The following is a 53,101-nucleotide window of genomic DNA, read 5'->3' on the forward strand; positions in this document are numbered from 1 at the left end:
TTGCAATTCCCCCGCCCCGGCGTAAGGCGTCCCCAACAAAACCGCGCGTGCGACTCCCGTTTGCCCCGCTCTCCCGGTCGGGCTTCGGGCGTCATTTCCCCGCCGCGCCCAAACAGGGGACTGCAAGCCTATGACCACCACCGGCCACGACACGCTGGGAACCCGCTCGACGCTCGACGTCGGCGGCAAGAGCTATGCTTATTACTCGCTCGACAAGGCCGCGGCGAAGTTCGGCGACGTGTCGCGGCTGCCGTTCAGCATGAAGGTGCTGCTCGAAAATCTGCTGCGCTTCGAGGATGGCGGCTTCACCGTGTCGACCGATGATGTGAAGGCGCTGGTCGACTGGCAGAAGGACCCGCATTCGAACCAGGAAATCCAGTATCGCCCGGCGCGCGTGCTGCTCCAGGATTTCACCGGCGTTCCCTGCGTCGTCGATTTGGCCGCCATGCGCGATGCGATCGCGACGCTCGGCGGCGACACGTCGAAGATCAACCCGCTGGTCCCCGTCCACCTCGTCATCGACCATTCGGTCATGGTCGACGAATTCGGCCACCCCAAGGCGTTCGAACAGAATGTCGAGATCGAATATTATCGCAACGGCGAGCGCTACGACTTCCTGAAATGGGGGTCGAAGAGCCTCGACAATTTCAAGGCGGTGCCCCCGGGCACGGGCATCTGCCACCAGGTCAACCTCGAGCATATCGCGCAGGCGGTGTGGTCGAGCGTCGACGGGTCGGGCGAAACCGTCGCCTATCCCGACACCTGCGTCGGCACCGACAGCCACACGACGATGATCAACGGGCTGGGCGTGCTCGGCTGGGGCGTCGGCGGGATCGAGGCCGAGGCCGCGATGCTGGGCCAGCCCGTGTCGATGCTGATCCCCGAGGTCGTCGGCTTCAAATTCACCGGCGCGCTGAAGGAAGGCGTGACCGCGACCGACCTGGTGCTCACCGCGACGCAGATGCTGCGCGCCAAGGGCGTCGTCGGCCGCTTCGTCGAATATTTCGGCCCCGGCCTCGCCTCGCTGAGCCTCGCGGATCGTGCGACGCTCGCCAATATGGCGCCCGAATATGGCGCGACCTGCGGCTTCTTCGGCGTCGACGACAAGACGCTCGATTATATGCGCCTGACCGGGCGCAGCGACGAGAATATCGCGCTGGTCGAGGCCTATGCCAAGGCGCAGGGGCTGTGGATCGTCGAGGGCGCGGCGGACCCGGTGTTCACCGACACGCTCGAACTCGACCTCGGCAGCGTCGTGCCGTCGCTCGCCGGGCCGAAGCGGCCGCAGGACCGCGTCTCGCTGCCCGAGGTCGACGATGTGTTCAACGCCGACATGGTGGACACCTACAAGAAGGAACAGGCGCGCGTTCCGGTCGAGGGCAAGGATTTCGACATCGGCGACGGCGACGTCACCATCGCCGCGATCACGAGCTGCACCAACACGTCGAACCCCGGGGTGCTCGTCGCCGCGGGGCTCGTCGCGAAAAAGGCCGACGCCTTCGGGCTGAAGCCCAAGCCGTGGGTCAAGACCTCGCTCGCGCCGGGGAGCCAGGTGGTCACCGACTATCTGGAGAAGGCGGGGCTGCAGAAGCATCTCGACAATATCGGCTTCAACCTCGTCGGTTATGGCTGCACGACGTGCATCGGCAACTCGGGGCCGCTCGCCGAGCCGATCTCGAAGGCGATCAACGAGAATGGGCTGGTCGCCGCGGCGGTGATCTCGGGCAACCGCAACTTCGAGGGGCGCGTGTCGCCCGACGTGCGCGCGAACTTCCTCGCCTCGCCGCCGCTGGTGGTCGCCTATGCGCTGAAGGGCACGGTGATCGAGGATTTCACCACCACGCCGATCGGGCAGGACCAGTCGGGCAACGACGTCTTCCTCGCCGATATCTGGCCGACCAATCTGGAAGTGGCCGATGCGGTGGCGGGCGCGGTCGATCGCGACATGTTCGTCGCGCGCTACGCGCATGTCTACAAGGGCGACGAGCATTGGCAGAAGATCGAGGTCGAGGGCAGCGACACCTATCAGTGGCGCGCGGGCTCGACCTATGTCGCGAACCCGCCGTACTTCGAGGGCATGTCGATGACGCCGGCGCCGGTGTCGGACATCGTCGGGGCGAAGCCGCTCGCGATCCTCGGCGACAGCATCACGACCGACCACATCTCGCCCGCGGGCTCGATCAAGGCGGACTCGCCGGCGGGCAAGTGGCTGATGGAGCATCAGGTCAGCAAGGCCGACTTCAACAGCTATGGCGCGCGCCGCGGCCACCACGACGTGATGATGCGCGGCACCTTCGCCAACATCCGCATCAAGAACGAGATGGTCCCCGGCATCGAGGGCGGCATGTCGCGCTATGGCGCCGAGGTCATGCCGATCTATGACGCCGCGATGCGCCACAAGGCCGACGGCACGCCGCTGGTGGTGATCGCGGGCAAGGAATATGGCACCGGCTCGTCGCGCGACTGGGCGGCGAAGGGCACGAACCTGCTCGGCGTCCGCGCGGTGATCGTCGAGAGCTTCGAGCGCATCCACCGCTCGAACCTCGTCGGCATGGGCGTGCTGCCGCTGCAGTTCCTCGACGGCCAGAGCCGCGAGACGCTGGGGCTGTCGGGCGACGACCAGTTCACGATCACCGGCGTCGCGGATTTGAAGCCGCGCCAGACGGTGACGGTGACCGTCACGCGCCCCGACGGCTCGACCTTCGCCTTCGATACGCTCTGCCGCATCGATACCGCGAACGAGGTCGAATATTATATGAACGGCGGCATCCTGCACTATGTGCTCCGCAAGCTCGCGGCGTAACCGGTAAGGAGCGGCGGCGATGATCGGCAAATTGCTCTTCCTCGCCGTCGGCCTGCTGATCGGGCTGCTGCTCGCGCGTTTCCTGCGCGGCGGCGGAGGGCGACGCGACCTCACCGCGCCGCCGCCCGCGCGCCCGCCGCTGCGGCGCGTGGGCGACGAGCGGATCGACGACGAGGCGATCCGCGAGCTCATCCGCCAGAACCGCAAGATCGACGCGATCAAGCTGATGCGCCAGAAGACCGGGCTGGGCCTCGCCGAGGCGAAGGATGCGGTCGAGGCGATGGAAGACGCGATGCGCTGAGCCGCCGTCTCCGGCAACGGGGGCGCCGGTTGCCCACGAAGGGACGGATATGGACGCTTTCACCATCGCGATCGAAGCCACCGGCTGGAGCGCCGCGGTGCTGATCCTCGCCGCTTACATATTGCTCTCGCTCGGCAAGCTCGAGGCGCGGGGCTATGCCTATCAGTGGATGAACGTGATCGGCGCGGGGGGTTTCGTGATCAATTCGGGCTATAATGGCGCGCTGCCGTCGGCGGTGCTCAACGTGATCTGGGCGGCGATGGGGCTGTTCACCCTGTGGAGCGTGTGGCGCGCACGGCAGGTCGCGCGCGAAGCGCTGCCCTAGCGCTTCGATATTCTCCGGCGCGCGGATTGCGGCGACAGGAACCTTGTCGGCGAAGGCGCGTTAACGGCTCATCGATGCATGACGAAGCGAGACTGGCCCGGCGCATGGCGCGCGCGGGAGCGTGCGAGGTCGTGCGTTCGGGAAGGAGTGAGACCATGTTCAGATATGCCATCATCTTCGCCGTCATCGCGCTGATCGCCGCGCTGCTCGGCTTTGGCGGAATCGCCGGCCTGTCGGCCGATTTCGCGAAGATCCTGCTGATCGTCGGCGTGATCCTGTTCGTCGTGGCCTTCGTGTTCGGCCGCGGGCGACGCACGCTCTAGGCACGGCCATCCAGCGCGTTCGCGCGCTTCAGAAATGCCGGCGGCTTTCCCCCTTGGGCCGCCGGCATTTTTTCGTCCGCGAACGCCGCGCCGGTTGCCCTTTTGCGGCGAAGCCGGGATGAACGCGAAGCACCGGCGACAGGCGAATCACCCCCATGGACACGGCAGATTTTTTCACGAAGGTTCGGACCTATGGCGATCTGTCGGCGGAGGCCGAGCGCGCCTGGGCGGCGCTGCTGCGGCCGCGGGACTATGCGAGGGACGAGCCCTTCATCCGCGCGGGCGATGTGCCGACCCGCTATGCCTTCGTCGTCGAGGGCCTGTTCTACCAGCATTATATCGGTCCCGAGGGCGACCTGATCGCCAAGCATTTTTTCCCCGAGAACCGCATCGCGGCGTCGGTGAGCGCGACCTTGACGGGGACGCCGAGCGCCTTTGCGATCACCGCGATCGAGAAGAGCCATGTCCTCGAATATGATTTTGCGGCGTTCAGGGCGCTCGTCGGCCGCCTTCCCGACCTCGCCGCGATCTATATCGCCTATATGGAGCGGCACTGGATCATCGAGAAGGAGCCGAGCGAGATCGCCTTTCGCCACGACGACGCGATGCAGCGCTATGTCGATTTCATCCGCGCCGAGCCCGATTTGCACAAGCGCCTGAAGCAGCATCATATCGCCGCCTGGCTGGGCATCACCCCCGAAAGCCTGAGCCGGCTGCGGCGGACGATCGCGATGACCCGGCCCGACAAGCGCTGAGGCGATTTCCTACCAAATATCAATTCTTCGGCCGACCGCCCCCTCTACCCAGCGGGCAAGCAGCCGCCGTGACGGTCATGGCGGGGCTTCCGATTAGAGGAGACCGACGATGTCGAAGATGATTTTCGTGAACCTGCCGGTGACCGACCTGGCGCGCGCCAAGGCGTTTTACGAGGCGCTGGGCTTTACCAACAACCCGCAGTTCAGCGACGACGGCACCGCGTGCATGGTGGTGAGCGAGACGATCCATGTGATGCTGCTGACCCACGCCAAATGGCGCGGTTTCACCGACCGCCCGATCCCGCCGGCGACGGCGAGCGAAGTGATGATCGCGCTCTCGTGCGACAGCCGCGAAGACGTCGACCGGATGAACGAGGCCGCGGCGGCGCACGGCGGCACCGCCGACATCAATCCGAAGCAGGACCTGGGCTTCATGTACAACCGCAACCTCGCCGATCCCGACGGGCATGTGTGGGAAGCGGCGTGGATGGATCCCGCCGCCTTTGCCGCCGAGGGCTGAGGCGGGCGGTATCTGGTGGGCGATGACGGGCTCGAACCGCCGACATCCTCGGTGTAAACGAGGCGCTCTACCAACTGAGCTAATCGCCCCCCAATGTCGCCATAGGCGGAGAAGCGCGCCCCTGCCACAGCTTCGTGGCGGGGGCAAGCTTGGGTTCGGACCCTCGGCGCCTATTCCTCGAGCGCCTCGAAATAGCGGCCCATCGCGTCGTGCGCCGATTCGGCGAGGCCGATGAAGATGCGGCGGCCGTCGTGCGGGTCGGCCTCGCGCAGGAACAGCCCGGCGTCGGTCATCGTCTTGATCCAGCGCAGCGCGGTGGTCGCGGGGACCGCGGCGGCGATGCACAGGCTGGAGACCGAAACGGGCTGGCGTTCGAGCCGCGCGGCATAGAGGTCGAGCAGCATGTCCCACGCGGGATCGGCGAAGAGGTCGGCGGGGAAATATTGTTCGCGCATCCGCCGCTGGCGCAGCATCCGGCGCACCGCCTTGGCGCGCAGGCGCTGGATCGTGCGCTCCTCGGGCTCGAAGCTGCGCGGCGCGCCCGAAAAGTCGCGGATCGGCGAGCGGACCTGGCCCATGGCATCGGCGCCGCTCTCGCCCGGCGGCGCATAGGCCGCGGGCGTGCCCGGCAGCGCACGCTGGCCCGCGAGGTCGCCGAGCAACCGCGAGATGCGCGCGACCTCGTCCTGCAGGCGGTCGATGCGCTCCATCGTCTCGTCGCGCGCGGCGTCGTGGACGACATGCCCCGGCGGGCGCGCCGCCGATGCGAGCGCGACGATGCGGTCGGCGGGGTCGGGGTCGACCAGCCATTCGGTGCGGATCGTTTCGGGGACCTGCGCCGCGACGCGGTCGAGCGCGCCGAGCGAGGTTTCGCACACGAGGCCGCATTCCATCGCGGCGACCGCGTCGCAGATGTCGGCGAAGCTCGCCTCCTCGATCGTTTCGGCGTCGAAGAGCCAGACGATGTCGGGCAGCGCCATGTCGCGCAGATGCGCCGCGACGCGCGCCGGCGCGACCTGGTCGATCACCCGCGCGCGGCCTGCGCGTGCCAGCTCGGCGCCGATCGCGCGGGGGCCCGTGAACAGGATCGACGCCGTGCGGTCGCCGGCATCCGCCGCGGCCTGCCACGGCGCGGCCGCATCGAAGCGCGGCGACGGCAAAGCCCCGGTCCGCAGGTTCGTATCGATCAACTGGTCCATCGTGCCGCCCTTTCCTCGCCGCCGCGCCACCCTGGCGTCCTTATGCCGTCAGAATGGCGATATTCACCTTTTGTTCGTTCCGGACTGCCGCCGATCCGGACATTGATGCCAAGAGGCCCATGTTCGACCGGACGGGAGGCTCGGGAATTGCCTCCATTTTGGACATGTTTTGTTCTCGCCGTCAATCCCCTTTCGCGCTTGCCAGCTTGGCGGCACCCGCCGATGGTCGGCGTCATGGCGTGGCGCCCTTCCCTGTCGACGCGGCCGCGCTGGCGGCGGCGGCTCCGCTCGCTCGGCGCGCTGCTGCTGCTCGCGGCAATGGCAGGCGCGCTGTGGCTGGCGCAGCCGGTGCCCGCCGCGGCGGTGCCGCTGGTGCAGGTGATCGACGGCGACAGCCTGTCGGTGCGCCACGAGGGCGTCGTGCAAACGATTCGGTTGCGGGGGCTCGACGCGGTCGAATATCGCCAACGCTGTGCACGCGCCGACGGCAGCGGCTGGGCGTGCGGGGAGGAGGCGCGGACGGTGCTGGTGGAGCTTGCGGGGCGCGGGCCGCTCTTCTGCAGCTTCGCGGCGAAGGACAAATATGGCCGCACGCTCGCGGCGTGCCGCACGCGGCCCGAGCCCGAGGGCGTCGACCTGGCGGCGGAGATGATCCGGCTGGGCTGGGCCGTGGCAACCGACGATGCGCTGCTGCCCGAAGAGGGCGAAGCCGAGCGCGCGCGGCGCGGCATCTGGGCGGGAGATTTCGAGCGCCCCGCCGACTGGCGCGCGGCGCATGTCCGTCAGGCGGCGGTGCTCGCCGACCACTAGAGCGGTTTTCGACCGCTCTTGCTTTCCGCGCCGCGCTTTTGCGGCTAGGGCGGGCGGATGAACGGCCTTTTTCCTGTGATGATCGGCGGCGCGCTCGGCGCCGGCGCGCGGCACCTTGTCGGCGGCGCGATGCTCGCGCGGCTCGGTCCCGGCTTTCCCTGGTGGACTTTGTCGATCAATATCGCCGGCAGCCTCTTGATGGGCCTGCTCGTCGGCTGGCTGGCGCGGAGCGGCGGCGGCGAGGCGGCGCGGCTCTTCTTCGGGGTCGGCGTGCTCGGCGGCTTCACGACCTTTTCGGCGTTCAGCATGGAGTTTTGGGCGCTGTTCGAGCGCGGGCAGTCGGCGCAGGCCTTTGCCTATGTCGCCGCCTCGGTGATCGGCGCGGTCGCCGCCTGCGGGCTCGGGCTGCTGATGATGCGGCAGGTGCCGGCATGAGCGACAAGCCCAAGATGGACGGCGCCACGATTGCCGAGGAGGATGACGGCATCCGGCTCGACCGCTGGTTCAAGCGCCATCGCGAAGGCACGCCGCACGCGCTGCTCGCGCGCTGGGCGCGCTCGGGGCAGCTGACGCTCGACGGCAAGAAAGCCGATGTGTCGGACCGCATCGCGACGGGGCAGAAGCTGGTCATGCCGACCCCGCCGGTCGAGGCCGAAGCGCGGCCGGCGCGCAAGGGGCGGCCGCTGACCGACGCCGATGTGGAGCTGGCGACGGGGATGGTGATCCACCGCGACGCCAGCGCGATCGTGCTGAACAAGCTGCCGGGGCTGGCGACGCAGGGCGGGACCAAGACCGAGAGCCACGTCGACGGGCTGCTCGATGCGCTGAAGTTCGACGGGCCGGTGCGGCCCAAGCTGGTCCACCGGCTCGACAAGGATACGTCGGGGGCGCTGCTGATCGCGCGCACCCCGCGCGCCGCGGCCTATTTCGCCAAGAGCTTCTCGAACCGCAGCGCGCGCAAGACCTATTGGGCGATCATCGTCGGCGTACCCGACATCGCGCAGGGCGAGATCGACCTGCCGCTCGCCAAGCAGCCGGGGTCGGGCGGCGAGAAGATGCATGTCGACGACAAGGGGCTGGCGTCGAAGACGCGCTACCGCATCATCGAGCGCGCGGGGAACAGCGCGGCGTGGGTCGAGCTGCAGCCGCTGACCGGGCGCACGCACCAGCTGCGCGTCCACATGGCGGCGATCGGCCACCCGATCGTCGGCGACGGCAAATATGGCGGCAAGGGCGCGTTCCTGACCGGGACGATCAGCCGCAAGATGCACCTGCACAGCCGCCGGCTGCGCATCGACCATCCCGACGGCGGCGCGATCGACATCAGCGCCGCGGTGCCCGAACATTTCGCCGCGAGCCTCGACGCGCTGGGGTTCGATTTGCTGCTCGGCGAGGTCGGGGCCGACGACGTCGCCAAGGGGCCCTCGCCCAAGGCCGCCGAGAAAGCCGCGGCAAAGGCGCATAGCAAGGCGATCCGCAAAGCGCGGCGCGGCGAGCGGCGCGGGCGCACCGCGACGAGCAAGCCCACCGACCATGTCGGCAAGCCCAAGCCGAAGCCGAAGGGCGGCAAGCCGGCGGCGAAGCGCGGTCCTGCGCCCGGCGGTCGTAAACCGTCGCCGCGCAAGCCGCGCTGATGCACCCCGATCCGTCCTTCCGGCCGAAGGATGCCGAGCTCGCGGCGTTGCTGGTGCGCGAAATCGGTTTTGCGGCGATCTTCGCGAACACCCCCGACGGGCCGCGCGTCGCGCATGCGCCGGTGGTGCTCGGCGCGGACGAACGCACGCTGCAATTCCACCTGTCGCGCGGCAACGGGCTGACGAAGCATCTGGGCGGCGCGCAGGCGATCGCGGTGGTGCAGGGCCCCGACGCCTATGTCAGCGCGAGCTGGTATACGGCGGCCGACCAGGTGCCGACGTGGAATTATGTCGCGGTCGAGATGGAGGGCACGGTCCGGAGGCTCGACCGCGACGCGCTGGTGGCGCAGCTCGATATGCTGTCGGCGGATCATGAAGCGCGCGCCGGCATCGACCCGCCCTGGACGCGCGCCAAGATGAGCGCGGCGATCTTCGGCAAGATGACCGATGCGATCATCGGCTTCGAACTGGCGATCAGCGCGTGGCGCCCGACGCTGAAGCTGTCGCAGAACAAGCCCGCGGAAGAGCGGCAACGCGTGATCGAAGGGATGAAGGCGCAGGGCCATGGCGCGCTCGCGCATCTGATGGAGCAATTGGGAGGCAGGGGATGAGAGCGAGCGAAGAGGCGCTGGCCAAGAAACGCTTTTTTGCGATCAATCTGATGCGCGTGATGGGGATCGCCTTCCTGATGGCGGGCTTCATCCTGATCGCCGGGCGCTGGGAGCTCGTGGGGCAGCCGACCGATCGCTATCTGGGGATCGCGCTGGTGCTGATCGGCGCGTTCGATTTCGCGGTCTTCCCGATGCTGCTCGCGCGGCGCTGGCGTTCGCCGCGCGATCTGTGAGGCGGTTCTGGAAAGAAGTCGCCGTCGTCCCCGAGGGCGGCGGCTGGGGCATCGCGCTCGACGGGCGGCCGGTGCGCACGCCGCAGCGCGCGCCGCTCGCGGTGACGAGCACAGCGCTGGCCGAGGCGATCGCCGGTGAATGGGCCGCGGTGGGCGAGACGATCGACCCCGCGGCGATGCCGATGACGGGGCTGAGCAATGCGGCGATCGATATCGCGGCGCCCGACCTTGCGGCCTTTGCCGAGCCGGTGGCGGCTTATGCGGAAAGCGAGCTATTCTGTTACCGCGAGGACCGCGATGCGGCGCTGATGGGCGAGCAGGCGGCGCTGTGGAACCCGCTGCTGGCGTGGGCCGAGGTGCGCTACGGGGTCGAATTTGCGATCACGCAGGGCATCTTGCCCGTCGACCAGCCGCGCGCGACGGTGGCGGGGCTACGCGGCGCGGTGCTGGCGCTCGATGCCTGGCGGCTGACCGCGTTGACGCCGCTGACGACGATCGGCGGCTCGCTGGTGGCCGGGCTGGCGCTGATCGAGGCGGCGCATGATGCCGATGCCTTGTGGGAGGCGGTGAGCCTCGACGAGTTGTATCAGGAACGGCGCTGGGGCGCCGACGAGTTGGCGATTACCGCGCGCGAGAAGAAGCGCGCCGACTGGGACAATGCGGTGCGGTTTTTGAGTCTATTATAACAACGTCGCCCCCGCGAAGGCGACGGATCAATCCGCGAACTTCGGCGCCCTTTTTTCCATATGCGCCATCACCGCTTCGACTTGGTTGGGCGTGCGGATCACCAGCACCTGCTCGTCGCTTTCGGCCTGCAATATCTCGGCATCGCTCGCGTCGGCCAGCATGTTGCAGAGGCGCTTGGCGCCGCGGATCGCGTGGGGATTCTTGTTCGCGATCACCTCGGCGAGTTCCATCGCCTTCGCCAGCGGATCGTCCGAGACATGCGTCGCGAAGCCGAGCAGTTTCGCTTCGGAGCCGTTGAATTCGCGGTTGGTGTAGATCATCTCGCGCAGCACGTCGTCGGCGACCTGCGTGCGCCACAGCGCCATGCCCGCGACGTCGGGGACGAGGCCCCAGCGCATTTCCATGATCGCGATGCGCGTGTCGGGGTGGACGATGCGGATGTCGGCGGCGGCCATGATCTGGCTGCCCGCGCCGAAGGCGACGCCGTGCACCGCGGCGATCACCGGCACCGGCAGTTCGCGCCAGCCCCAGGCGGCATATTGCGCGTTGTTCGAAATCCCCTTGGTGCGGTCGGACAAGGTGCCCCCCGCGCTGCTCGCGCCGGGATCGCGGTCGGCGCTGAGACTCGACAGGTCGAGCCCGGCGCAGAAGGCGCGGCCCTCGCCCGAGAGCACGACGACGCGCAGCCCCGCGGTGGCCTTGAGCTGGTCGATCGCCTCCGCCAGCGCCGCCCACATCGCCGCGTCGAGCGCGTTCATCTTGTCGGCGCGGATCAGCCGGACGTCGGCGATGCCGTTTTCCAGCATGGTGATCGAGATGCGGTCTTTCATTCAGCGTTCCTCAAGAGCGCCGCTGCGACGAGCGGCAGTTGGTCGTTTCCGAAATACATGTCGTCGCCGTCGACGAAAATGGACGGAGATCCGTAGCCCCCGCGCGCGATGACCTCCTCGGTGTTGGTCCGCAGCCGCGCCTTGACCGGGTCGCTGCCCGCCGCGACCGCGAGCGCGGCGCCGTCGAGCCCCTCGGCGTCGGCGACGGCCGTCAGCACCGCGGGATCGTCGAGATTTTCCTGCCGGTCGAAATAGCTGGCGAAGGCCGCGCGCGCGAAACGGACGAGCGCCGCCTGATCGTCCTCGAGCGCGCAGCAGAAGCGCATCGCGGCGATGCTCTTCGCCGGGTGCCACTCTGAAGGGAAATTCATCGGCACGCCCGCGAGCGCCGCCCAGTCCTTCAATATCTTCCAGCTGTGCTGGAGGCGCCGGTTGTCGGCCTGTTCGCGCGCGGCATAGACCGCGGGGTTCACCGCGTTGAACACCCCGCCGACGAGGATCGGGCGGTAGCGCGCGCTCGCCCCGGCGCGCTCAAGCACCGCGGGCAGATTGTGGAAGGCGAGACAGGTCCAGGGCGAGGACAGGTCAAAGAAAAATTCGACGCGGTCGTTCACCCCGGACCTCCCTGCATGGCTTAACCGACCTTGAGTTCGATGTCGGGCGCGTTCGGACAGGCGACGCGCACCGACTTGTAGGCGGGCAGCGCGTTCGGGATGTCGAGGCTGAGGTCTACCTTCGTCACCACCTGCGGCGTCGCGCCATCGGGGGCGTTGGCGCGCAGCAGCACGACCTGGTTCGGCGGATTCATCTTGTCGAGCGGCCCGGCCTGCAGCGCGGTGGCATAGCCCGCGACCGGGGCGTTGGCGGTGCCGCTGATCTTGAGCGTCTTGGTCGCGGCGTCGATCGTCGCGGCGAGCTTGACGTCGGTCAGCTTGTCGCAGGCGTTGGGTTTGCCGGGATCGATCGGGATCGGCGTCTGCGCCGCTGCCGGAGCAGGGGTCGCCGGGGTCGCGGCCGTATCGGCGGCGGCGGTTTCGGTCGGCGGCGGCGTTTCCTTCTTGCCGCAGCCTGCCACACCCACGGCCAGCGCGATCGCCGCCGTCATCATTGCCTTGTTCATCGTTCAGCCTCCTGCATCCGGAGCGGGCGGCAGGCCGTCGGACGGCTGCCGACTCGCGCGGTCAATTCGTCCGCGCCCAATATTGGTCGCGGAGCAGGCGCTTGTATAGCTTGCCCGTGTCGTGGCGCGGCAAGGCCTCCATGAAATCGATGCGGCGGGGGATTTTTACGCCCGACAGTTTTTCGCGCGCATAAGCAATGAGTTCGTCGCGCAGCGCATCGCCGGCATCGGCCATGTTCGCGGGCTGGATCACCGCGATCACCTCCTCGCCGAAATCGTCGTGCGGGCCGCCGACGACCGCGACGTCGGCGACCGCGGGGTGCGTGACGAGATGATTCTCGATCTCCTGCGGATAGACGTTCACGCCGCCGGTGATGATCATGAAGCTCTTGCGGTCGGTCAAATAGAGGAAGCCCTCGTCGTCGAGCTTGCCGACGTCGCCCAGCGTCGACCAGCCCTTCGAATTGCGGCTCGACGCCGTCTTTTCGTCGTCGCCGTGATATTCGAAGACATTCTCGCTTTCGAAAAAGACGCAGCCTTCCTCGTTCGCCCCGAGCTCGGTCTCGTTATCCTCGCCCATGATGTGCACGGTGCCGAGGATCGGGCGCCCGACGCTGCCCTTGTGCGTCAGCCAGTCGGCGCTGGAGATGAAGGTCATGCCATTGCCTTCGGAGCCGGCATAATATTCGAAGAGCACCGGGCCCCACCAGTCGATCATCGCCTGCTTGACCGGGACCGGGCACGGCGCCGCGGCGTGGATCGCGACCTTGAGCGACGACAGATCATATCTGGCGCGCGTCTCGTCGGGCAGCTTGAGCATACGCACAAAATGCGTCGGAACCCATTGGCTGGCGTTCACGCGATATTTTTCGATGTGCGCCAGCGCCGCTTCGGGGTCGAATTTCTTCATCAGCACGACGGTGCCGCCGAGGCGGTGGATCGTCATCGACCAGCGCAGCGGCGCGGCGTGATAGAGCGGCGCGGGCGAGAGATAGACGCTGTCGGCATTGATCTGGAACACCGCCGAGGCGAGCATCACGAGGCTGTTGGTCGCGTCGATCGCCGGATCCTCGGGCAGCGGGACGCGCACGCCCTTGGGCCGCCCGGTGGTGCCCGACGAATAGAGCATGTCGACGCCGGCGCGCTCGTCGGCGACCGGGGTGGCGGGCATCGCGGCGACCGCCGCTTCCCAATTGCCATAGCCCGGGATGGTGCCGCCCATCGCGAAGCGTTCGATTTTCGTGGTCAGCGCCTGCGCGGCGTCGGCGAGGCTCGCCGAGACGACGAGCAATTTCGCGCCCGAATTTTCGAGGATATAGTCGGTCTCGTCCTGCGTCAGCCGCGACGAGATGCAGACATAGCGCAGCCCCGCGCGCTGTGCGCCCCAGGTCAGGCCGTAATAATGCGGCGTGTTGTCGAGCATGTAGGCGACGACGTCGTCATGCCCCAGCCCGTGCGCGCGGAACAGCTGCGCGACCTGGTTCGATGCGGCGTCGAGCTCGGCGTAGCTGATCGCCTCGCCCGTTTCGGCGACGATGATCGCGGGCTTGTCGGGATGGGTGCGCGCGTGGACGGACGGATGCATCGGGGCTTCTCTCCAACAGGGGTCATTGGTTTCTTTATGTCCGAAGTCAGTAGCAAGCTGAAACTTTTGGTCAAGCGAGGGCGGGAGAAGGGCAGGATATGTGAAATGGTGCGGCAAGATTGGGGGGCGGACATCTTAATCCTCCCTGTCGCGCAGCGATGGGGAGGGGGACCATGCGGAGCATGGTGGAGGGGCGGCCGCCTGACACAATTGTTTGAGGCATCGGCCCCTCCACCGCCCTTCGGGCGGTCCCCCTCCCCACGGCTTCGCCGCAGGGAGGATTATTGCCCCTCACCCCTCCGGCCGCGAGCGTAGCGCATAGCCCTGCCCCTTCACCGTGCGCAGCATCGGCCAGGCGAAGCCGCGGTCGACCTTGGCGCGGAGCCGCGACATATGGACCTCGACGCGGTTGGTGCCGGGGTCGAAGTCGATCCGCCACACCGCCTTCAAAAGCGCGGCGCGCGACACCGGCCGGTCGGGGATGCGTGCGAGGTTGGCGAGCAGGTCGAATTCGCGCAGCGGCATCGCGATCAGCCGCCCCGCGCGTTCGACGCGGCGGTCGATCAGGTCGATGCGCAGCTCGCCCTCTCCCAATTGCCCCTTCGCCATCCGGCTGCGCCGCAGCAGCGCCGCGATGCGCGCGACAACCTCGGCGGGTTCCCCGGTCCAGCCGACCGCATCGTCGCCCCCCGCCGCAAGCGCGAGCAGGCGGTCGGCGCGGCTGTCGCGGTCGGTCAGCACGAGCAAAGGCCGCCGTTCGGCGATGCCGCGCGCCAGCGTGACGACCGCGGCGGGGTCGGGGCCGTCGTGAAAGGGATCGATCGCGAACAGGTCGAGGCCGGCGTCGCGCCACAGCCCGGCCTCGTCCCAGATGGGTGGCAGTTGAATCGTCCGCATGCCCGCGGCGGCGAGCGCATCGGCGAGGCGCATCGCGCGTACGGCACGCGCGTGCCTGATGCCGACGAGTGGCGGGGGCCCGGTTGCGGCGCGGGCGTCGATCTGCTCCATCGCCCTTCCCCTCGACGCCCCTTGGCGCCTCGACTCCTTTTCGGCCGGCCCCTTCGATGCGTTGCACGCTACGCGGGCTGTGCTAACGAATCGTCCATGACCGCATCCGACCTGCTCGCCGGCGATTTCGCCACCCTGCCCGACCTGATCCGCGTCCATGCGAGCGAGCGTCCCGACGCCATAGCCGCGGCCGATCCGGTGCGGCGGCTGAGCTGGTCCGAACTGGACGCATTGATGGACCGCATCGCCGCGCGGCTGCAGCAGGACGGTTTTGCCAAGGGCGACCGCACCGCGATCGCGGGGCTGAACAGCGTCGAGCAGATGGCGGCGATCCTCGGCACGCTGCGCGCGGGCGGGGTCGCAGGCCTCATCACCAACAGCGCGACGGGCGAGCAGATGGCGGCGATGATCGCCGACACCGGCGCGCGGCATCTGTTCCTCGATGCGGCGGCGTCGGCCAGCCTCGAAGGCCAGGTCGTCACCGCGAGCGACCGGATCGCGATGGACGGCAGCGACGTGGGCACGCCGCTCGATGCCTGGCTGTCGCTCGCGGGCGCGAAGCCGGCGCCGGTCGACATCCTGCCCGGCGACGGCTTCAACATCATCTATTCGTCGGGGACGACGGGCACGCCCAAGGGCATCGTCCACAGCCATGCGATGCGCTGGCAGCATATCGTCCGCGGCGCGCCCGCCTATGGGCCGCACGCGGTGACGATCCTCTCGACGCCGCTCTATTCGAACACGACGATGGCGAGCTTCATGCCGACCGTGGGGTCGGGCGGGCAGGTCGTGCTGATGAAGAAATTCGACGCACGCGGTTTCCTCGAACTCGCCCAGCGCGAGCGTGCCACGAACACGATGCTGGTGCCGGTGCAGTATCGCCGGATCATGGCGCTCGAGGATTTCGATTCGTTCGACCTCACGAGCTTCATCATGAAATATTGCACCTCCGCGCCCTTCGCGGCGACGCTGAAGGCCGATGTGCTGCAGCGCTGGCCGGGCGGGCTCGTCGAAATCTATGGCATGACCGAGGGCGGCGCGGCCTTCATCCTCGAGGCGCATCAATTCCCCGACAAGCTCCACACCGTCGGCCGCCCCGCGCCGGGCCATATCGCGAAGGTGATCGACGAGGCGGGCAACGAGCTGCCGCAGGGCTCGGTCGGCGAAGTCGTCGGCAGCAGCCCCGCGATGATGACCGGCTACAACAACCGCCCCGACGCGACCAAGGCGATGCACTGGTACGACGCCGACGGCCGCCTCTTCTATCGCCACGGCGACATCGGGCGGATCGACGAGGACGGCTTCCTCACCTTGATGGACCGCGCGAAGGACATGATCATCTCGGGCGGCTTCAACATCTTCCCGAGCGACCTCGAAGGCATCTTGCTCGCCGACGCGCGCGTCGTCGAGGCGGCGGTGGTCGGCATGCCGAGCGAGGAATGGGGCGAGACGCCGGTGGCGTTCGTGGTGCTGAAGGACGGCGCCGACGCGGAAAGCGTGCGCGCCGACTGCAACGCCAAGGTCGGCAAGACCCAGCGGCTGAGCGCGATTACCGTGGTCGACGAACTGCCGCGCAGCCCGATCGGCAAGGTGCTGAAGCGCGAATTGCGCGATCGCTACGCGGTGAGCCCCGCCGCCTGAGACACTTCACTCGCCTTGTAGCAGTTCGCGGATATTGACCGTGGGATTGCCCACTTTCATAGGATCAATTTCTTCGTCCGTCCCATTCGGCGTCACCAGCCGAAGCGCAACATCGATGGTCTTGCCGGCAAGAAGCGAAGGATCGAGACGGAAATCCAGATTTACCGTCGGCTGATTTGCGCAATTCGGACAGGCTTCGGGCTGGGTAGATTGAAAAAAGAAGCGTTCAGCCACAGGTTTTCCGTCAGCCATGATGGTTGCGCGGAAACTGCCCGGGATCCGCAATCGTTCAATTCCTTTGATCCTAAGCGAAACGCGTGGTGATCGATCAAGCGAGAAACGACGCCCCATCGCCAAAGACCCGGCGGGATTTTCGGCGTTATCGGCGAACATCGAAATAGGCGCTGTTTCATAATTATAACCGTCGATGGCGATGGTCGCGGGCGTACGTGCGCCAAAGGGAGGCAATTCGTTAAAAGCCTCGTGGTCCAGCCAATCAGCGTCCGACGGCGTGGCCAGCGCTGTGCGGAAGCCTTCCAACGTGCCCGCCTTGAAACGAATCTGCCATGCCCACCACATCCGTTCCCAGTTGCAGTGAAAGAACCAGAACAACGGATCGAAGGAAGCGATGTCGGTCGCACTCATGCTGGGCCCGCAGGCTCCGTGGCCATCGTTATGGGCGTTTTCGATCAGAACTGCGAAGCTCTCGAAATATGGCGCATTCAATGCGCTACGAATCTGCTCAGAAATTCTGAAATTGGCCACTTCCTGGGCGATGAAGTCGGAAGAATTGTGCTTCGTTGCCGTTCCCGCCGGATAAGCATCCGAAGCGTCGGCCTGCAGGACATAGCTGTCGAAAGGCGGAGAGAAGAGCCATGCCGGGGGCTCCTCGGTTATGTCCCAATAGGGCAGGCAGATATCCTCGCATCCCGGCACGGTCCGTAAGCCGGCTTCAAAACGATCGATGTAAAGGCGGTGCCAAGGATTATATTGCGGCTGATTATGGATGCAGTATGTCGGTGCCGGGAACCAGTGTATGCCAGCGAGCGCGAAATAGCTGTTTGGATCGTCGGGTTCGCGCGCCATTAGCGTGCTGAAGGCTTCCGCCAAACGCTTTACTTCGTCGCCTGACAAACTCGCCGCGTTCGGCCGCACAGGCGCATCGGCGCGCGCAAACGCGACCTCGAACCGGCCGGCGTCAAAAGGCTCGATACCGCGCGGATGTTTGTCGATGATCCAGTTACGGAAGGTCTTCACACGATTTTCCGACCAGCGTCGCTCCTCTTGCGGCGGCATGTGGCCGGACTTGACCTGAAAATATATGTTGGAAGCGTTTGATTTAACGCTCTCATAGCTCTTTAAATCGATGCCGCGCTCTTCCTTCATGCAAGCTGCATCATCGTCATCAAAAAAAAACTTAATGTGATCAATGAAAGTCGGATGTTCGACAAGAGCATCGTCTTCGCTGGCCATCGATTCGTCCTTTCGAAACAATGGACCTATTAAATATCTAATTATGAGTTTCTACAAGAAGCATCGAATAAATCGGCGGCAATTACATCCCATTTTGCGGTCGGATATTCCCTCACCCGTCGCCGAGCACCGCCGCCTGAATCGCTGCGAGCGCGCTGGCGAGGCGCGCGTCGCCCGTGCCCTCGACCCACGCCCAGCGCAGCTTGCGGCGGTCGAGTTCGGCGAGCGCGACGTCCATGAACTGGCGGCGCGCCGAATCGCTGCCGAAGAGCCGCGTGCCGTCCTCCTGCCAGGGCAGGTCCATCGCGGGGACGAGGTAGAGGTCGGCGACCGCGTCCCATTCGTCGATCTCGGGCAGGCGGCGGCCGAGCAGCATGATCGCCCAGGCCTGCGTCATCAGCGGATCGGTATCGGAGACGAGCCATGCCGGCCGCTGCGCGAGCGCGAGCTGCGTCGCGGCGACATGGCCCTCGAAGATCGCGCGCAGGTCGGCGGCGTCGAGGTCGGTGCCGTTCGCTTCGCAATATGCGCGGCCATATTCGGGGACGACCAGCGCGCCGAGCCGTGCGGCGAGCCGCGGCGCGAGCGCCGACTTGCCGGTGCTTTCGGCGCCGTGGAGGCAGATGTGGCGGGTCATGCCGATACGCCCGCGCGCGCGGCGCGGCGCCATTCGATGAGGCCGGCGACCGAGAGGCCGAGGAGGAGCAGATAGACCGCGCTCGTCGCATAGAGGCCGCGCGAGGCGAAGAGCGGCACCGCGATCAGGTCGACGAGGATCCACAAGATCCAGCTTTCGACGCGGCGGCGCGCGAGCAGCCATTGCGCCGCAACGCTGGTCATCGCGATCGCGCCGTCGGCCCAGGGCGCCGCGGCGTCGGTATAGCTCGCCATCGCGAAGCTCCACCCCGCCCAGGCGATGAAGATGCCCGCGGCCCATTGCGCACGCTGCACCGGTGGCAGCCAGCCGACGGGAACGCCGTCGTCGCCGCGCGCGCGCGTCCAGCCGATCCAGCCATAGATGTTGAGCGCGAAGAAAAAGCCCTGGAGCAGCATGTCCGAATAGAAGCGCTGCTCGTAGAAGATGACCGCGTAGAGGCTGACCGCGACGAGCGCGAAGGGATAGTTCCAGACGCTGCGCCGCGCGACGAGCGCGACGTTGACGAGCACGAAGCCCGCCGCCACCCATTCCCATTCGGTCATGCCGCCGCGCCGATCCGCGGCCGCGTCCAGAGGCCCTCGCGGCTGATCCGCCGTTGCGGCGGGCGGCGCAGCACCGACCAGCCGGCGCGCGCGACCCAGCCCAATTTGGCGACGAGCGAGGTGCCCGCGCGGTGATCCCATGCATGGTCGCCGCGCGCGCGCACCTCGCGCGCGATGTCGCCATAGATGCCCGCCGCGGCGAGCACCGCCCAGCGGCTGCGCGGCGGCAGCTTGCGCGCGCCCCAGCGCGCCGACGCCTCATATTCCTCGGCCATTTCGGAGAGCCATTTGGCCATGATCGACAGCCGCGGGCGGAAGGCGGGGTGCATATGCTGGCCCGGCGGGATGTCGAGCTCGACCATCCATTCGACGGGCAGATAGCAGCGGTCGGCGGCGGCATCCTCGGCGACGTCGCGCGCGATATTGGCGAGCTGAAAGGCGATGCCGAGGTCGGAGGCGCGGTCGAGCGTGGTCTCGTCAGCGGGATCGATGCCCATGACGAGCGCCATCGCGACGCCGACGGCGCCCGCGACATGATAGCTATAGCGCAGCAGGTCGGCCTCGCTGCGCGGACGCCAGTCGGCGGCGTCGAGTGCGAAGCCCGCGACGATATCGTCGATCACCGCGCGCGGGATCGCGACTTCGGTGAGCAGATAGCCGAGCGCGTCGAAGGCGCGTTCGCCGGTCGGCTCGCCCGCATAGGCCCGGTCGGTGAGGTCGCGGATGCGCGCGACCGCGGCCTTCGCGTCGTGGCCCACGGTCATCGCGCCGCCATGGTCCTGCCCGTCGGTCAGGTCGTCGGCGGCGCGGCACCAGGCGTAGAGCAGCCAGACGCGCTCGCGCGTTTCGCGGTCGAACAACCGGCTGGCGAGCGCGAAGCTTTTCGAGCCCTGCGCGATGCTGTCGTGCGCGAAGCCGTGCAGGTCGTGTGGGTCGTACGTCAAATTCCCCTCCCGCAGGCGGGAGGGGAGTTCCAGGTCGAATGTGCCCCCAGCACATTCTTGATCAGCCGGGGGCTGATCAACCTGAAACTGGGAGGGCATGTCGCGGAGCGAGAGCCGACCAACAGGCCCTCCCCCGACCCCACCCGCAAGCGGGAGGGGAGAAAATGGCCCCCCGGCCATTCCATTACAAATCGTCGGCCTTCATCGCGAAGATCGGCGCGTGCGGCTGATAGGCCGCCATCTTGTCGAGCAGCGGCTCGAGGCTGGCGTCGACGACCATGATCCCGGCGTGCGCGGGGCGGATGAAGCCAACCGATATCATATGCTGGTTGAAGGCGATGAGGTCGTTGTAGAAACCCGCGGCGTTGAGCAGCCCGACGGGCTTCGCATGATAGCCGAGCTGCGCCCAGCTGATCGCTTCCCACAGTTCGTCCATCGTGCCGACGCCGCCGGGGATGGTGAGGAAACCGTCGCTGAGGTCGGTGAACATGCGCTTGCGCTCGTGCATGCCACTGACGACGTGCAGCTCGGTACAGCCGCGGTGCGCGACCTCGCTGCCGACGAGCGCGTCGGGGATCACGCCGATGACTTCGCCGCCGGCTTCGAGCGCGCTGTCGGCGACCGCGCCCATCAGCCCGAGGCGGCCGCCGCCATAGACGACGCCGATGCCCTTTTCGGCGAGGGTGCGCCCGACATGGCGCGCGGTGTCGATATAGATCGGGTCGGCGGGGGTGGCGGAGCCACAATAGACGGCGAGGCGTTTCATTGCTGGGTTGCTTTCACAAATTCCGTTCGGGCTGAGCCTGTCGAAGCCCTGTACTTCTTCCTGCGCCTTTGAAGGAAGAACGGCCCTTCGACAAGCTCAGGGCGAACGGCTTTGGGATTCGAGCATTAGAGCAGCGGTTGCCTTGGCGCTGCCGACTACGCCCGGAATCCCGGCGCCGGGATGCGTCCCCGCGCCGACGAAATAGAGATTGCCGATCGCATCGTCGCGGTTGTGCGCGCGGAAATATGCGCTCTGCCAGAGCACGGGTTCGAGGCTGAAGGCGCTGCCGAGATGCGCCGAGAGGTCGCGGCCGAAATCGGCGGGGGTGTAGTGGAAGCGCGTGACGAGATTGGCGCGAAGGCCCGGAAGCACGCGTGCCTCGACCTCGTCCAAAATCGCATCGGCGAACTGGCGCCCGAAATCGCCGTTCCAGTCGGCCTGCGCCTTGCCCAGATGCGCGACGGGGGCGAGCGCATAGAAGCTCGCATGGCCGGGCGGCGCCATGCCGGGGTCGGTGATGCTGGGGTGGTGGAGGTAGAGCGAGAAATCCTGCGGCACGACGCCGTTCCGGTAGATGTCGTCGAGCAGGCCCTTGTAGCGCGGGCCGAAGAGGATGCTGTGGTGCGCGATATCGGGATAGTCGCCCTTCACCCCGAAATGGACGACGAAGAGCGAGGGCGACCAGCGCTTGCGCGCAAGGCTTTTCGCGACCTTGGGCCCGCGCTGGTGATCGAGCAGGTCGCGGTAGCTGTGCATCAGGTCGCCGTTGGTCGCCACCATATCGGCGGTGCCGCGCCAGCCGCTCGCGGTCGTCGCGCCCGTCGCGCGGTCGCCGGTCGTTTCGATGCGCGTCACCGGATCGCCTAGGCGGAGCGTGCCGCCGAGCCGCTCGAACAGGCGCACCATGCCGGCGACCAGCGCATTGGTGCCGCCGCGCGCGAACCAGACGCCGCCGTCCTTTTCGATCGTGTGGATCAGCGCATAGATGCTGCTGGTCGTCATCGGGTTGCCGCCCACCAGCAGCGTGTGGAAGGACAGGGCCTGGCGCAGCCTTTCGTCCTGCACATAGGAGGAGACGATCGAATAGACGCTGCGCCACGCCTGATATTTCATCAGCGCGGGCGCCGCCCTGATCATCGACGCGAAGTCGAGGAAGGCGACCGCGCCGAGCTTCACATAACCCTGTTCGTAGACGCCCTTCGAATAGGTCAGGAATTTCTCGTAGCCCAGGGCATCGGCGGGATTGAGCCGCGCGATCTCGGCGGCGAGCGCGGCCTCGTCGTTCGAATAGTCGAAGTTGGTGCCGTCGGGCCAGTTGAGGCGGTAGAAGGGCATCACCGGGACGAGGTCGACGTCGGTGGCCATGTCCTGCCCGCTCAAGGCCCACAGCTCGTGCAGGCACGGCGGGTCGGTGATCACCGTCGGCCCGGCGTCGAAGGTGAAGCCGTCCCGTTTCCAGTGATAGGCGCGCCCGCCGGGCTTGTCGCGCGCCTCGACGATCGTCGTCGCGACCCCCGCCGACTGCAGCCGGATCGCAAGCGCGAGGCCGCCGAAACCGGCGCCGATGACGATGGCTTTTCGGCTCATTTCCAGTCGAACTTGCGGATCGCGCCGAGCGCGCGGCCGACCGGGACCGGCGGCTTGCCCGACAGGATGCGGAGCTTGTCGCCGCGCGTCGATTGCCCGGCGTAGAAGCGCGCGATCAGCCGCGGCGAGAGGCGATAGAAACGCTCGAAGATCCGCACGCGCTCGGCGGGTTCGGCGGCGCGGAAGAGCATCGTGTCGAGCAGGCGGTAGAAGCGCTGGCGCCGCCAGCCGCGCGCCGCGCGTTCGCGCAGCTTCGCGCCGAGATCGGCGCCGTCGACCAGCCCCGGCAGCGCCGCGGCGGTGCGCACCGCGTCGGGGAGCGAATAGCCGGTTGTCGCGTGGAACGCCCCGGCGCGGGTGCCGATGCGCCCGACCTTGTCGCCCGCGGGCCAGAAACGGTCGAAATCGCCCGCGATGACGACGGGCAGCACGCCGGTTTCCTCGCGCGTATGGCCTATGACCTCCCACTCGCGCCAGGCGGCATAGGCGCCGATGCGTTCGCGGACCAGGTCGGCGTCGAGATCGGGGCTGTCGCTGTAATAGGTGTCCTCGACGAAGATCGTCGCTTCGTCGAGCGGCAGCAGATAGACGAAACGATAGCCGTCGAGCTGCGCGACGCGCGCGTCCATCACCACCGGGTGCGCGAGGCCGTGGCCGCCCTTGACGGTCAGCGCCTGCCCGACGAATTTCTGCCAGCCGCAGGTGAGGCCCGCGAGATTGCCCGCGCCGCGCGCATCGATGACATGCTTCGCATCGAGCCGCCCGCCGCGGCCGAAGAGGATATGGTCGGGGGCGACATGCTTGGCGCGGTCGGCGACGATACGATCGGCGGGCAGCGCCGCGGCGACCGCCTCGGCCAGCGCCTCGCCGGTGATGCTCTTGTAGCCCATGCGCAGGGTGCGCGCGTGGTGCGGGAAGCGCACGTCGTAGCCGTGCCAATAATGGCGCACGAGCGGCGCGACGAGCCAGCGGTCCTGCGCGGCGATGTCGCCGTCGAAGAAGGACCAGATATGATTGCCGCCGATCGCCTCGGGCTCGACCAGCCGTATGTCGAGGTCGGGCCGCTTTGCCGCGAGCGCCAATGCCGCGAGCCCGCCCGCGAGTCCGCCGCCGACGATGGCAATGTCGCAGGAAGGGGCGGCGCTGGTCATCCTGCGGTCCTAGCCGCGCTTGGCGGACGGCGCAAAGCGATTGCGCCATGGCGTGCACGCGCTATCCCGAATCCATGCCCGACCCGCGCATCCAGCCCGCCACGACCGACGACGCGGCCGCGATCGCCGCAATCTATGCGCATCATGTCGCGCACGGCACCGCAAGCTACGACACCGAGCCGCGCAGCGTCGCCGCGACCGAGGCGATGATCGCCGATCATCTGGAACGAGGCTGGCCCTTCCTCGCCGCGCGCGATGCCGATGGCGCGCTGCTCGGCTATGCCTATGCCAGCCAGTTCCGCCCGCGCGCCGCCTATGCCTGGGCGTGCGAGGACAGCATCTATGTCGCACCCGCCGCGCAGGGGCGCGGGGTCGGGCGCGCCTTGCTCGAAGCGCTGCTGGTCGCCGCCGAAGCGCGCGGTTTCCGCACGATGGTCGCGGTGATCGGCGGCGCCGAGCCCGCCTCGGTCGCGCTCCACGCCGCGTGCGGTTTCGTCCATGCCGGCCGGCTCGCGGGCATGGGATGGAAGCACGGGCGCTGGCTCGACACCGTCTATATGCAGCGCAGCCTGGGCGACGGCATGGTGAGTCCGCCGGCATGACCACGACGCTCGCCATCCTGCTGTCGGCGCTCGCGATGACCGCGATCGTCGGGGTGCGCTATCTGATCAGCAGCGGGGGCTTCGCACTCGCGACGCGGATCCGGCATCCGGGACTCTATCGCGGGCTCGAGGGCCAGATGAAGCGCGAGATCGGCTGGAGCCTCGCGAGCGCGGCGATCTATGGCGTGCCCGCGGGGGTCGTCGCCTGGGGGTGGCAGGCGCATGGCTGGACGCGGATCTACACCGATGTCGGCGCCTTTCCGCTCTGGTACCTGCCGGTCAGCCTGCTGGCCTATCTGCTGATCCACGACACATGGTTTTACTGGACCCACCGCTGGATGCACCGGCCGAAGTGGTTCCGCATCGCGCATGCGGTGCATCACGACAGCCGCCCGCCCACCGCCTGGGCGGCGATGAGCTTTCACCCGGTCGAGGCGATCACCGGCGCGGTGGTGATCCCGGCGCTGGTCTTCCTGATCCCGATCCATGTCGTGGTGCTGGGGCTCGTGCTGACGATCATGACGGTGATGGGGGTCGGCAATCATATGGGGTGGGAGATGTTTCCGCGCGCGCTTGTTCATGGACCGGCAGGGCGCTGGCTGATAACGGCGACGCACCATCAGCAGCATCACGCCGCTTACCGGGGGAATTATGGGCTTTATTTCCGCTTCTGGGACAAGGCATGCGGTACCGATCTGGGGTTGGGCAGTTTTGGGGGCAGTTTTGCTGTCGCTGACCGCGGCGAGCGCCCCCCCTCCTGAATCCGGCAGGCCTAGCATCGACGTCAGCCTGACGGGCCTGCGCAACACCAAGGGACAGGTGCTCGTCTGCCTGACGACCAACGCCAAGGCCTTTCCCGACTGCAGCAAGGACAAGGCGTCGGTGAAGCTGGCGGTGAAGGCCGCCGACGCGGCGCATTTCAAGGTCGCGGCGCCCGCGGCGGGGACCTATGCGATCGCGGTCGTCCACGACGAGAACAGCAACAATAAGATGGACCTCGCGATCTTCCTGCCGAAGGAGGGCTTCGGCTTCTCGCGCAACCCGACGATCACGGTGGGGGCGCCGAGCTTCAAGTCGGCGAGCTTCGCCGTGAGCGGCGACACCGCGCAGGCGATCAAGATGAAATATATGCTGTAGGCGGCGCGGCTATCGGCCCGCCAGGTCCATGCAATGACCCATCTGCGTTTCGGCCTCCGCCTCGGGCAAGGCTTCGAACGCGGCATCGTCGAAGCCCGCGACAGCGGCGGCGAGATCGGCGGCGGCTTCGGCCGTCTGGCCATGGTCGGCGTAATGGCGTTGTTCGAGCCGCGCGACGATGTCGCCGAACGCCTTGGCCTCCTTGCTCTCCTTCGGCATGCCCGGCAAAAAGCGCGCCATGATCGCGTAGCATTGTGCGGCATCGGGCGCCGCGGCGCCGCCCAGCATCGCCGCCGGGGTCAGCCCGGTCACCGCACCGTCGCCGTCGCCCGACAGGTCGATGCTGTCATAGAGCGGCCGGCATTGCGCCACCCCGGCCTCGACCATCGCCAGTGCGGCCTTTTCGTCTTGCTCCTCGCCGAGCATGGCGGCGGTGAATTCCTCGAAATCGGCCTTGTAGGCGGCGCGGACCTCGGCCTCGCTCATTCCCGTTTCGGTCATGATCGCCTCGGCCAGCCGCCCGGCGAGCGTCTCGGCGCCGGCGGCGGTCAGGCCATAGCTTTTGTCGGACACGCCGCGCCCGACATCGTACATCAGCGCGCTGGCGATCGTCGCGCAGCGCACTTCGCCGCGGCGCGGCTCGGACAGCCCGGCGAGCAGGGCATCGCCGTCATGCACCGCTTCCTCGGGTTCGGCGGCGGCGGCCGATGCGTCGCCGGCGGCGCTGGCTATCGCATCGGCGGCTTGTGCGCCCTCCAGCAGCGATCCGTCGGCGGGCATCGCCATCACGATCGTCTGGCATTTGTCGTAAAGCGCCATTTCGGCAGGGGAATCGCCGAGCCCCTTTTGCACCGCGGCCAGCGCCGCGGCATCGCCGGCGCCGAGTTCGCGCAGCCGGTCGACATAGATTTTCGCCACCATGCGGTTCAGCTTGACGTCGAAAGCGTCGACGCCCTTGCGCTCGGCCTGCTGCGCCGACAGTTCGGCCGCGGCGGCACAGACGCGCAGCTCCGCCGGATTATTGACCAGGTCGACATGGCTGCCCGACAGCAGCGCGAGCATCGCCCACCACATATGCGCCTCCCGTGAAGGCGCGACCCCGCCCGAATGCTGGCGAAATCGCCGGGGCTTGGCAAGCGCCATTGTGGGGACATCGCCACCCCGCTAAAGCAGCGCGCGTGACCGCGCTCTCCTCCCGCATCGCCGCTTTCGCCGACCGCTGGCCCAAGCTTCTGGCCCTGTTGCTCGGCGCCCTCTCGGCGACGGGGTTCGCGCCGCTCCACCTGTGGCCGCTGACTTTGATCGCGCTCGCGGGGTGGATGGCGCTGGTGGCGCGCGCTCCGAAGGGCTGGCGCGCGCTCGGTATCGGCTGGGCCTTCGGGGTCGGGCATTTCACGATCGGGCTGAACTGGATCGCGACCGCCTTCACCTATCAGGCGGCGATGCCCGCGTGGCTCGGGTGGATCGCGGTGGTGCTGCTGGCGCTGTATCTCGCCGTCTATCCCGCGCTCGCGGCGTGGGGGGCGTGGATGGTCGCGCGGTTCGGGAGCGGAACGAGCGCCGCACCCACGCTGTCCTTCATCCTCGCCTTTGCCGCGCTCTGGACGCTGACCGAATGGCTGCGCAGCTGGGTCTTCACCGGTTTCGCATGGAACCCGCTGAGCGCCAGCGTCACCCCGATGTCACCGTTGCTTTCGCCGACGCGGCTGGTCGGCACTTACGGCATGTCCGCGATCGTCATGCTGGCCGCCGGGTTTATCATTGTCCAGGCGGTGCAATGGCTGCCCGCATGGCGGCGGGCCCTCGGCCCTTCGCTGAAGGACGGCACGTTTCCGACCATCTTCCTTGGCGGCATATTGCTCGCCGTTGCGCTCATTGCCGGGATCTTCGTCCAAACCAGCGCGGTCGGCAATGTGGTGCACACCGCCGTCAGCTCGGCCGACGCGCCAAGACCGAAAAACATCCCCATCACCGTCGTCCAGCCCAATGTCGGGCAGCAGGACAAATGGGTCGGCGCAAAGGCCGACGCCAATTTCGCCAAGCTCGCGCGGCTGACCGCGGCGAAGAGCGAGACCCCGCGGCTGATCCTGTGGCCCGAGGCGGCGATCCCCGACTATCTCGAGACCGGCTATCCCTTCGTCTATTACGACCGCTCGCCCGCCGCGGCGCGCGCGCGGCTGGTGGCGTTGATGAACGCGCAAGACCTGATGCTGCTCGGCGGGCTCAAGCTCGAATTCGACAAGACGGGCGACGCCATCGGCGCGCGCAACGCGGTGCTGACGGTGCACGCCGACGGCAGCCTCGGCCCGCGCTACGACAAGGCGCACCTCGTCCCCTATGGCGAATATCTGCCGATGCGGCCCTTGCTGTCGGCGATCGGACTTTCGCGCCTGGCCCCAGGCGACATCGATTTCTGGCCGGGACCGGGGCCGAGGACGCTCGACCTCGGCCGCTTCGGGAGGGCGGGGCTGCAGGTCTGTTACGAGATCATCTTTTCGGGGCAGGTCGTCGACCGCGCCCATCGCCCCGACTTTATCTTCAACCCCTCGAACGACGCCTGGTTCGGCTCGTGGGGCCCGCCGCAGCATCTGGCACAGGCGCGGCTGCGCGCGATCGAGGAGGGGCTGCCCGTCATCCGATCGACCCCGACCGGGATCAGCGCGGTGATCGACGCCGACGGCCGCATCCTCGATTCGGTCCCGATGCACCAGCCCGGGCGGATCGACACGGTGGTGCCGCCCGCGCACGCGCCGACCTTGTTCGCGCGCTACGGCAATGCGCTGCCCGTCGGTTTTGCGCTGCTGCTGCTCGCGGCCGCCATTGCCTTTCGGCGGCGCGGGCGCTAACAGCGCCCCCGACATAAAGCTTCCTTTATATTCGTTCCAAGAAGGCTCCCATGCGCAACAGCTTCCTCTTCACTTCCGAAAGCGTGTCCGAAGGCCATCCCGACAAGGTCGCGGACCAGATCAGCGATTCGATCGTCGACCTGTTCCTGTCGAAGGACCCCGAGGCGCGCGTCGCGTGCGAGACGCTGACCACGACCCAGCTCGTCGTGCTCGCGGGCGAGATCCGCTGCAAGGGCGTGTTCGAGAATGACGAGTGGGCGCCGGGCGCGCTCGAGGAAATCGAGGCGACCGTGCGCAACACGGTCAGGGAAATCGGGTACGAGCAGGACGGCTTCCACTGGAAGACCTTCCGCTTCGAGAACAACCTGCACGCGCAGTCGGCGCATATCGCGCAGGGCGTCGACGAGAGCGGCGACAAGGACGAGGGCGCGGGCGACCAGGGCATCATGTTCGGCTATGCGTCGGACGAGACCCCCGACCTGATGCCCGCGACGCTCGATTACAGCCACAAGATCCTCGAGCGCATGGCCGCCGACCGCAAGGCCGGCACCGCGCCCTTCCTCGAGCCCGACACCAAGAGCCAGGTCACCTTGCGCTACGCCAACGAGCGCCCGGTCGAGGCGACCGCGATCGTCGTGTCGACCCAGCATGCGCCGGGCTATTATTGGCACAATGGCGAAGGCGACGAGGCGAAGTACCAGGAGCTGCGCAAATATGTGCTCGGCGTGATCGCCGACGTGCTGCCCGCCGAGCTGCTGACCGCGAACACCGTCTATCACATCAATCCCACGGGCCGCTTCGAGATCGGCGGGCCCGACGGCGACGCGGGCGTCACCGGCCGCAAGATCATCGTCGACACATACGGCGGCGCCAGCCCGCACGGCGGCGGCGCGTTCAGCGGCAAGGACCCGACCAAGGTCGACCGTTCGGCGGCGTACATCACCCGCTATCTCGCCAAGAATATCGTCGCCGCGGGCCTCGCGCGCCGCTGCACGATCCAGCTCTCCTATGCGATCGGCGTTGCCGAGCCGCTGTCGATCTATGTCGACCTGCACGGCACCGCCGCCGAGGGCGTCAGCGAAGCCGCGCTCGAAGCCGCGATCCCGCAACTCGTGCGCCTGACGCCGAAGGGCATCCGCACCCACCTCGGCCTCAACAAGGCGATCTACAAGCAGACCGCGGCCTATGGCCATTTCGGCCGCACCGCGACGGGCGAAGCCTTCCCCTGGGAGCGTACCGACCTGGTCGACAGGCTCAAGGCCGCGCTCGCCGGCTGAGCCTTTGCAGGCGCTTGCCATCGCCGCGCCGATCTGACAGCTAGCTGTGGGGTCGGGAAGGATGCGCGATGGCAAGCCGCTGGCATCTTATGGTTTTTTTGCTGGCGCCGCTTGTCGCCGCGATGGCGCCCGCCGCCGCGCAGGACAGATTGCCGGTCAAGCCGGGCAAGCCCTGGACGCATGCGCATAGCGGGATCACCATCCCTGCGGCGCTCGACGAGCTGCCCCGCGTGCGCGCGACGAGCTTCGCCGCGCCCGAGCTCGAGATCAGCCAGAATTTCGCGTCGGAGGACGGGCGCCAGTCGCTGACGCTGTCGATCTTTCGCGACACCAACGGCGCGGTGCCCCTGTGGTTCGCGCAGGCGCAGCGCGCGATCATACTGCGCGCCGACCTCAAGAACCCCGTGCTCGCGGTGCCGCCGCGTGCCTTCACCCCGCCGGGGCAGGGCGCGGCGAGCGGCCTCAAGGCGGTCTATGCGCCGACCGAGGTCGAGGGCATCAAGAGCACCGGGGTCGCGCTGTTCGAGGTCGGCGACTGGTATGTCAAATTGCGCGCCAACAGCGCGACGCTGACGCCGCAGGACATGGCCGACTGGATGGAGGGCGTCATCGCCGAGCTGACGCTGCCCCCCGGCAGCGCGGCCGCGGCGGTGCCAGTCGCCGATTGCAAGCCCAAGCTCGCCAAGGCCGCCGAAGCCGGCAATTCGACGCTGACCGTCGCGGCGCTGACCGCCGGCGTGAAGAGCCCCGCGGCGCGGATCGAGGCGAAGCTCTGGTGCCTCGAGCGCGTGGTGCGCGGCAATTTCGCGGTCTATCGCCCCGACGGCGCGCGCGACCGCTACCTGCTGGCGAGCGGCGACAATGGCAAGGCCTTCCTCGTCCAGCCGCAGGGCAGCGGCCGCGCGCGCTATCATTCGGTCAATTTCCTGACCGCGCACCAGGCGACGATCATGCCCGCGCAAAGCCGCCTGCCCTCACCGCAGCGCGTGCTCGACATGGCCGAGGCGAAGCGCATGGTCACGGCGATCCCGACCTGGCCGGTGCAACCGGCGCCCGTCCGGCCATAAAGCCCTTCCGCGCGCGGCCGCGCCGCGCTAACGCGCGCGGCATGACTGCGTACAAGCCCGGCGATCCGACCACGATCAACCGCCTCTATGGCCGTTCGAAAGGCAAACCCCTGCGCGCGGGGCAGCAGGACCTGGTCGACACGTTGTTGCCGCAGATCGCGGTGCCCGCCGAGGGCGAGGTCACCGCCGCGCGGCTGTTCGGCGAGGAACGCCCGCTGCATTTCGAAATCGGCTTCGGCGGCGGCGAGCATATGGCGGGGCGCGCCGACATGCTGCCCGACCATGGCTTCATCGGCGCCGAGCCCTTCATCAACGGGGTGGCGCAGGCGCTGGTCCATGTCGCGGGCGACCATGGCAAGAGCCTGCCGCTGGGCAATGTGCGCATCCACCATGGCGACGCGCTCGAGGTGCTGCGCCGCATTCCCGACGGCGCGCTCGCCTTCGCCTATCTGCTCCACCCCGACCCCTGGCCCAAGGCGCGCCATGCGAAGCGGCGGATGATGAACGACGGCCCGCTCGACCTGATCGCGGCGAAGCTGAAGCCCGGCGGCGAGTTCCGTTTCGGCACCGACCATCCCGTCTATCTCGAGCATGCGCTGATGGTGATGCGGCGTCACCGCCACCAATATGAATGGCTGGCGAAGGACGCCAAGGACTTCCTGACCCGCCCCGCGGGCTGGCCCGAGACGCGCTACGAAGCCAAGGCGCGCACCCTGGGGCACGAGGTCTGGTATTTTCGCTACCGGCGGCGCTGAGACCTAGCCGGTCAGGATCGCCCGCAGGTCGGGCGATATGGCTTTTCCGGATCGGGCGAGTTCGTCCAGCGTCGCCAGCGCCATCGCGCGATAGTCGGGGAGCAGGTCGGGACAGTCGCGCGCGATTGCGTCGAGATGGGTGCGGATCGTGTCGGCGTCGCCGCGCAGCAGCGGGCCCGACAGCGCGTCGAAGCCGTGTTCGAGGCTATTTTCCAGAGCCGCACGGACGAGCGGGGCGAGCAAGGCTTCGGGCTCGTCGGCGCCCGCGGCGCGGAGTGCGTGCGCGGCGCCGCTTATCAGCGTGACCAGATGGTTCGCGGCGTGCGACAGCGCGGCGTGGTAGAGCGCGCGACGGTCCTCGGCGATCTCGACCGCGATGCCGCCGAGGAGGGAAACGAGGGTGCGCGCTTCGGCGAGGGCTTCGCTGTCGGGCGCGGTGATCGCGAAGCGCGCGCCGGCCATGCGCTCCACTTCCTGCGTCGGATCGCCAGTGAAGGTCATCGCGGGGTGCACCGCCGCGGTGAGCGCGCCGCGGGCGTGGAGCGGTGCGAGGATCGCGGCGCCGCTGCCGCCGCTGACGTGGCAGATAAAGGGTTCGGTGCCGGGCGCGAGGGCTTCGGCGAGCCCGGTCGCGACCTCGGCGAGCGCGGCATCGGCGACCGCGATGACGATCAGGTCGCAGCTTGCAATGAGGTCGGCGCCGTTATCCGCGACCGCACCGCCAACCGTAGCAGCGGCCTCGTGCACCCGGTCGAGCGAGCGTCCCCACAGCAGCACCGGCGCGGCCGAGCGCGGTGCGAGTGCCAGCGCCAACGCGCGCGCGACGCGGCCCGATCCGGCAATGCCGACGCGCTGGTAGCGGACGCCCATCAGCCCGTAAGCTTTGGCAGCCCGTCCATGATCGCGGTCAGCGCGAGGGCGTTTTCGCGCTCCATCGCGCTGTGCCCGGCGTTGGTCACCACATAGGTCGCAGGCTCGACCCCCGCCCGGCGCAGCGCATCGACCAGCCGCGAGGCCTGCGTCAGCGGGCAGACCTGGTCGAAGCGGCCGTGGACGATATGCACCGGGATTTTCGCGAGCACATCGGCGCTGCCCAGCAGATGGCCGGGCTCGATGAACAGATTGTTCGCGAAATAATGCGCCTCGATCTGCGCGAAGCAGAGCGCGAAATCGGCGTCGCCGAACTTGCCCGTTGCCGCCGATTCGGGGATCATGTTCGAGATCACGCCTTCCCAGAGCGACCAGGTGACCGCGGCGTGGAGCTGCTTGTCGCGCTCGGCGTCGCTCGCCGGGACCATGTCGAAGATGCGCTTGTACGCCGCCATGACGTCGCGGCGTTCCTCGACGGTCAGCACCGACAGAAGCTCGCCCCATTCCGCGGGATAGCTGATGTACGCGCCGGGCGCGGTGAGCGCATAGGGCGCCGCGTGCCAGGTCGCGGCATTGCCCTGGTAGAGATAGTCGAGATCCTCGGCCGCGCCGAGGAAGATGCCGCGCAGGATCAGGCTGGCGCAATGGCCGGGATGTTCGATGGCATAGGCCATGGCGAGCGTGCTGCCCCAGCTGCCGCCGAAGACGTGCATCCGGCCCGTGATGCCGAGCGCATCGCGCAATTTCTCGATATCGCCGATCAGGTCGGCGGTGGTGTTTTTGGCAAGCGCGACCGCGGGGCCCGCCGAGGCGACGGTCGGCTCGCTCTTGCCGCAGCCGCGCTGGTCGAACAGGATCACGCGGTAGCGCGCGGGGTCGAAGAAGCGCGCCATTTCGGGCGAACAGGCGCCGCCCGGCCCGCCGTGGAGGAACATCACCGGCTCGCCCGCGGGATTGCCATATTCCTCCCAATAGAGGCGGTGGTCGGGGTCGCTGTCGACCGCGAGATGCCCGGTGCGAAGCGCCGGCGTCGCGGGATGCACCCAGCCGTGGCCGATCTTGCTCGACGTTTCGAGGCGCGAGAAATCCATGATCAAGCCCCTCCCCCGATCGACAACAATTCGACGGTGAAGAGCAAAGTCGCGCCGCCGGGGATCGGGCCGCGGCCGCCGATGCCGTAGCCGAGGTCGTAGGGGATGGCGAATTCGACCTTGTCGCCGACCGCCATATATTGGACGCCCTCGGTCCAGCCCTTGATCACGCGGCTGAGCGGAAAGGTCGCGGGCTGGCCGCGCGCGACCGAGCTGTCGAATTCCGACCCGTCGACGAAGGTGCCGACATAATGGACGGTGACCGCATCGTCCGCGCCGGGGCGCGGCCCCGCGCCCGTCCCCGCGATCCGGCGCCAGCGGAGCCCGCTTTCCATGACGTTCCAGCCATTGCCCGCATGGCGCTCGGCGAGCGCCGCCGACTGGCGGTTGAGCCAGGCGGTGGTCACCTGCTGCGCCGGCGGCTCGCCCTGCGCCGCGGCGGGGGCGGCGAGCGTGAGCGCGGCAAGGAAGGACAAGGTGCGGGGCAAGGTCATCGCGATCTCCTTAAGCGAAGACCGGGGCATAGCGGGGCGGAGCGTGGGTGCAATCCCTGTCGGCGGCAAGCAATGGTGGAAGGGCGGCTTTTGGAGTGGAGAGCGGGCGCAATAATCCTCCCTGCGGCGAAGCCGTGGGGAGGGGGACCACCCGAAGGGTGGTGGAGGGGTCGATTTCATAAGCGTTAGTGTTTGGGGCGGCCACCCCTCCACCATGCTTCGCATGGTCCCCCTCCCCATCGCTTCGCGACAGGGAGGATTAGGATGTCCGCCACCGCCCGTTTCCGCCCCTTCCCCTCAATCCGCGATCCGTCCGCGCGCCATCACCCAGTCGACCTTTTCCAGCACGCGCACGTCGGCGAGCGGGTCGCCCGACACCGCGATCAGGTCCGCCGACATGCCGGGCGCGATGCGGCCGATTTCGCTTTCCATCGACAGCGCCTTCGCCGCCACGGTCGTGGCGCTCGCCAGCGCCTCGCGCGGGGTGAGGCCGTTGGCGACGAGCAGCGCGAATTCGCCGCCGTTCAGGCCGTGCTCGAACACCCCGGCGTCGGTGCCGAAGGCGACGGGGACGCCGAGCGCCTTGGCGCGCGTCACCGCCTTGCCGACGCTGCCCATCGTCATGCGCACCTTGGCCTCGACCGTCGGGGTGTAGATGCCCTTGCCGAGCCGCGCCTTCACCCCCTCGAACGCCATCAGCGTGGGCACGAGATAGCTGCCCTTCGCCTTCATCACCTTCAGCGCGGCGTCGTCGGCGAAAGTGCCATGGTCGATCGTGTCGATGCCCGCCGCGGCGGCATCCTCGATCCCGCGCGCGCCGTGCGCATGCGCCATGACCTTGAGGCCCAGCGAATGCGCGGTGGCCGCGATGCTGTCGAGCTCGGCCTTGCTGAAATGCCCTTCGAGCCCGCGGCCCTGCTGCGACAGCACGCCGCCGGTCGCGGTGATCTTGATGATGTCGGCGCCCGCGCGCGACGCCTTGCGCACCTTTTCGGCGCATTCGGTCGCGCCGGTGCAGGTATAGCCCTGGTCGAGCACGCCGTGGACATCCTCGCGAAAGCCCGTGACGTCGCCGTGGCCGCCGACGATCGACAGCGCCGGGCCCGCGGCGATGATGCGCGGCCCCTGGATGAAGCCGTTGGCGGTGCCGCGGCGCAGCGAGAAGGCGGTATATTGCGCCGACCCCGCCTCGCGCACCGTGGTGAAGCCCGCGCGCAGCGTGATGCCGGCGTTCTTGACGCCGACGACGACGCCCCATTCGTCGGGATCGACCGCCTCGCTGCGATAGTCGCCGCCGGGGTCGCCGGTCAGGTGGACGTGGAGATCGATGAGGCCGGGAAGCAGCGTCTTGTCGCCGAGATCGACGATCGCGGCATCGGCCGGCGCGGGCGCGCGGCCCTCGACGATCGAGACGATGCGGTCGTCGGCGACGGTGACCGTCGAGGCGCCGAGCGCGGGCTTGTCGGCGTCGGTTATGACGCGCCCGGCGTAGATGACTATGGTCTTGGCGTAGGCGGTGCCGCCCATGAGCGCGAGCGTCGCCGCGGCGACGAGTCCGAGTTTACGCATCCGATTTCCCCTGCTTTGTCGCGCCATCGTGGCGTGCCGGACGAGGGAGGGCAAGGGCCAAAGGGGGAGCCGGTTTGGGGTGGGCCCGGACGGCGCGGAACGAAAGGAAAGACGCGCCGGCCGCAGCCCACCCCGCCCCCTCCCCGCGAAGGGAGGAGGTTTTCCGAAAAATCGCTATCGGGAAGCCGACACAAACAAAACGGGGCGGCCCTGTATCAGGTACCGCCCCAGTCAGTGGATCCGCCTTGGAGAGGGAGAGGGCGGATCGGAGATTGGTGTCGTCTGGCTTGGTCTTAGTTGGCGGCCGCGACCTGCGCGTCGCCCTGCACTTCGCTCACACCGGCGACCTTGAGCGCAGCGCGGAACTGCTTGGCAGCGGCGCGTTCGTTGCCGGCTTCGCAGAGCTTCTTGCCGGTCGAGACGAAGCGCTTGGCATTCGCCTGCTTGCCGGCTTCGGCGCCGCTGGCGGCGGTCGAAGCCTGTTCGGCGAGGCTGGCGCAGCGATAATCGCCGCCCGACTGGGCATAAGCCGGCGAGGTCGTCGCGACGAGGCCGGTAAAGGCCAGGGCCGAAGCGGCGACGATGGCAAAAGCCGAGGGGAAGCGGCGGAAGTTGGAGAGCTGATAGGCCATGGGAGAGGTTCCTTTCGTTTCGTTGTGCAACCTTTTTAGGCGCGATTGCGCAAATAGATAATCCTCTATAATCTGCAAGTGCCTTGAAGCAGGATTTAACAATCCCCCATGGGGTCCTCGACGGGATCGAGGCGTTTCTGCGTGTCGCGGAGCGGCGGAGCTTTTCCGCGGCGGCGGCCGACCTGGGGGTCTCGCCCTCGGCGATCAGCCAGACGATCAAGAGCCTGGAGGCGCGCGTCGGCGCGCCCTTGTTCATGCGCACGACGCGCAGCGTCGGGCTGACGCAGGCGGGCGAGATGTTCTTCGAGCGCGCGGCACCCGCCTATGCCGGGCTCGGCGATGCCTATGAGGCGGCACGCAACCTGGGCAACCGGCCCGCAGGAAGGCTGCGCATCAATCTGATGCGCGGCGCGGTGCAGCCCTTGTTCGAGCCGATCATCGCGGGCTTTTGCGAGACCTATCCCGAGATCGAGCTGGAAATCTATGCCGAGGACGCGCTGACCGACCTCAGCGCCAACGGCTTCGATGCCGGGGTGCGCATGGGCGAATCGCTCGACGCCGATGTGATCGCGGTGCGGCTGACCGGCCCCTTCCGCTTCGTCGCGGTCGCGGCGCCCGCCTATCTGGAGAAGCATGGCCGGCCCAGCGAGCCCGAGGAATTGCGCAACCACCGCTGCGTGCGCATGCGGATGGGCAGCGGCGCGCTGATGCCCTGGACCTTCGAGAAGGGGAATCGCGAGTTCGAGGTCGGCGTGAGCGGCCCGGTGATCGTCAACGACTTCACCGCGATGATGGTCGCGGTGAACGCGGGGGTCGCGATGGGCATGACCGCCGAGCCGGTGGTCAAGGCGCAGGTCGCGGCGGGCCAGCTCGAACTGGTGCTCGGCGACTATGCCTGCTCGACATCGGGGCTGTTCCTCTATTATCCCAGCCGCAAGCAGGTGATGCCCAAATTGCGCGCCTTCATCGATTATGTGCGCGACTATCTGCCCGACGATGTGACCGGCTGACCGCGTGCGCACCCGCTTCGTTTGGGCGTGCAAACAAATCCCTTCATCGCGCGCAGAAAAATTGGACTCGCGATTCGCCGCGAAACGCGGCAGCGAGTTGTCAACTAAAGGGGTTGGGATACATTTATGATCGATCTGGCGTCCATCGACATCGCAGCGCTCCTGCCGTTCATCCTGATCGGCTTCGCCGCGCAGCTGGTCGACGGCGCGCTCGGCATGGCGTTCGGGGTGATCTGCAACACCCTGCTCGTCGCGGTGCTCGGCGTGCCGCCAGCCACCGCGTCGGCGCGAATCCACGTCGTCGAGATGTTCACCACCGGCGCCTCGGGGCTGAGCCACCTCTTCCATCGCAACATCGACTGGCCCCTGTTCTGGCGGCTGCTGATCCCCGGGGTGATCGGCGGGGTGCTCGGCGCCTATGTGCTGACCTCGCTGCACGCCGATGTCGTGAAGCCCTTCGTGCTCGGCTATCTGGTGCTGATCGGCGTGTGGCTGCTGATCCGCGGCCTGCTCTATCCGCCCAAGTTCGAGAAGCCCAAGGTCGTCGCCCCGCTCGCGGTGGTCGGCGGCTTCCTCGACGCCGCGGGCGGCGGCGGCTGGGGCCCGGTCGTCACCTCGAACCTGCTCGTCCAGGGCGGCGAGCCGCGCAAGGTCGTCGGCACGGTCAACAGCGTCGAATTCTTCCTCGCGGTGTCGGTGTCGATCGCCTTTATCGCGAACCTCGGCTTCGAGGAAATCCTCGGGCCGACGCTGGGGCTGATCATCGGCGGCGTCGCCGCGGCGCCGCTGGGCGCGATGATGGCCAAGCGCTTCTCGCCCAAGGTGATGCTGGTGATGGTCGGCGTCGTGCTGATCGCGACGAGCACGTTCGGGCTGTACAAGGCGCTGAGCTGAGAAATCGGGTCGTCGCCCCCGCGCAGGCGGGGGCCGCTGGGGCTCCAACCCTCCATCGCCGTGTAAACCGACGGCGGCCCCCGCCTGCGCGGGGGCGACGCTTTATCCCACCCCCTTGGGCTTCGCCGCCGGCCATGCTAGGGGCGCGCGCCATGCTGACGATCAACGGCCTTACCGTGCGCCTGGGCGGGCGCACCATCCTCGACCGCGCGAGCGCGAGCCTGCCCGGCAAGAGCCGGACGGGGCTGATCGGGCGCAACGGCGCGGGCAAGTCGACGCTGATGAAGGTGATGATCGGCAGCCTCGAGGCCGACGAGGGCGGCATCGAAATGCCGCGCAAGACGCGCATCGGCTATATCGCGCAGGAAGCCCCCAGCGGCACCGCGACGCCGTTCGAGACCGTACTCGCCGCCGACACCGAGCGCGCCGAACTGCTCGCGGCGTCGGAGACGGTGACCGACCCCGACCGGCTGGGCGACATCCACGAGCGGCTGATCGCGATCGACGCCTATACCGCGCCGGCGCGCGCGGCGCGTATCCTGATCGGATTGGGCTTCGACGAGGAGATGCAGGGGCGCCCGCTCGACAGCTTCTCGGGCGGGTGGAAGATGCGCGTCGCGCTCGCCGCCCTGCTCTTCTCGAATCCCGACCTGCTGCTGCTCGACGAGCCGTCGAACCACCTCGACCTCGAAGCGACGATGTGGCTCGAGAGTTTCCTCAAATCCTATCCCGGCCAGCTCGTCGTGATCAGCCACGAGCGCGACCTGCTCAACAATGTCGTCGACCATATCCTGCACCTCGAGGGCGGCAAGGTGACACTCTATCCGGGCGGTTACGACGATTTCGAGCGCCAGCGCGCCGAACGCGCGGCGCAGCTCGCCGCCGCCAAGGCCGCGCAGGACGCGCAGCGCGCCAAGCTGCAGGATTATGTCGCGCGCAACAGCGCGCGCGCCTCGACCGCGAAACAGGCGCAGTCGCGCGCCAAGCAGCTCGCCAAGATGCAGCCGATCGCCGCGCTCGCCGAGGATCCGAGCCTGGCGTTCGATTTCCCGAGCCCCGACGAATTGCGCCCGCCGCTGATCACGCTCGACCTCGCGAGCGTCGGCTACACGCCGGGCCAGCCGATCCTGTCGCGGCTCAACCTGCGCATCGACCCCGACGACCGCATCGCGCTGCTGGGGCGCAACGGCAACGGCAAGACGACGCTCGCGCGGCTGCTCGCGGCGCAGCTCGCCCCGATGGACGGCGCGATGGCGGCGACGGGCAAGATGCGCGTCGGCTATTTCACCCAATATCAGGTCGAGGAACTCGATGGCGCCGACACGCCGCTCGGCCATATGACGCGCGTGATGGCGGGCAAGACGCCGGGCGCGGTGCGTGCGCAATTGGGGCGCTTCGGCTTCTCGGGCAACAAGGCCACCACCGAAGTGGGCAAATTGTCGGGCGGCGAACGCGCGCGGCTCGCGCTGGCGCTGATCACGCGCGAGGCGCCGCATCTCCTCATCCTCGACGAGCCGACCAACCACCTCGACGTCGACGCGCGCGAGGCGCTGGTGCAGGCGCTCAACGGTTTCGACGGCGCGGTGATCCTGGTCAGCCACGATCGCCACATGCTCGAACTCACCGCCGACCGGCTGGTGCTCGTCGACAATGGCACCGCGCGCGATTTCGACGGCAGCATGGACGATTATGTCGCCTTCATCCTCGGCAAATCGTCCGAGAAGGAACGTGCGCCGTCGAAGACCGACCGCAAGGGCGACCGCAAGGCCGCCGCCGCGGCGCGCGAAGCCGTGGCGAAGGCGAAGAAGGCGGTGTCGGATGCCGAGGCCGATCTCGCCAAATATCAGGTCGTGCTGACCGCGATCGATCGCGCGATGTTCGATCCGGCGGGGGCGGCGAACGAATATAAGGGGCTGACGATGAGCGAATTGTCGCAGCGTCGCGGCAAGATCGTCGCGGCGCAGGAAACCGCCGAGGCGCGCTGGGTCGAGGCGGGTGAGGCGCTCGAAGCGCTCGAGCGCGAGACCGTCTGATCGATTACCGCCTTTCAATCCGTCATCCCGGCGAAGGCCGGGATCTCATCGTCGCGTTTGGACGCCAGGTCGAGATCCCCGGCCTCCGCCGGGATGACGATTTTGGGGTGATGCCCGCTTTTATGTACTTCGCCGCCGCGCGCGGGCGATCGACACGCTCTGGATCGCTGCCATCAGGAACAGAATCGCCGCGATGAAGCCGCCGAGCGCCGCGACGATATAATAGGTCTGCCGCCCGCCGACCGAATTGGTCGTCATCAGATAATGCGGCGACGCGATCGTCACCCCCTGCTTCTCGAACGCCGCGACGACTTCGGCGGGCAGGCCGTTCTCGACGAGCACGCCCTGCATATGGTCGGCGAGAAAGATGTTGGTGCGCGGCGCCTCGCCGCTGTCCGTGAAGGCATAGCTGGCGCGGTCGATCAGGAAGCGCACCGGCGCATCTTTCGCTGCGCCCTTGGCGACCACGGGAACGTAAATGGTCTGATGGTCGATATCGGCCGAGCGCGAGCGGAAGGCCTCGCCCTGCTGCAGCGCGCGGCCGGTGTCGGGCACCGCGCCCGCGAAGATCGCCGAGCCGGTGGGCGGCGCGGCGGTGCCGAGCCGGGCGAGGTCGACCGTTACCGGCGGGTCCGACGGATCGGGCAGTGTCTGCGACCAGAGATAGGCTCCGCCCGCGACGAGCGTCAGGATGACGCCGCAGAGCAGCATGCCCGTGCGCACGCGGCGCAGGATCGGGACCGGATCGTCGCCCGCAACCAGCGCGGCCTGGTTGAGGAGTTCGCGCTCGCGCAGCACGCGCAAGGACGGGATGGCCAGGATGAAGGCGGGGACGAGCGCGGTCCAGACCTGCTCATAGCCGCCCCATCGTGCGATCTGCCACTCGGCGAGCCAGCGGTAGAGGCCGCTGTAATGGCTATATTCCCACCACGCCCAGCCGGCGACGAGCGCCATCCAGCCGAGCGCGAGCCAGAAACGCAGCGATGATGTTTGCGGCATGTCCCTTGCCCCCTCTGCTTCGATCATCCTACCATAGCCATCGCCCGCCGCGCCGCAGTGATTTGAGCCATAGGGCCGCGCCATGATATCCTGCGCGCCGCGGCCGAGTCCGCGCGCTTGACTCCGGCGACGCAGATCGCGATAATAGTTTCAATTGAAACCAAATGGGAAGATGATCATGGCCGACCTGTTCGATAATCCGCTGGGCCTCGACGGTTTCGAATTCGTCGAATTTTCGGCGCCCGAAAAGGGCATGCTCGAACCCGTGTTCGAGGCGATGGGTTTCGCGATGATCGCGCGCCACCGTTCGAAGGACGTGCAATTGTGGCGCCAGGGCGGGATCAACCTGATCGCCAATTACGAGCCCAAGTCGCCCGCGGCCTATTTCGCCGCCGAGCATGGCCCGTCGGCGTGCGGCATGGGCTGGCGCGTCCGCGATGCCGCCAAGGCTTATGAAGAGGCCGTCGCGCGCGGCGCCGAGCCGGTCGAGGTCACCCCGGGGCCGATGGAACTCCGCCTGCCCGCGATCCGCGGCATCGGCGGCTCGATCATCTATCTGATCGACCGGTATGAAGGGAAAAATGGGGGCGACGACCTTTCGATCTACGACATCGACTTCGTCTATGAGGAAGGCGTCGATCGCCATCCGGTCGGCGCGGGCATGCAGCTGATCGATCACCTGACGCACAATGTCTATGGCGGCCGCATGGCGCATTGGGCGGCCTTCTACGAGCGCATCGCGGGTTTCCGCGAGATCCGCTATTTCGACATCAAGGGCGAATATACCGGGCTGACCTCGAAGGCGATGACCGCCCCCGACGGCAAGATCCGCATTCCGCTCAACGAGGAAGGCGCGGGCGGCAAGGGCCAGATCGAGGAATATCTGCGCGCCTATAATGGCGAGGGCATCCAGCACATCGCCTTCAGCTGCGACGATCTCTACGCCGCCTGGGACAAGCTCAAGGCGCTCGGCAATCCCTTCGCGCCCGCACCGCCGGCGACCTATTACGAGATGCTCGAAGAGCGGCTTCCGGGCCATGGCGAATCGGTCGAGGGCCTCCAGTCGCGCGGCATCCTGCTCGACGGCTCGACCGAACAGGGCGACCCGCGCCTGCTGCTCCAGATCTTCGGCCAGACGGTGATCGGCCCGGTCTTCTTCGAATTCATCCAGCGCAAGAAGGACGAGGGTTTCGGCGAGGGCAATTTCACCGCCTTGTTCAAATCGATGGAAATGGACCAGATTCGCCGCGGCGCGCTGACTGTCGAGGAACCCGCCGAATGACGAGCCCGATCAAATTGGGCGGCGTCCACCACGCCGCCTATCGCTGCAAGGACGCGAAAGAGACGGTCGAATGGTACGAGCGCATGCTCGGCATGACCTACACCACCGCTTTCGCCGAGGATCATGTGCCGTCGACCGGTGAATATGATCCCTATATGCACGTCTTCCTCGAGGCGGGGAACGGCAATATCCTCGCCTTCTTCGAGCTGCCCAACCAGCCGGTCATGGGGCGCGACGAGAATACCCCGGCGTGGGTCCAGCATCTGGCGTTCAAGGTCGGCAGCTTCGACGAGCTGGTCGCGGCAAAGGCGCATCTGGAAAGCGAAGGCGTCGACGTGCTCGGCCCGACGCACCACGGCATCTTCAAGTCGATCTATTTCTTCGACCCCAACGGGCACCGCGTCGAACTCGCGTGCGATATCGGCACCGACGAGCAATATGCCGAGCTGAAACGCGTCGCGCCGCTGATGCTCGAGGAGTGGAGCCAGACGAAGAAGGCGCCGCGGCATGCGGACTGGCTGCACACGATGGCGAACGAATGACTTCCTATCCCCTCCCGCCTGCGGGAGGGGCAGAGAGACTTGGAAACTTGTTTCCTAGTCGCAGCGGGGTGGGCCTTTTACAGCGCGGTCGAGAGCTCGCTTCGCTCGCGCCCACCCCCGACCCCTCCCGCAAGCGGGAGGGGAGAAAACCTACTTCCGATCGAGGCCGATGCTCTCGAGCGTCGCACCGCTGCACTTGTCGGCTTCCTTGCTCTCGCCGTTGCCCGACAGCGCGCCGATCACCAGGAACCCCGCGACCACCGCGACCAGGAAGGCGCCGGTGACCCACACCAGATATTTGTCGATGAACGCCTTGATCGGGGCGCCGAACAGCCGGAACAATATGCCCACCAGCATGAAGGAAAAGGCCCGGCTGGCGAGACTTGCCCACAGGAACGTGAAGAAATTCATGTGGATGAAGCCGGCGGTGATCGTCAGCAGCTTGAACGGGATCGGCGTCGCGCCCTTGATCAATATGATCTCGGCACCGAATTCGCGGAGGTAACAGGCCGCCGGCGGGAAGGCGTCGGTGAGCCCCAGAACGCCGAGCAGCCACAGCCCGACGCTCTCGTAGAGGAAGAAGCCGATCCCGTAACCGAAGATGCCGCCCGCAACCGAGGCGAGCGTGCAGATGATTGCATAGCGCACCGCCTTCTGCGGGTTCGCGAGGCACATCAGGCCGAGCAGCGGGTGCGGCGGGATCGGGAAAAAACTCGCCTCGACGAAGGAGACCAGCGCCAGCCAGAATTCGGCGTGCGGGTGCGCCGATTTCTCCATGGTCCAGTTGTAGAGATTCTGGATCATGGACTTGTTGCGCGGGGTGGCGGTCATGCTGGTCCTTGGCTGCGAGGGGTCAGGCGGGCGCATCTATGCCGGGGGCATGACGGGAAGTCGACAACAAAGCCCCTCCTCTTCAGAGGAGGGGTTGGGGTGGTGGACGCCGGTGAAGGAACACCACCCCGCTGCGACTAAGGCGCAAGCGCCCAAGTCTCGCTGCCCCTCCTCTGAAGAGGAGGGGTGGAAATCTTAGTGCCGGAAATGCCGCATCCCGGTGAAGACCATTGCGAGCCCCGCTTCATTCGCCGCCGCAATCACCTCGTCGTCGCGGATCGAGCCGCCGGGCTGGATCACGCAGGTCGCCCCGGCCTCGACCGCCGCCAGCAGCCCGTCGGCGAAGGGGAAGAAGGCGTCGCTCGCGACCGCGCTGCCGACGGTGCGGGGCTGTGCCCAGCCGTGCGATTCGGCGGCCTCGCGCGCCTTGACCGCAGCGATGCGCGCGCTGTCGCGGCGGTTCATCTGGCCGGCACCGATGCCCGCGGTCGAGCCGCCCTTGGCGTAGACGATCGCGTTCGACTTGATGTGCTTGGCGACGGTCCAAGCGAACAGCGCGTCGGTCAGCTCTTCTTCGGTCGGTTCGCGGTCGGTGACGACCTTGAGGTCGCCGAGGCCGATGCGGCCATTGTCGCGGCTCTGCGCGAGCCAGCCGCCGGCGATCGTCTTGAGCATCAGCCCGCCGCGCGCCGGGTCGGGCAGTTCGCCGGTGAGCAGCAGGCGCAGATTCTTCTTCTTCGCGAACACCGCGCGCGCGTCGGCGTCGGCGTCGGGGGCGCAGACGACCTCGGTGAAGATGGTGCTGATCGCCTCGGCAGTCGCGCCGTCGAGCGGGCGGTTGACCGCGATGATCCCGCCGAAGGCCGAGACATCGTCGCACTTCAGCGCCGCGTCATAGGCCTCGGCGATCGTCGCGCCGCTCGCGACGCCGCACGGGTTGGCGTGTTTGACGATGACGCAGGTCGGCCCCGCCTCGCGGAATTCGGCGACAAGCTCGAGCGCGGCGTCGGCGTCGTTGATATTATTATAGCTGAGCTCCTTGCCCTGGACCTGTTCGGCCTGCGCGATGCCGCGGCCCGCGGGGCCGGCGGGCAGGTAGAGCGCGGCCTTCTGGTGCGGGTTCTCGCCATAGCGCAGCTCGGCCGACAGCTTGGCGGTGAGCGGCAGCGTGTCGGGGAAGAATTTGCCCTGGTCGGCGAAGGCGAACCATTGCGCGATCATGCTGTCATAGGTCGCGGTGTGCGCGAAGGCGGTCGCGGCGAGGCGCTTGCGCAGCGCCAGCGTGGTGGCGCCGCCATTGGCGTCCAGCTCTTCGATGAGTGCGGTGTAATCCTCGGGCTCGGTGACGATGCCGACGAAGGCGTGGTTCTTCGCCGACGAGCGCACCATCGCGGGGCCGCCGATGTCGATATTCTCGATGATCGTGTCGCGGTCGGCGCCGCTCATCACGGTCTGGAGGAAGGGGTAGAGGTTGACGACGACGAGGTCGATCGCGCCGATGCCATGCGCCTCCATCGACGCGACATGCGCGGCGTCGTCGCGGACCGCGAGGATGCCGCCATGGACCGTCGGGTGGAGCGTCTTGACGCGGCCGTCCATCATCTCGGGGAACCCGGTGAGGTCGGAGACGTCGAGGACATTGTGACCCGCCTCGCGCAGCGCCTTCGCGGTGCCGCCGGTCGAGACCAGCTCGACGCCATGGTTGACGAGCGCGGCGGCAAGCTCGGTCAGCCCCGCCTTGTCGCTGACTGAGAGGAGCGCGCGGCGGACGGGAATCAGGTCGGTCATGGGAAGGGGCGGCCTTTGCAGGGATGGAAAAGACGCGGCCCCCCTAGGCGGGTGGCGGCCTCAGGGCAAGTTTTGAAGGGTTCACGCGGAGGCGCGGAGACGCGGAGAAGAAAAGGAAGAAGGATTCTCGCGCAGAGGCGCAGAGGACGCCGAGAAAAGAAGAATAAGGGCGGCAAAGCCGCCAATCTTTCCTTCTCCGCGCCTCCGCGCCTCCGCGTGAACAGAATCTCTGCGCCCTCTGCGCCTCTGCGCGAATCTTCCGAAAGCCCTACAGCCCCAACGCCGCCGCGATCTCGTCCCAGCGGACGAGCTTGAAATTCTGCGCCTTGGGCGCGTTGTCGCCGTCCTGCGCCAAGAAGATGCCGTCGGGGTAGGCGGCGCCGAAATTGCCCGCGACCGCTTCGATGCCGTCGGTCTCGCTCGTCGCGCCGAATGCGCCCGCGGTTACCGCGAAGCGGCCGACATAGTCCATCGAGGGCAGCTTGAAGACCGCATAGGCGTTGTCGCCCTGCGACGAGGCGAGCAGGTAGCGCTGGCCCTTGTGATCGATCGTCGCGAGCCCCTCGACGTCGGCGACGAGGCGCTGGTTGTCGATCCGCGCGACGAGGCTGGCGCTGTTCCGTGTCAGTCGCCAGATGCCCGCGTCTTCCTCGCCCACATAGAGCGTGTCGTCGTCGAAGACGCAGCCCTCTGCCTGCGTGGGGACCTTGGCTTCCCAGTCGACCGCGAAGGTCGGCGCGGCGCCGTCGATCGTCAGCGGACCGACGCGTACCGTGCCGTCCTTGATGATCAGCGCCGCGACCAGCGGCTCGCCAGGCCCGGTCTTCTTGAGGCAGAAGCCATAGGCCTCGCCCGTCCCCGCCGCGGCGCGGCCGAGCGGGGTGAGCGAGGGTTTGTCGGGGTCGAGGCGGAAGAGCGCGATATGCGCGTTGACGCCGTCGTTGCGGTCGCTCGCGGCGACGATATTGCCGACGACGTCGACATTGTTGACGAGCCCGCCCTTGATGAAGGCGATGTCCTTGCCGCTGAGGTCATAGACGTGGATGCCCGCCTTCTTGTCGGTCGCGACGATCAGCGCGCGATTGGGGTTCGCGGGATCGACCCAGATCGCCGGGTCGTCGGCGGCGTCGGCGCGGCCGGTGCCGACCGGGTCGGTCTCGCCGCTCGCGGTCACCGGGACCGGCGGCAGGCCGAAGAAGACGGGCTCCTTGGCGCCGCAACCGGCGAGCGCGGAGGCGAGGCCGAAGGCGGCGAAATATTTCACGGTCTTGGTCATGTCATTTCCCCGATGCGACGCAGGCCCCACCGTCGGGTCCGACCTCGCCCGAACAGCGCCGCGTGGCAAGCGTCGGTTCGGCGAGTTCGGACAGGCGATTGCCCTGGTCGGTGCGTGTGAGGTCGAAACCGTCGTAGAGCTTGCCCGACGCGGTGAAGGTGCGGAACTTGATGCGCTGGGGCTCGACGTCGACGATCTGGTAGAGCTCGGTCGCCTCGGCGACCTTGTCGGGCTGCCACGGCGTGCGTTCGTTGAGGCGATACATCTTCGACCCCGTGACCGAGACCAGATAGACCGGCCCCTGCACCATGCCGTCGGCGCGCGCCCTGGCGCTCGCCTCGCGGCCCGCTTCCCAAGTCAGGCGGCTGTAGCAATGGTCGTGGCCCTGCAGCACCAGGTCGACCTTGCGCTTTTCGAACACCGGCTTCCACGCCGCCTTGATCTCGGGCGTGTCGTTCGGGCGCGCGCAGGTGAAGACGGGCTGATGGAAGAGCACGACGTTCCAGTTCGCCTTCGACGACGCGAGCGTCCGGTCGAGCCAGTCGGTCTGCGCCTGCATCGAGCCGAGGTCGATCGCGGCGGTGCCGTCGAGGATGATGAAGCGCACCCCTTGATAATCGACATAATAGGTCGTCGCCTCGACCGGCTTCGCGCCATTGTTCGGCAGTGCGAACTGCGCGGGCCAATAGGGGCCGAGGCGGCGGCTTTCGGTTCCGTCGGGCTTGATCGTGTCGACATATTCGTGGTTGCCCGTCGCGGGCAGCTGCGGGACGATCGCGTAGTTATAGCCGCCGGCCTGGTTCCACTCGCCCCATTCGTCGTCATGGTCGAGGTCGTCGCGCTGGCCGACGAGGTCGCCGGCGTGGACGACGAGGCGGATGTCGCCGTTCGCATGAAAGGCCTGCCGGATCACGCGGCTGGCATAGGTCAATATGCCGTTCTGGATGTCGCCGAGGTAGAGGAAGCGGAAGGGCTCGTCGGCCGCGGCGGCGGTGCGGAACTGATACCATTCGCTCCACCCCGCGGCGCCCTTGACGCGGTAGCTGTAGACGGTGTCGGGGGACAGCCCCTCGAAACGCACCTGGTGATAGAGCGCGCGGCCATAGCTGCTGTCGACGGGATAGGATTTGCCGGTGACCAGCTTCGCCTTCTCGCCGAGCGTCGGGCCGTCGACCGACGGCGCGATCTCGGCCTCCGCCGTCGCCTGCGCGGGGTCGGTGCGGAACGCCACCGCCATTTCGCGCGCGGGGTCGGCGCCCGCGGTCAGCACGATGCGGTCGGCGAGATTTTTGGGCGCATAGGGCAACCCGGCCGAGCGCGGCATGGGCTGACCGTCCTCGGTCCGCGTGACGATGGGAAAGCCGGCGGTCGCGGGCTCCGCCGCCAGCGCGGACGTGGAAGCCATCGCCGCGGCACCTAACGCCAGCGAAATCAACAGCTTGTCCGTGCCGCGTGCGACCATGGCGATTTTCCCCGTTCCAGACGCGCCCTGCGCGATTGGCCGCGCGCCCTTTCAGCAAAGCGGCGCGGCGTCAATCCCACAATATTTCCGTCACTTAACTGTCATCAAAGCGTCATTCGCCTCGCCGCAAACTGTCACAGACCGCCCCTAGAGGCCCGGCAACCACAAAGGGGGTCTGTCCATCATGATTCGTAAAATCAGCCTGCAATCCGCCGCCGCGCTCGCGCTTGCCACCGCGATGATCGCCGCCCCCGCCGCCGCGCAGGACGCGCCGCTGCCCGTCGATGAAAGTAGCGACGGCACGATCACCAGCGCGCAGGACATCGTCGTGCTCGGCACGATCGGCTATCGCAACCGCAGCGACGACGTCGCCGAGCCCGTGCTCACCTATGACAGCGAATTCTTTCAGCGCTTCGAGCCGCTGACCGCGGGCGACGCGCTGAAGCGCGTGCCGTCGGTGACCTTCCTGTCGGACGTCATCGAAAGCGACGGCGCGCGGCTGCGCGGCCTGCCCCCGGGCTATACGCAGATCCTGATCAACGGCGAGAAGGTGCCGGGGTCGAACGCCGACCGCAGCTTCTTTCTCGACCGCATCCCCGCCGAACTGATCGACCGCGTCGAGATCGTCCGTTCCTCGTCGGCGCGCCGCACCGGCGACGCGGTCGCGGGCACGCTCAACATCAAGCTGCGCGACGGTTACGAGCTCGACGGCGGCTATCTGCGCGCGGGCGGCCTCTATTTCGACGACAAGGAACTGGAACCCAGCGTCGGCGGCGTTTTCGGCGGGGCGCTTGGCCCGGGCCGCTTCCTGATCGGCGCCAATTTCCAGGGGCGGCACAATCCGAAGAAGAAATTCTCGCTCCGCTATGGCGATTCGCCGGAGAACAACCCGAATTTCGCCACCGACGATTTCGACAATCGCGAAGACCAGCGCGACACCCGCGACGGCAAGGATTATTCGTTCAACGCAACCTATGACATCAAGGGCGACACGACCGATGTCTCGATCAACGGCTTTTACGTTCACACCGACCGCACCGAGACCGAGCGTAGCTTCGAATATAACGACCCGACCGCGATCAACGGTCCGGTCCGCGCGACCCCGCCGGGCAATCTGACCGTCGACAATGCCAATGTCGCGAAGATCAACCAGGACAATTACAGCGTCAACGCGAAGCTCGCGCATCGCTGGTCGCTCGGGGAAACGAGCATCAAGGTCGGCCTGTCCGAGTTCGACGAAGACCGGTTCGAGACCGAATATGAGGTCGAGTTCGACCGCGCCCGCCCGCGCTTCACCGGCGACCAGACGCTGAGCGCGATCACCGACAAGGAATTGTCGGTGAAGCTGGAGCATGAGTTCAAGCTGGGCGAGGACACCAAGCTGATCTTCGGCGGTTTCTGGCAGGACAAGGATCGTTCGACGGCGATCCTCGAAGCGCCGCGCGACCGCTACGACCTGACCGTCGCCGATCGCCAGGGCTATGACCAGTTCAGCCGCAACCCGACCGAATTCGTCCGCACCTTCGGCGCCTTCGCGCCCGCGACCGGCGGGCTGAACAGCATCGAGGAAAAAAGGCTCGACGGTTTCGTCGTGCTCGAAGGCAAGACGGACAATTTTGCGTGGGAAGCCGGCGTCCGCTACGAGACGACAGACCTCACCATCGACGACCTGACCCCGCCGGGCGCGCGCTTCACCAATGATTACGAGGAGTTCCTGCCGTCGGCGTCGTTCAAGTTCGACATCGGCAGCGGCGGTCGCATCACCGGTTCGGTCGCGCGCACCAGCCGCCGCCCGGAGTTCAACTTCTTGTCGCCCGCGCTGCTCGAGGCCGAATATGGCGACAACGACCTGCTCGGCAATCCGCTGCTCGACCCCGAAACCGCGTGGGGCTTCGACCTCGGCTACGAACAGCGCATCGGCCGTTCGGGCATCGCGGGGGTCAATGTCTTCTATCGCAAGGTCAATGACCTCATCGAGTTGACCAACACCGGCGACGAAGGGTCGGAAGGCGATGGCACCTTCGTCTTCCAGCCGCAGAATGTCGGTAACGGCAAGGTTTACGGCATCGAGTTCGATCTTTCGACCGACCTCGGCTTCATCGGCCTGCCCGATACCGGCATCTTCGGCAACGTCTCGTTCCTCGACAGCGAGATCACCGACCTGTTCGGCGAGCGCCGCTTCAACGGCCAGTCGGACTATGTCTACAATGTCGGCTTCATCCAGGACATCAAGTCCTTCGGCGCGGCCTTCGGCGCGACCTATCGCAAGCAGGGCGGCGCGTTCGACCGCGTGATCGGCGAGGAGGTGTTCACCACCTATGGCGCCGACCTCGAAATCTTCGTCGAAAAGCGTTTCGGCAAGAAGTTCACGATCCGCGCGGTGGGATCGAACCTGCTGAACGGCGCGAAGCGCGAGACGTTCAACAAGTTCACCACGGTCGAAGACCAGCTCGATCGCAGCTTCGACGAATATGAGCTCGAAAGCGAAAAGGCGGGTCCGGTGTTCCAGATCATGGCGCGCTACGCCTTCTGAGTTTGCGGCGGCCGGCGCCCAGTCCCTGGGGCGCCGGTTGCCGGCCTGGATGGAACGGATAGTCCATTCACCGTCACCCCGGGTCGAGTCCGGGGTGACGTGTTTTGGGAGGGCCGATCCCGGCTCCCGCCGTCAGCCGATATGCTTGAAGATCCAGCCGATGCTCGCGCCGCCCGCGGGGGCGGTGCCGGTGACGACGAGCTGCTCGCAGGGGTGCGGGCGGCCGTCGCCGTCGACCCACAGGCTCTCCTCGACCGCGAGCGCGCCTTCGCTGGTGCGGAACTGCCACAGCGGCCCGCCCTGGATGCGCAGCAGCGCGCCCAATTTGTCGGCGGTCATGCTCGCCTGCAACATCGGACCGAGGTGGAAGCGCAGCACGAATGACTTGTCGCCCTTGCGCCGGCTGCGCGGGGCGGGAAGCAGCTGGTCCTCGCCGCGCAGCTCGCGGCCGTTGGGCGAGAGGATCAACAGGCGGCGGTGGATCAGCCCGTGGCGGCGCGCATAGCCGTCGTGGCTCATCTCGAGCCGGCTGCCCTGCGGCGTCTCGTGGCGGTCGAGCTCGACCTCGGTCACGCCCTTGCCGAGCGCGCCGCTGGCGAGGATCGCGGTCGAATTGCTGTCGGCGATGGTCAAGGTCGAATGCGCCGCGGTGGTGCGCAAGCCGCGTGCCAGCTCCTCGGGGATCGTCGCGCCCGAGAGCGCGGCGCCGCCGCAATTGACGATGATCCGGTCGGCACCGTCGCTGAGCTCGAACGCCAAGGTGGACGCGCAGCCCGCCTCGGTCACGCGGGCGATGGGGGGCGGTGCGGCGTCGGCGAGCAGCACGACCTTGTTCGCGACGAGTCGCTGATACCCCCAGTCGCGCGCCTGCTTGAGCGGGCGGGTGCGCACGCCGCTCGCGGTCACGATCGCGCGGATATGCTCGGCCGAGGTCGCGCCGCTGCCCTGCCAGCTGCCCATGCCGCCGTCGGCGTGGACGAGGCCCAATAGGGCAGGAACGGCGCGCGCGAGCACTTCCTGGACGAAGGGCGGCACCTCCATGCGGCGCATGTCGTAGATGCGCGCGAGCATCGCCAGCGCCATGATCGCGTCGAGCTGCGCCTGCGGCGAGCGCGCGATATTGCCGCCGTCGGCGTAAAAGCTCGTCTCGAGCACCTTGCGCAGCCCCGCCTCGCCGAACACCTGCCGCGGCTCGCCGCCGGGCATCAGCAGCGACGCGGCGACGATGCCGGTCCAGGCGACGAGCTGGCCGACGCCCGGCCGCGTCTTGTCGGCGACGCGGTCGAGGTGGCGCGCCGCGCGCGCAAGATGGTTGAGCACCGCCGAGCGATAGATGAGGTCGCTCGACGAGAGAATCAGCGGCGCGTGGAACGCCCAATAGAGGATGCGCCAGCCGGCATTGTCGGCGCGCCACGCGGGCTCGCTCACCGTCTCGCCATGCGCGGCGAGCCAATTGCGCACCATCGCCTCGGCGATCGGCGCGCCGTCGGCGCGGCTGCCCGTCGCGGCGAGGTCGCGCAGCCAGGCGAAGCTGTGGAGATAATCGGCGAAGGCGGGCGCGACGTTCAGATCCGCGAAATCGCATTCGCCGAGCGGCAGCTTGAGCCCGCGGTGGAGGAAATGGCCGGCGCGGATCGCGGTACCCGCGCGCGTGTCGCCGGGCACCGGATCGTCGGGCACGCCGAGCAGCTTCAGCGGGAAACGCCCCTTCAGCCGGAAGGCGTGGAGCGGCGTGCGCCAGGTCAGCCGCGTGATATGGTTGGCGATGCGGTCGCCGAGCGACAGGCCCTTCTCCGCGGGCAGCCGGATCAGCCTTTTGCCCGGCTCGATCGTGTCGTCGATGTCGGTGCCGATATCGGGGGCGTCGGGCGCTGTGGTCACGGGGCGCACCGCCATGCCTCAGGCGTCGCCGCGCAGCCGCCGGATATTGTCGGCGTAAGCGTCGGGTCCGCCCTTGAAGGTCGCGGTCCCCGCGACGAGCACGTCGGCGCCCGCCGCCATCGCGAGCGGCGCGGTACCCGCGTCGATGCCGCCGTCGACCTCGAGCCTTATGTCGCGGCCCGATTTCTCGATCATCTTCCTGACCGCCTCGATCTTCCGGAGCTGGCTCGAGATGAAGCTCTGCCCGCCGAAGCCGGGGTTGACGCTCATGATGAGGACCAGGTCGATGTCGTCGATGAGGTAATCGAGCATCTTCGCCGGGGTCGCGGGGTTGAGCGACACGCCCGCCTGCTTGCCGAGCGACTTGATGTGCTGGACGGTGCGGTGGATGTGCGGCCCGGCTTCCGGATGGACGGTGATGATGTCGGCCCCCGCCGCGGCGAAGGCGTCGAGGAAATGGTCGACGGGCGAGATCATCAGATGCACGTCGAAGGGCAGGGTCGAATGCGGGCGCAGCGCCTTCACCACCGCGGGGCCGATCGTCAGGTTCGGCACATAATGGCCGTCCATCACGTCGATATGCACCCAGTCGGCCCCCGCACTCTCGATCGCGCGCACTTCCTCGCCGAGCTTCGCGAAGTCGGCGCTGAGGATCGAAGGGGCGATGCGGACGGGGGGCGGGGTGGCGGACATGGGGATCGGCCTTAACCGCCTACCGATGGTG

52 protein-coding genes and 1 tRNA gene are annotated in these 53,101 nt (G+C 67.6%); 26 read left to right on the forward strand and 27 right to left on the reverse strand.

Annotated features, from left to right (window positions below; translation table 11 throughout):
* Window positions 1-130: 130 nt before the first annotated feature.
* From acnA to ATE62_RS16835, 6 genes are all read left to right on the forward strand, one after another.
* A complete protein-coding gene (gene acnA / locus ATE62_RS16815; RefSeq protein ID WP_058808592.1) occupies window positions 131-2,803 on the forward strand; it encodes an aconitate hydratase AcnA in 2,673 nt (890 codons plus the stop codon).
* Window positions 2,804-2,822: 19 nt separating this feature from the next.
* Window positions 2,823-3,104, forward strand: coding sequence for a ribosomal protein L7/L12 (locus tag ATE62_RS16820; protein ID WP_058808593.1), 282 nt, complete (start codon window positions 2,823-2,825; stop codon window positions 3,102-3,104).
* A gap of 49 nt (window positions 3,105-3,153) precedes the next feature.
* Window positions 3,154-3,429 carry a CBU_0592 family membrane protein gene (locus ATE62_RS16825; protein WP_058808594.1) on the forward strand — a complete coding sequence of 92 codons (276 nt, stop codon included), beginning with the start codon at window positions 3,154-3,156 and terminating at the stop codon, window positions 3,427-3,429.
* Between the two features lie 155 nt (window positions 3,430-3,584).
* A complete protein-coding gene (locus ATE62_RS22965) occupies window positions 3,585-3,752 on the forward strand; it encodes a DUF1328 domain-containing protein (RefSeq protein WP_082662867.1) in 168 nt (55 codons plus the stop codon).
* A gap of 155 nt (window positions 3,753-3,907) precedes the next feature.
* On the forward strand, window positions 3,908-4,507 hold the full coding sequence (locus ATE62_RS16830; protein ID WP_058808595.1) for a Crp/Fnr family transcriptional regulator: 600 nt from the start codon (window positions 3,908-3,910) through the stop codon (window positions 4,505-4,507).
* Between the two features lie 109 nt (window positions 4,508-4,616).
* A complete protein-coding gene (locus ATE62_RS16835) occupies window positions 4,617-5,027 on the forward strand; it encodes a VOC family protein (RefSeq protein WP_058808596.1) in 411 nt (136 codons plus the stop codon).
* Between the two features lie 13 nt (window positions 5,028-5,040).
* Here ATE62_RS16835 and ATE62_RS16840 read toward each other — a convergent pair.
* Both ATE62_RS16840 and ATE62_RS16845 read right to left on the reverse strand, forming a co-directional pair.
* Window positions 5,041-5,116: transfer RNA gene (locus tag ATE62_RS16840), tRNA-Val, on the reverse strand.
* An 81-nt stretch (window positions 5,117-5,197) separates the two neighbouring features.
* A complete protein-coding gene (locus ATE62_RS16845; RefSeq protein WP_058808597.1) occupies window positions 5,198-6,226 on the reverse strand; it encodes a hypothetical protein in 1,029 nt (342 codons plus the stop codon).
* Between the two features lie 234 nt (window positions 6,227-6,460).
* Between ATE62_RS16845 and ATE62_RS23680 the strand changes: the two genes are divergently transcribed.
* From ATE62_RS23680 to ATE62_RS16875, 6 genes are read left to right on the forward strand one after another with little or no spacing between them, the layout of a single operon-like run.
* Complete coding sequence (locus ATE62_RS23680) at window positions 6,461-7,036, forward strand: thermonuclease family protein (protein WP_197411692.1); 576 nt, start codon at window positions 6,461-6,463, stop codon at window positions 7,034-7,036.
* Window positions 7,037-7,093: 57 nt separating this feature from the next.
* Window positions 7,094-7,471, forward strand: a complete 378-nt coding sequence (locus tag ATE62_RS16855) for a fluoride efflux transporter FluC (RefSeq protein WP_058808599.1) — start codon at window positions 7,094-7,096, stop codon at window positions 7,469-7,471.
* The gene (locus ATE62_RS16860; RefSeq protein WP_058808600.1) at window positions 7,468-8,670 is read left to right on the forward strand and encodes an RluA family pseudouridine synthase; all 1,203 of its coding nucleotides are present in this window, start codon (window positions 7,468-7,470) and stop codon (window positions 8,668-8,670) included. Before ATE62_RS16855 ends, ATE62_RS16860 begins: the two co-directional genes overlap by 4 nt.
* Window positions 8,670-9,281, forward strand: a complete 612-nt coding sequence (locus tag ATE62_RS16865; RefSeq protein WP_058808601.1) for an FMN-binding negative transcriptional regulator — start codon at window positions 8,670-8,672, stop codon at window positions 9,279-9,281. The genes ATE62_RS16860 and ATE62_RS16865 overlap by 1 nt, the downstream gene beginning before the upstream one ends.
* The gene (locus ATE62_RS16870; protein ID WP_058808602.1) at window positions 9,278-9,514 is read left to right on the forward strand and encodes a hypothetical protein; all 237 of its coding nucleotides are present in this window, start codon (window positions 9,278-9,280) and stop codon (window positions 9,512-9,514) included. The genes ATE62_RS16865 and ATE62_RS16870 overlap by 4 nt, the downstream gene beginning before the upstream one ends.
* Entirely contained in the window at window positions 9,511-10,200 is a 690-nt protein-coding gene (locus ATE62_RS16875; protein WP_058808603.1) for an ATP12 family chaperone protein, read from the forward strand. Before ATE62_RS16870 ends, ATE62_RS16875 begins: the two co-directional genes overlap by 4 nt.
* Window positions 10,201-10,227: 27 nt before the next feature.
* Here the strand turns inward: ATE62_RS16875 and ATE62_RS16880 are convergent, their stop codons facing one another.
* The 5 genes from ATE62_RS16880 to ATE62_RS16900 all read right to left on the reverse strand — a co-directional run bounded on the left by ATE62_RS16880 (window position 10,228) and on the right by ATE62_RS16900 (window position 14,744).
* Window positions 10,228-11,031: a crotonase/enoyl-CoA hydratase family protein gene (locus tag ATE62_RS16880; RefSeq protein ID WP_058808604.1), complete on the reverse strand. Its 804-nt coding sequence runs from the start codon at window positions 11,029-11,031 to the stop codon at window positions 10,228-10,230.
* The gene (locus tag ATE62_RS16885) at window positions 11,028-11,645 is read right to left on the reverse strand and encodes a 2-hydroxychromene-2-carboxylate isomerase (protein WP_058808605.1); all 618 of its coding nucleotides are present in this window, start codon (window positions 11,643-11,645) and stop codon (window positions 11,028-11,030) included. The genes ATE62_RS16880 and ATE62_RS16885 overlap by 4 nt, the downstream gene beginning before the upstream one ends.
* A 20-nt stretch (window positions 11,646-11,665) precedes the next feature.
* Window positions 11,666-12,151: a hypothetical protein gene (locus ATE62_RS16890; RefSeq protein WP_058808606.1), complete on the reverse strand. Its 486-nt coding sequence runs from the start codon at window positions 12,149-12,151 to the stop codon at window positions 11,666-11,668.
* 61 nt (window positions 12,152-12,212) lie between these two features.
* The gene (locus tag ATE62_RS16895; RefSeq protein ID WP_058808607.1) at window positions 12,213-13,736 is read right to left on the reverse strand and encodes an acyl-CoA synthetase; all 1,524 of its coding nucleotides are present in this window, start codon (window positions 13,734-13,736) and stop codon (window positions 12,213-12,215) included.
* 291 nt (window positions 13,737-14,027) lie between these two features.
* Window positions 14,028-14,744 (reverse strand): response regulator transcription factor, encoded by a 717-nt coding sequence (locus tag ATE62_RS16900; protein ID WP_231736301.1) that lies wholly within the window; start codon window positions 14,742-14,744, stop codon window positions 14,028-14,030.
* Between the two features lie 96 nt (window positions 14,745-14,840).
* Between ATE62_RS16900 and ATE62_RS16905 the strand changes: the two genes are divergently transcribed.
* On the forward strand, window positions 14,841-16,385 hold the full coding sequence (locus tag ATE62_RS16905; protein ID WP_058808608.1) for a class I adenylate-forming enzyme family protein: 1,545 nt from the start codon (window positions 14,841-14,843) through the stop codon (window positions 16,383-16,385).
* Between the two features lie 6 nt (window positions 16,386-16,391).
* Here the strand turns inward: ATE62_RS16905 and ATE62_RS16910 are convergent, their stop codons facing one another.
* From ATE62_RS16910 to crtY, 7 genes are all read right to left on the reverse strand, one after another.
* Window positions 16,392-17,858 (reverse strand): tyrosinase family protein, encoded by a 1,467-nt coding sequence (locus ATE62_RS16910; protein WP_058808609.1) that lies wholly within the window; start codon window positions 17,856-17,858, stop codon window positions 16,392-16,394.
* A gap of 112 nt (window positions 17,859-17,970) precedes the next feature.
* A complete protein-coding gene (locus ATE62_RS16915) occupies window positions 17,971-18,495 on the reverse strand; it encodes an AAA family ATPase (RefSeq protein ID WP_058808634.1) in 525 nt (174 codons plus the stop codon).
* Complete coding sequence (pnuC, locus tag ATE62_RS16920) at window positions 18,492-19,058, reverse strand: nicotinamide riboside transporter PnuC (protein WP_058808610.1); 567 nt, start codon at window positions 19,056-19,058, stop codon at window positions 18,492-18,494. The genes ATE62_RS16915 and pnuC overlap by 4 nt, the downstream gene beginning before the upstream one ends.
* Window positions 19,055-20,002 (reverse strand): phytoene/squalene synthase family protein, encoded by a 948-nt coding sequence (locus ATE62_RS16925; RefSeq protein ID WP_156420573.1) that lies wholly within the window; start codon window positions 20,000-20,002, stop codon window positions 19,055-19,057. Before ATE62_RS16925 ends, pnuC begins: the two co-directional genes overlap by 4 nt.
* Window positions 20,003-20,186: 184 nt before the next feature.
* Window positions 20,187-20,768 (reverse strand): TIGR00730 family Rossman fold protein, encoded by a 582-nt coding sequence (locus tag ATE62_RS16930; protein ID WP_058808611.1) that lies wholly within the window; start codon window positions 20,766-20,768, stop codon window positions 20,187-20,189.
* Between the two features lie 96 nt (window positions 20,769-20,864).
* Entirely contained in the window at window positions 20,865-22,355 is a 1,491-nt protein-coding gene (locus ATE62_RS16935) for a phytoene desaturase (protein WP_058808612.1), read from the reverse strand.
* Window positions 22,352-23,506: a lycopene beta-cyclase CrtY gene (gene crtY, locus ATE62_RS16940; RefSeq protein WP_058808613.1), complete on the reverse strand. Its 1,155-nt coding sequence runs from the start codon at window positions 23,504-23,506 to the stop codon at window positions 22,352-22,354. The genes ATE62_RS16935 and crtY overlap by 4 nt, the downstream gene beginning before the upstream one ends.
* Before the next feature lie 74 nt (window positions 23,507-23,580).
* Between crtY and ATE62_RS16945 the strand changes: the two genes are divergently transcribed.
* The 3 genes from ATE62_RS16945 to ATE62_RS16955 are packed head-to-tail and all read left to right on the forward strand — an operon-like array spanning window position 23,581 to window position 25,245.
* Entirely contained in the window at window positions 23,581-24,108 is a 528-nt protein-coding gene (locus tag ATE62_RS16945) for a GNAT family N-acetyltransferase (RefSeq protein ID WP_058808636.1), read from the forward strand.
* Window positions 24,105-24,869, forward strand: a complete 765-nt coding sequence (locus tag ATE62_RS16950; protein WP_058808614.1) for a sterol desaturase family protein — start codon at window positions 24,105-24,107, stop codon at window positions 24,867-24,869. Before ATE62_RS16945 ends, ATE62_RS16950 begins: the two co-directional genes overlap by 4 nt.
* Window positions 24,832-25,245: a DUF2141 domain-containing protein gene (locus ATE62_RS16955; protein ID WP_231736302.1), complete on the forward strand. Its 414-nt coding sequence runs from the start codon at window positions 24,832-24,834 to the stop codon at window positions 25,243-25,245. The genes ATE62_RS16950 and ATE62_RS16955 overlap by 38 nt, the downstream gene beginning before the upstream one ends.
* Before the next feature lie 9 nt (window positions 25,246-25,254).
* On the opposite strand, the gene ATE62_RS16960 is transcribed toward ATE62_RS16955, so the two are convergent.
* Complete coding sequence (locus tag ATE62_RS16960) at window positions 25,255-26,319, reverse strand: hypothetical protein (RefSeq protein WP_058808615.1); 1,065 nt, start codon at window positions 26,317-26,319, stop codon at window positions 25,255-25,257.
* Between the two features lie 104 nt (window positions 26,320-26,423).
* Between ATE62_RS16960 and lnt the strand changes: the two genes are divergently transcribed.
* From lnt to trmB, 4 genes are all read left to right on the forward strand, one after another.
* Entirely contained in the window at window positions 26,424-28,091 is a 1,668-nt protein-coding gene (lnt, locus tag ATE62_RS16965) for an apolipoprotein N-acyltransferase (RefSeq protein WP_082662869.1), read from the forward strand.
* 50 nt (window positions 28,092-28,141) lie between these two features.
* Window positions 28,142-29,368, forward strand: a complete 1,227-nt coding sequence (gene metK / locus ATE62_RS16970; protein ID WP_058808616.1) for a methionine adenosyltransferase — start codon at window positions 28,142-28,144, stop codon at window positions 29,366-29,368.
* A gap of 89 nt (window positions 29,369-29,457) precedes the next feature.
* Window positions 29,458-30,435, forward strand: a complete 978-nt coding sequence (locus tag ATE62_RS16975) for a hypothetical protein (RefSeq protein ID WP_058808617.1) — start codon at window positions 29,458-29,460, stop codon at window positions 30,433-30,435.
* Window positions 30,436-30,476: 41 nt separating this feature from the next.
* Window positions 30,477-31,190, forward strand: coding sequence for a tRNA (guanine(46)-N(7))-methyltransferase TrmB (trmB, locus tag ATE62_RS16980; protein WP_058808618.1), 714 nt, complete (start codon window positions 30,477-30,479; stop codon window positions 31,188-31,190).
* Between the two features lie 3 nt (window positions 31,191-31,193).
* Here trmB and ATE62_RS16985 read toward each other — a convergent pair whose 3' ends face one another.
* The 5 genes from ATE62_RS16985 to ATE62_RS17005 form a co-directional block, all read right to left on the reverse strand.
* Complete coding sequence (locus ATE62_RS16985; protein WP_058808619.1) at window positions 31,194-32,060, reverse strand: Rossmann-like and DUF2520 domain-containing protein; 867 nt, start codon at window positions 32,058-32,060, stop codon at window positions 31,194-31,196.
* Window positions 32,060-33,151 carry a prolyl aminopeptidase gene (pip, locus tag ATE62_RS16990; protein ID WP_058808620.1) on the reverse strand — a complete coding sequence of 364 codons (1,092 nt, stop codon included), beginning with the start codon at window positions 33,149-33,151 and terminating at the stop codon, window positions 32,060-32,062. The genes ATE62_RS16985 and pip overlap by 1 nt, the downstream gene beginning before the upstream one ends.
* A gap of 2 nt (window positions 33,152-33,153) precedes the next feature.
* Complete coding sequence (locus tag ATE62_RS16995; protein ID WP_058808621.1) at window positions 33,154-33,645, reverse strand: FKBP-type peptidyl-prolyl cis-trans isomerase; 492 nt, start codon at window positions 33,643-33,645, stop codon at window positions 33,154-33,156.
* Window positions 33,646-33,942: 297 nt separating this feature from the next.
* Window positions 33,943-35,214 carry a metal-dependent hydrolase family protein gene (locus tag ATE62_RS17000; RefSeq protein ID WP_058808622.1) on the reverse strand — a complete coding sequence of 424 codons (1,272 nt, stop codon included), beginning with the start codon at window positions 35,212-35,214 and terminating at the stop codon, window positions 33,943-33,945.
* A 293-nt stretch (window positions 35,215-35,507) separates the two neighbouring features.
* The gene (locus tag ATE62_RS17005; protein WP_058808623.1) at window positions 35,508-35,846 is read right to left on the reverse strand and encodes a hypothetical protein; all 339 of its coding nucleotides are present in this window, start codon (window positions 35,844-35,846) and stop codon (window positions 35,508-35,510) included.
* An 83-nt stretch (window positions 35,847-35,929) separates the two neighbouring features.
* Between ATE62_RS17005 and ATE62_RS17010 the strand changes: the two genes are divergently transcribed.
* From ATE62_RS17010 to ATE62_RS17020, 3 genes are all read left to right on the forward strand, one after another.
* Complete coding sequence (locus tag ATE62_RS17010; protein ID WP_058808624.1) at window positions 35,930-36,856, forward strand: LysR family transcriptional regulator; 927 nt, start codon at window positions 35,930-35,932, stop codon at window positions 36,854-36,856.
* A gap of 126 nt (window positions 36,857-36,982) precedes the next feature.
* Window positions 36,983-37,750 carry a sulfite exporter TauE/SafE family protein gene (locus ATE62_RS17015; protein WP_058808625.1) on the forward strand — a complete coding sequence of 256 codons (768 nt, stop codon included), beginning with the start codon at window positions 36,983-36,985 and terminating at the stop codon, window positions 37,748-37,750.
* 152 nt (window positions 37,751-37,902) lie between these two features.
* Complete coding sequence (locus ATE62_RS17020; RefSeq protein WP_058808626.1) at window positions 37,903-39,783, forward strand: ABC-F family ATP-binding cassette domain-containing protein; 1,881 nt, start codon at window positions 37,903-37,905, stop codon at window positions 39,781-39,783.
* 120 nt (window positions 39,784-39,903) lie between these two features.
* On the opposite strand, the gene ATE62_RS17025 is transcribed toward ATE62_RS17020, so the two are convergent.
* On the reverse strand, window positions 39,904-40,782 hold the full coding sequence (locus tag ATE62_RS17025; RefSeq protein WP_058808627.1) for a hypothetical protein: 879 nt from the start codon (window positions 40,780-40,782) through the stop codon (window positions 39,904-39,906).
* 178 nt (window positions 40,783-40,960) lie between these two features.
* Here ATE62_RS17025 and hppD point away from each other — a divergent pair, with 178 nt between their 5' ends.
* Entirely contained in the window at window positions 40,961-42,064 is a 1,104-nt protein-coding gene (gene hppD / locus ATE62_RS17030) for a 4-hydroxyphenylpyruvate dioxygenase (RefSeq protein ID WP_058808639.1), read from the forward strand.
* A complete protein-coding gene (locus tag ATE62_RS17035; protein ID WP_058808628.1) occupies window positions 42,061-42,606 on the forward strand; it encodes a VOC family protein in 546 nt (181 codons plus the stop codon). Before hppD ends, ATE62_RS17035 begins: the two co-directional genes overlap by 4 nt.
* Before the next feature lie 150 nt (window positions 42,607-42,756).
* Here ATE62_RS17035 and ATE62_RS17040 read toward each other — a convergent pair whose 3' ends face one another.
* The 4 genes from ATE62_RS17040 to ATE62_RS17055 form a co-directional block, all read right to left on the reverse strand.
* Window positions 42,757-43,410, reverse strand: a complete 654-nt coding sequence (locus tag ATE62_RS17040) for a YqaA family protein (protein ID WP_058808640.1) — start codon at window positions 43,408-43,410, stop codon at window positions 42,757-42,759.
* 222 nt (window positions 43,411-43,632) lie between these two features.
* Complete coding sequence (gene purH / locus ATE62_RS17045) at window positions 43,633-45,225, reverse strand: bifunctional phosphoribosylaminoimidazolecarboxamide formyltransferase/IMP cyclohydrolase (RefSeq protein ID WP_058808629.1); 1,593 nt, start codon at window positions 45,223-45,225, stop codon at window positions 43,633-43,635.
* Between the two features lie 268 nt (window positions 45,226-45,493).
* Complete coding sequence (locus ATE62_RS17050; RefSeq protein WP_058808630.1) at window positions 45,494-46,501, reverse strand: phytase; 1,008 nt, start codon at window positions 46,499-46,501, stop codon at window positions 45,494-45,496.
* A 1-nt stretch (window position 46,502) separates the two neighbouring features.
* Complete coding sequence (locus ATE62_RS17055; RefSeq protein WP_443028870.1) at window positions 46,503-47,936, reverse strand: metallophosphoesterase; 1,434 nt, start codon at window positions 47,934-47,936, stop codon at window positions 46,503-46,505.
* Between the two features lie 211 nt (window positions 47,937-48,147).
* On the opposite strand from ATE62_RS17055, the gene ATE62_RS17060 reads away from it, so the two are divergent.
* Window positions 48,148-50,496: a TonB-dependent receptor plug domain-containing protein gene (locus tag ATE62_RS17060; RefSeq protein WP_082662871.1), complete on the forward strand. Its 2,349-nt coding sequence runs from the start codon at window positions 48,148-48,150 to the stop codon at window positions 50,494-50,496.
* Window positions 50,497-50,628: 132 nt separating this feature from the next.
* Here the strand turns inward: ATE62_RS17060 and ATE62_RS17065 are convergent, their stop codons facing one another.
* A complete protein-coding gene (locus ATE62_RS17065; protein WP_058808631.1) occupies window positions 50,629-52,392 on the reverse strand; it encodes a heparinase II/III family protein in 1,764 nt (587 codons plus the stop codon).
* 3 nt (window positions 52,393-52,395) lie between these two features.
* Window positions 52,396-53,070: a ribulose-phosphate 3-epimerase gene (rpe, locus tag ATE62_RS17070; RefSeq protein WP_058808632.1), complete on the reverse strand. Its 675-nt coding sequence runs from the start codon at window positions 53,068-53,070 to the stop codon at window positions 52,396-52,398.
* Between the last annotated feature and the right edge of the window lie 31 nt (window positions 53,071-53,101).

This window comes from Sphingopyxis sp. HIX (assembly GCF_001468285.1).
Classification (GTDB): Bacteria; Pseudomonadota; Alphaproteobacteria; order Sphingomonadales; family Sphingomonadaceae; genus Sphingopyxis.

Excerpts from the sequence above, each read along its gene's own strand:
- ATE62_RS16995 (WP_058808621.1), bottom strand. The coding sequence starts at position 33,645 with ATGACCTTGCCCCGCACCTTGTCCTTCCTTGCCGCGCTCACGCTCGCC.
- ATE62_RS23680 (WP_197411692.1), top strand. The coding sequence starts at position 6,461 with ATGGCGTGGCGCCCTTCCCTGTCGACGCGGCCGCGCTGGCGGCGGCGG.
- ATE62_RS17020 (WP_058808626.1), top strand. The coding sequence starts at position 37,903 with ATGCTGACGATCAACGGCCTTACCGTGCGCCTGGGCGGGCGCACCATC.
- ATE62_RS16905 (WP_058808608.1), top strand. The coding sequence starts at position 14,841 with ATGACCGCATCCGACCTGCTCGCCGGCGATTTCGCCACCCTGCCCGAC.
- ATE62_RS16870 (WP_058808602.1), top strand. The coding sequence starts at position 9,278 with ATGAGAGCGAGCGAAGAGGCGCTGGCCAAGAAACGCTTTTTTGCGATC.
- ATE62_RS16865 (WP_058808601.1), top strand. The coding sequence starts at position 8,670 with ATGCACCCCGATCCGTCCTTCCGGCCGAAGGATGCCGAGCTCGCGGCG.
- ATE62_RS16910 (WP_058808609.1), bottom strand. The coding sequence starts at position 17,858 with ATGGCCAGCGAAGACGATGCTCTTGTCGAACATCCGACTTTCATTGAT.
- acnA (WP_058808592.1), top strand. The coding sequence starts at position 131 with ATGACCACCACCGGCCACGACACGCTGGGAACCCGCTCGACGCTCGAC.
- ATE62_RS16895 (WP_058808607.1), bottom strand. The coding sequence starts at position 13,736 with ATGCATCCGTCCGTCCACGCGCGCACCCATCCCGACAAGCCCGCGATC.
- ATE62_RS17065 (WP_058808631.1), bottom strand. The coding sequence starts at position 52,392 with ATGGCGGTGCGCCCCGTGACCACAGCGCCCGACGCCCCCGATATCGGC.
- ATE62_RS17025 (WP_058808627.1), bottom strand. The coding sequence starts at position 40,782 with ATGCCGCAAACATCATCGCTGCGTTTCTGGCTCGCGCTCGGCTGGATG.
- ATE62_RS16820 (WP_058808593.1), top strand. The coding sequence starts at position 2,823 with ATGATCGGCAAATTGCTCTTCCTCGCCGTCGGCCTGCTGATCGGGCTG.
- ATE62_RS16945 (WP_058808636.1), top strand. The coding sequence starts at position 23,581 with ATGCCCGACCCGCGCATCCAGCCCGCCACGACCGACGACGCGGCCGCG.
- metK (WP_058808616.1), top strand. The coding sequence starts at position 28,142 with ATGCGCAACAGCTTCCTCTTCACTTCCGAAAGCGTGTCCGAAGGCCAT.
- ATE62_RS16950 (WP_058808614.1), top strand. The coding sequence starts at position 24,105 with ATGACCACGACGCTCGCCATCCTGCTGTCGGCGCTCGCGATGACCGCG.
- ATE62_RS16830 (WP_058808595.1), top strand. The coding sequence starts at position 3,908 with ATGGACACGGCAGATTTTTTCACGAAGGTTCGGACCTATGGCGATCTG.
- ATE62_RS16860 (WP_058808600.1), top strand. The coding sequence starts at position 7,468 with ATGAGCGACAAGCCCAAGATGGACGGCGCCACGATTGCCGAGGAGGAT.
- ATE62_RS16975 (WP_058808617.1), top strand. The coding sequence starts at position 29,458 with ATGGTTTTTTTGCTGGCGCCGCTTGTCGCCGCGATGGCGCCCGCCGCC.
- ATE62_RS16900 (WP_231736301.1), bottom strand. The coding sequence starts at position 14,744 with ATGGAGCAGATCGACGCCCGCGCCGCAACCGGGCCCCCGCCACTCGTC.
- trmB (WP_058808618.1), top strand. The coding sequence starts at position 30,477 with ATGACTGCGTACAAGCCCGGCGATCCGACCACGATCAACCGCCTCTAT.
- ATE62_RS17015 (WP_058808625.1), top strand. The coding sequence starts at position 36,983 with ATGATCGATCTGGCGTCCATCGACATCGCAGCGCTCCTGCCGTTCATC.
- ATE62_RS17050 (WP_058808630.1), bottom strand. The coding sequence starts at position 46,501 with ATGACCAAGACCGTGAAATATTTCGCCGCCTTCGGCCTCGCCTCCGCG.
- ATE62_RS22965 (WP_082662867.1), top strand. The coding sequence starts at position 3,585 with ATGTTCAGATATGCCATCATCTTCGCCGTCATCGCGCTGATCGCCGCG.
- ATE62_RS16935 (WP_058808612.1), bottom strand. The coding sequence starts at position 22,355 with ATGAGCCGAAAAGCCATCGTCATCGGCGCCGGTTTCGGCGGCCTCGCG.
- ATE62_RS16825 (WP_058808594.1), top strand. The coding sequence starts at position 3,154 with ATGGACGCTTTCACCATCGCGATCGAAGCCACCGGCTGGAGCGCCGCG.
- ATE62_RS16835 (WP_058808596.1), top strand. The coding sequence starts at position 4,617 with ATGTCGAAGATGATTTTCGTGAACCTGCCGGTGACCGACCTGGCGCGC.
- ATE62_RS17005 (WP_058808623.1), bottom strand. The coding sequence starts at position 35,846 with ATGGCCTATCAGCTCTCCAACTTCCGCCGCTTCCCCTCGGCTTTTGCC.
- ATE62_RS16880 (WP_058808604.1), bottom strand. The coding sequence starts at position 11,031 with ATGAAAGACCGCATCTCGATCACCATGCTGGAAAACGGCATCGCCGAC.
- ATE62_RS17040 (WP_058808640.1), bottom strand. The coding sequence starts at position 43,410 with ATGATCCAGAATCTCTACAACTGGACCATGGAGAAATCGGCGCACCCG.
- crtY (WP_058808613.1), bottom strand. The coding sequence starts at position 23,506 with ATGACCAGCGCCGCCCCTTCCTGCGACATTGCCATCGTCGGCGGCGGA.
- ATE62_RS16985 (WP_058808619.1), bottom strand. The coding sequence starts at position 32,060 with ATGGGCGTCCGCTACCAGCGCGTCGGCATTGCCGGATCGGGCCGCGTC.
- ATE62_RS16960 (WP_058808615.1), bottom strand. The coding sequence starts at position 26,319 with ATGTGGTGGGCGATGCTCGCGCTGCTGTCGGGCAGCCATGTCGACCTG.
- ATE62_RS16845 (WP_058808597.1), bottom strand. The coding sequence starts at position 6,226 with ATGGACCAGTTGATCGATACGAACCTGCGGACCGGGGCTTTGCCGTCG.
- pip (WP_058808620.1), bottom strand. The coding sequence starts at position 33,151 with ATGGATTTCTCGCGCCTCGAAACGTCGAGCAAGATCGGCCACGGCTGG.
- ATE62_RS17035 (WP_058808628.1), top strand. The coding sequence starts at position 42,061 with ATGACGAGCCCGATCAAATTGGGCGGCGTCCACCACGCCGCCTATCGC.
- pnuC (WP_058808610.1), bottom strand. The coding sequence starts at position 19,058 with ATGACCGAATGGGAATGGGTGGCGGCGGGCTTCGTGCTCGTCAACGTC.
- ATE62_RS17000 (WP_058808622.1), bottom strand. The coding sequence starts at position 35,214 with ATGCGTAAACTCGGACTCGTCGCCGCGGCGACGCTCGCGCTCATGGGC.
- purH (WP_058808629.1), bottom strand. The coding sequence starts at position 45,225 with ATGACCGACCTGATTCCCGTCCGCCGCGCGCTCCTCTCAGTCAGCGAC.
- hppD (WP_058808639.1), top strand. The coding sequence starts at position 40,961 with ATGGCCGACCTGTTCGATAATCCGCTGGGCCTCGACGGTTTCGAATTC.
- ATE62_RS16930 (WP_058808611.1), bottom strand. The coding sequence starts at position 20,768 with ATGAAACGCCTCGCCGTCTATTGTGGCTCCGCCACCCCCGCCGACCCG.
- ATE62_RS16915 (WP_058808634.1), bottom strand. The coding sequence starts at position 18,495 with ATGACCCGCCACATCTGCCTCCACGGCGCCGAAAGCACCGGCAAGTCG.
- ATE62_RS16855 (WP_058808599.1), top strand. The coding sequence starts at position 7,094 with ATGAACGGCCTTTTTCCTGTGATGATCGGCGGCGCGCTCGGCGCCGGC.
- ATE62_RS16890 (WP_058808606.1), bottom strand. The coding sequence starts at position 12,151 with ATGAACAAGGCAATGATGACGGCGGCGATCGCGCTGGCCGTGGGTGTG.
- ATE62_RS17060 (WP_082662871.1), top strand. The coding sequence starts at position 48,148 with ATGATTCGTAAAATCAGCCTGCAATCCGCCGCCGCGCTCGCGCTTGCC.
- rpe (WP_058808632.1), bottom strand. The coding sequence starts at position 53,070 with ATGTCCGCCACCCCGCCCCCCGTCCGCATCGCCCCTTCGATCCTCAGC.